The organism is Acaricomes phytoseiuli DSM 14247 (genome assembly GCF_000376245.1).
Lineage (GTDB): Bacteria > Actinomycetota > Actinomycetes > Actinomycetales > Micrococcaceae > Renibacterium > Renibacterium phytoseiuli.
Genome location: NZ_AQXM01000059.1, coordinates 1 through 56,314 on the forward strand (window position 1 = coordinate 1; position 56,314 = coordinate 56,314).

The window sequence follows — 56,314 nt, forward strand, 5'->3', positions numbered from 1 at the left end:
GCCTCGCGGAGCTGCTTACGCTCGTCCTCGGTCAGGCCCGGCACGCGCCCGTCTTCGATGTTTGCTTTTTTCAGCCAGTTGAACAACGAGGCTTCGGAAATCCCGAAGTCTCTCGCAATCTGCGATAACGGGGCCCGGGCTTTACGGGCCACAGCCACGACATCGTCACGGAACTCTTTCGGATAGGGCTTGGGCAAGAGATACATCCTTCCAGCGAGGACGAATCCTCACAGATCAGATGTCAACCAAACCCGGGGCAGACCCCAATAGCCGGGGTCTTACTACTCAGTGGGTGCGCCTCAAACCCTGATCCAAACCGCCCCTTTGACGGTACAAGGGCGGCTGAGGTGATGCGTGAGGATTTCTACGACACGATCGAGGAGACAGTCCAGCAGTCCGGAACCACCTTCCCCACCTGGGACCGAAGCAACCCCAAAGATGTACGCCGTACTAGCTGTTACGTTGGATCAAAACTTGGTAACGAACTCTCCATCACCCTGGACGGCGACTCTGTCGAAGACCCCCGTGCTGCGGTTGAAAGAATCAAAACCTACTGGGAATCCCAAGGCTGGAAACTCGAAACCCTCTTCGACAATACCGACCGCCCCGTGCCGAGCATACAGATCGCGGCTACTTCACCTACCGGAATTGAAGTCGTGGTCAATGCTTCAACTGGAAGCTCAATGATCCGAGTGAAGAGCGATTGCTCTCTCGATCCTGCGCTGAACATCAGACCGACGCCCACCAACTCATCGGACGATCTCTTCTGACCATGCAGCAGCTCCTCGCCTGCACGCCCCCACCACCCCTCAGCCCCATGACATGCATTGACGCTCGCGAAGCAGAAGTTATACGGTCAAAAGAATTCAGCAGCGTATAGGCTGGGCCAGGGGTCTGCCCGAGGCGCACGCATTAACGGCTGGGCGACGAAAGATGAAACGAGAATAGTTACTTTAATCTGGCTCTCCGCATCCTGCTTAAAGTACCCGGAGCACATCCTAGGGAAGATATGAAGACAGCCAGTAAGCTAGCGCTGACGCTGGCCATCAGCATGCTCGCGCTCACAGGATGCACCTACGAATCCGAGAAACTCGATCGCCCGCAGCCAGCCGGCGCCCCCACCTTCGATATCAGCTCTGTGACCGCCGACGCGGCGCTGGCGGATCGGGTTCCAGCCGCCATCAAGAACAGGGGCCGGCTATCGGTAGGGTCCAATACCGAGTACCCACCCGCCGAATTCCTCGACGCCAGCAATAAACCCACCGGTTACGACATCGAGATGATCACCGCCATCGCCAAGAAACTCGGCCTCGAAGCCGATATCCAGAGCGCGGAGTTCACCTCGATCCTCCCGGCGCTCGGCACCAAATACGACGCCGGCATATCGTCCTTCACGGTGACCCCGGAACGGCTGCAGAACGTCAACATGGTCTCTTTCCTCAACGTCGGCACCTCCTGGGCGGTGCAGGCGGGCAACCCGGAGAACATCTCGCTGGACGATATCTGCGGCCTGGCCATCGGTGTGCAGACCGGCACCACCCAGGAAGATCCGGATCTCAAAGAACGCAATGCGGCATGCCTGGCAGAGGGGAAGCAACCCATCGATATCGTGACGCTCAAGAACCAGACCGATATCACCACCCGGCTGGTCAACGGCTCCCTCGACGCCATCGCCTCTGACTCCCCCGTGATCGGCTACGCCATCACCCAGACCAACGGCAAGATCGAAAAGCTCGGCGAGACCTACGATCAAGCACCCCAGGCCATCGCGATAGCCAAGGTTGATCCGGAACTCGCCGGCTTGATCAAGGACGCCCTCGACACCCTCAAGGCCGACGGCACGTACCAGAGCCTGCTCGACTCCTGGGGGTCGGCAGACGCTGCCGTCGATACCTTCGCCGTGAATCCGCAGGTGGGCTGATGTCATCACCCGTACCCGCATCCGAAACCCGGCCCGCCGAGGCACCGGTAGAGCGCATCAAAGCCGTGCCCGTGCGGCATCCGGGGCGCTGGATCACCGCGATCATCATCCTGATCGTCCTAGCCCTCCTCGCGCAATCCATGGCCACTAATGACAGGTTCCGCTGGGATCTCTTCTGGCTCTACCTGCGCGATGTCAAGGTCATCCAAGGCGTCGGCTGGACCCTGCTGCTGACCTTCGCCTCGATGCTGCTGGCCATCATCCTGGCGGTCACCCTGGCCCTCATGCGGCAATCCGATAACTGGATCTTCCGCTGGGTGAGCTGGGGCTGGATCTGGTTCTTCCGCGGCACCCCGGTCTACACCCAGCTGCTCTTCTGGGGCCTGTTCGGAACGCTGTACCCCAAACTGGCTCTCGGCATACCGTGGGGCCCTGAGCTTTTCAGCCTCAACACCGGGGACTACATCCGGGGGTTCCTCGCGGCACTGCTCGGCCTGGCCCTCAATGAATCGGCTTATCTCGCCGAGATCTTCCGGGCCGGGCTGAAATCGGTGGACAAGGGCCAGGCCGAGGCCGCCGAGGCACTGGGCATCCGCAAAGGCAAGATCATGCGCCGCATCGTGCTGCCGCAGGCGATGCGGGTCATCGTGCCGCCCACCGGCAACGAGACGATCGGCCTGCTCAAGACGACTTCCCTAGTGCTGGCCGTGCCCTTCACCCTGGACCTCACCTTCGTGACCAACTCGCTCGCGAACAAGGTCTACGAACCCATTCCGTTCCTCATGATCGCCGCCTTCTGGTACTTGCTGATCACCAGCGTGCTGATGGTCGGCCAGTACTTCATCGAACGCCATTACGGCAAAGGCGTCGACAATCTGTCCCCGCAACCGGTAAGGCCGCAAGCATGAGCACGGAGAACGCTATCGACACCCCCGGCGGAGTCTCCGCCGGCACCCCGCTGGTACGGATCCAGGGGGTGCATAAGTTCTACGGCGAGCACCACGTGCTCAAAGGCATCGATCTGACCGTGAACCAGGGCGAGGTCTCGGTGCTGATCGGGCCGTCCGGCTCCGGGAAGTCGACGATCCTGCGCTGCGTGAACCTTCTGGAGACCATCGATGCCGGGCGCGTCTACGTGGGCGACGAACTCATTGGCTACCGGGAGCACGAGGGCAGGCTGTACCAACTGAACAGCAAGGACATCGCCGCGCAGCGGGCGGAGATCGGCATGGTCTTCCAGCGCTTCAACCTCTTCGGGCACAAGACCGCGCTGGAGAACATCATCGAAGCTCCTATCCAGGTCAAGCGCATGCCCAAGGCCAAGGCCCGCCAGCGCGCCGAGGAGCTTTTGGAGCAGGTGGGTCTGGGGCAGCATATGAACCATTACCCGGCGCAGCTCTCCGGCGGCCAGCAGCAGCGCGTGGCGATCGCCCGGGCACTCGCCATGGAGCCGGAGCTGATGCTGTTCGATGAACCCACCTCCGCCCTGGACCCGGAGCTCGTAGGCGATGTGCTCGAGGTGATGAAGGATCTCGCCGCGTCCGGGATGACGATGATCGTGGTCACCCACGAGATCGGCTTCGCCCGGGAGGTGGGCGATAACCTGACCTTCATGGACGGCGGGGTCATCGTGGAATCCGGGGATCCCGCCGAGGTGATCGCTGACCCCCAGCACGCCCGGACCAGGGAGTTCCTCAGCCGCGTGCTCTAGGCTTCAGCGCCTGGAACTCCCCAACCCTGCCGATTGCTCAGCACGGCTGCGCGCACTCGCTCGTGCAGCGGGCGCAGCCCGGCCCGGTCCACCCGCAGCTCCAGCACGGATCGGCCACGGATCTGGGCATCGAGGGCGCTGACCAGCTCGGCCCGGCTCCGAAGCATCCGGTGCTCCCAGCCGTAGGCCGCAGCGAGCGCCGCGAAGTCCACACTATGCGAGGTGCCGAAGAACTTCTCCACTGCGGCCCGGTATTCCGGCTGTTCCCCGAGTGCCCCGTGCTCCAGCAGGCTGAAGATCCCGCCGCCGGCGTCATTGAGCACCACGAGCTGCAGGTCGGCGGGCTGCTCCCCCCGTGGTAGCAGCATTCCGCCGGCATCGTGCAGCAGGGTTAGGTCGCCGAGCAGCACGCGCACCGGGGCTTGGCCGGCAATAGCGATTCCCGTTGCCGTGGAGACTGTTCCGTCGATCCCGGAGAGCCCCCGATTCGCGAAGACCAGCGGGGCGCGTTCCCCCGGGGTTCCGGCGAGATCCGTATCCCGGATCGGATTGGAGGAGCCCAGTAGCAGCCTTCCGGCAGTCCGATGCCAGACTTCGCGCGCCAGCAGCAGGCCGCTGAGGCTGCCCGAATCGGCTTCTTCCCGGAGCAGCCCGTCCAGGGCCTGCTCCGCGGAGCGGGCGGCATCCTGCCAGGCTGCTGACCATCCCGGCGCGCCGTGACCGGCGAAATCAGCCAGTTCCGGAAGCGAGGCGATGAACTGCTCACTGCGGCGTTCCGGTTCGAGCCAGGGCACCGGCCGGGGCAGGTACCTGGCCCGGGGCAGATTTTGATTCTCCACAAGGGCAGATACCGGCCGGGAGAGCGCGGGCCTGCCGAAGATCACGAGCCGTTCGATCTCCGGGGCGAAATGTTCCAGGAGCAGCCGGTAGGGCCCGATGGCTTGGGGGCCGAAGCGGGCCCGGGAGGAAGGCTCGGCGAGCAGCGGCAGGCCGAGTTCCCTGGCGAAAGCCTCTGCTTCCGGCCCCGCATCGTGCCCTGCCAGCACTACGGTGCGGCGAGCAGCCGTGGTCTGCATGGCGACCGGGCTGACGGGATCCGCCGGCGAACGCCGTGCCGGCTGGGGCAGCGCCTCGGGAACCGGCGCTGGCGCGCTTGTCTGCACTGGTTGTTTTGCTACTGGTTCTGCTAATGGTTCCGTTGCCGGGGTCAGCGGATCCCGGAAGGAGAGATTGATCTGCACCGGCCCGCTCACCACGCCTTCGAGCAGCCCGATGGCGGCGTCGACAGCGGTCTGCACCGCCGCACCCGGGTCAGTTCCAGCATCGATATCAGCGGCGAACCGCACATGGGAGCCGAAGAGATCCAGTTGGTCCGTGGTCTGGTTGGCTCCGGTGCCGCGGAGTTCGGCGGGCCGATCCGCGGAAAGCACCAGGAGGGGGACTCCGGCGTGGTCGGCTTCCATCACGGCCGGCATCAGATTGCCCACTGCAGTGCCGGAGGTGGTCACCAAGGCCACCGGCGCACCGGTTTCCAGGGCCAGGCCCACTGCGGTGAAACCGGCGCTGCGCTCATCGATGCGCACCAGGGCCCGCAGCCTGTCCGGCATCCGATGCTCGGCTTCTGCGATGGCATAGCTCAACGGCGCGTTGCGGGAACCGGGTGAGATCACGATGAAACGGACCCCCGCGGCAAGGAGCACCTGAACCACGGACCGGGCCGCGGCCATGGAACTGACTGGTTGACCAACCGAGTTCAACGGTGCGGGCTCCTCATTCACCACTCCATTCTGCTACAGATGCAGACCCGGCCCTGCGGCCTGCGGCAAGTGTTCTTCACCCAGGCTGTTCGTCACCGGGCTGTGTCACTCCGCTGCCGAGCTCAGCAGTGCATGGCATCGGGCCAGCCGTTGCCGCCACCAGGCCTCACGCTCCGGTGCGGCCCGGTAGCGTGCCAGCAGCTCCGGGTCCGGCAGTACCTCGCGGACCGGCAGATAGCCGGATTCGGGCTGGAGCGGCGCTACCGTGATATCCGCTGCGAACAAGGCCACGGTGCCCAGCCCGCAAGCATAAGGCAGCTCCGGCAGGGCGGCGGCGAGCGCGACCCCGGAACGGATCCCCACCGAGGTATCGAGCGCGGAGCTCACCACGGCGGGCAGCCCGGCATCGGCGGCGAGCTGCAGGGCCCGGCGGGCTCCGGCCAGCGGCGCCGCTTTGATCACGATCAGGTCCGCCGCTCCGGCAGCGGCCACCGCGAGCGGGTCCGCTTCTTTGCGAACGCTTTCATCCGCCGCTATCAGCACCGGGATGCCCTGAGCTGCAAGGCCTTCGCGCAAACGAGCCAGCCCGGTGATGCCGGCCACCGGTTGCTCGGCGTATTCGAGTTCGTATTCGGCCATACGGGACAACGCGGACATCGCACTGCGGTGATCCCAGCCCGCGTTGGCGTCGATGCGTACCGCGGCGGCGGGGAGCTCCTGGCGCACCGCGGCCACTCGTGCCAGGTCTTCATCGAGGCTCTGCCCGGCTTCGGCCACTTTGACCTTCACCGCCGGTACCGGGCCGAACCGCGCCAGCAGCTCCGGCACCCTTGCGGCGGGAATCGCCGGAACCGTGGCATTGACCGGTACCCGGTGGCGTTTCGGTTCCGGATACCCGAGGCACCCCGCCTCGAAGGCGCTCAGCAGCCAGCGAGCCGCCTCCGCGTCGCCGTATTCGGGGAACGGGCTGAACTCCGCCCAGCCCGCGGGGCCGCGCAGCAGCATCGCCTCACGGTGATCGATGCCGCGGAAGCGCACCCGCATGGGCAGGCAGACCACATGGGCGTTCTGGATCATCTCGGCGACCCCCGGCAGCACGTCGGCAGGCAGGGGGAGGGATCGCGCGTTATGGGCTCCGGAGGGCATCTTTCGAGCCTAGCCGCTCTACGCGGTTACTCTGGAGTAGTGTCATCGGCGAGAACCGCGCAGCAGCCCGGACCCGGCTCCGGCCAGGGCCGGTCTTCGGCGCACCCCGGTCTCTTCTTGCTGGCCGCCGCGGTGGCACTCCTCGGGCTCATCGGCACCTATCTCTACTTCGTGCGCACCACCACGGGCCAGTTCATCGACGAGTCCGCATGGCTCGAAGCACCCGTCGTGCAACGCCGCATCGGTGACCCGATCTCGCACTTCCTCGACGCCTTGCCGATGATCTCCGTGCTGACCGGCTCGGTACTGGTGCTGCTGATCACCATCTGCCGCCGCCGATGGCTGGCCGGGGTGGTAGCAGTGGCCATGGCCCTCGGCGCCAATCTGAGCACGCAGCTGCTCAAGGCTTCGCTCCCCGAGAGGCCGGATCGCGGAATTCAGACCCTGGATCTCAATTCGCTGCCCTCAGGTCACAGTGCGCTGGCCGCTAGTGCGGTGATCGCGGTATTCCTGGTCTCCAGTGCCCGCTGGAGACCGCTGGTGGCTTTTATCGGCGGCAGTTACGCTATCGCCTCCGGAGTATCGACGCTGATCAATCAGTGGCACCGGCCCGCCGATGTGGTGGCGGCCTATCTGCTGGTGGCGGCCTGGACTGCTCTGGGCGGCTGGTTGCTCCTGCGCTTCGATACCGCGCACCGGCCTGAGCCGAGGCTCGCCAGGCATTGGGCGTCCTCCGGGTTTTGGCCGTCACTGGCCGCAGTGCTGGGGATCGGCGCAGCTTTGGTCGCGGCTGCTGCGCTGTGGCCTTTGCGGAGCGGTGAAGCTCAAGAAAGTACTGTCAACTACTTTCTAGCCGGAGTGTCTCTGATCGTGATCACCGGCTACCTGCTCTGCGTTGCGGGCATCCTGCTCTTCAGCTCCCAGAGCCGGCGCAGCTGATTAGCCCGGCTCAGTCTGCCTCCAGCGGTTTGCGGCGAGGTATCCAGTACCACAGGGCAGCAGCGGCCAGCAGTCCCACGAAGCCGGTAGCACTGATACCAGCGGCCAAGGAGAGCAAGCCGGTGAGGGCCGAGATCAGCGCCGGGCCGGATACCGAGCCCAGATCGGCCAGAAGCCTCCAGATGCCGAGGAACTGCGCTCGGCCGCGCGGAGGCGAATAATCCGCACCGAGAGTCATGACCAGCCCGGAGCCGATGCCGTTCCCGAAGCCGATCACCAGCGCGACCACAAGCAGGCCGACCGCCTGGGTGGTCAAGGGCAGCACGAGCAGGGACAAGCCCATGATCAGCATCGACGGCACCGCGACCCAGGCCCGGCCGCGGCGGTCCATGAGCTTGCCCGCCGGGTAGAAAACCAGCATGTCCACGGCACCGGAGAGGCCGTAGATCAGTGACGTCGTCGCCGCATCGAGGCCCAGGTTCTCGGCCCAGAGCGGGAGCACCGCCTGCCGGGAGGCGCGCACCGCGCTGATGAGCAGCACCGCGACGCCCAAAGTCAGGAAAACACCGCGATGAGCCTTCACGATGCCGCGCAGAGTGATCTTGATGGGCCCCTGCGCACCGCTGCGCTGACGCGACGGCAGGTCCGGGAGCACCAAGGCGATCAGGCCTGCGGCTACCGCCCCTGCAGCCCCGACCCAGTACGCGCCGGCCAAGCCGATCAGCTGAATCGCCACGGCACCGATGAAGGGGCCGAAGAAGATCCCGATGCGCATCACCCCGCCCAAGGCGGAGAGCGCACGGGCCCGGTAGAGTACCGGCACCGCTTCGGTCAGATACTTCTGCCGGGCCAGCTTGAAAACCGCCGAAGCCGAGCCGATCATCAGGATCCCCAGGGCATAGAACCACAGATTCGGCGCACTGAGACAGAGCAGCATCGCCAGCGTGGAGAGCACCGCGGCGCCGACGATGGCCCAGCGCTCACCGTACTTGTCGATCAGCAGGGACGCCGGGATATTGCTGATCAGGGAGCCGACCCCGATCAGCGTGACGATCAATGCGGCCATGGCGACTGAGGCGCCGAGATCCCTGGCGCTCAGTGCGATGACCGGGAGGATGGCGCCCTCGCTGAGGCCGAAGAGCAGCGACGGGCCGAAGGCGGGTAGTGCGATCGGGCGGAAGCTGAAGCCCTCACCGTCCCGAGTCACACTGTCAGCATACTCCTGATCAGCCATCACCTGAAACGGCCCCGGCCTGGGGATACTCTTCACGAGCAGGCTCGAACATCACAATTTAGCAACATAAAGGAATAATTGCTCAGCCTGCTGCTTATTTTATATTTTCTCTTGATATATTTTTTTCGATACCTCAGGAGGAAACATGAAAACCCGCGAAACTCTCAAACACGCCGATGATTCGCCGAACTGGTCGGCCAACCTGGCCAATCGGGATCTCGTGATCGATCTCATCCGGACCACGTGCATGTTCGCCGTCGTCGTGATGCATGTGCTCATGGTCGGCATCAGCGTGCGCGATGGCATCGCCATCAGCAATCCGTTGACCGCGCTCTCCTGGTTCGCCCAGGGCACCTGGTGGGGTCAGATCATGCCGCTGTTCTTCATCGTCGGCGGCTTCGCCTCACTCACCTCATGGCGCTCGCACCAGCGCAAGGGGCTCACCGCCGCCACATATCTGCGAAGTCGGCTCCTGCGGCTGGCCCGGCCGGCACTCCCACTCTACGCCTTCCTGGCCATAGCACTCTGGTCCGCGAAGCTCCTGGGTGCCCCGGAATCCCTACTCTCCGCGGTGGCCGCCGGAAGCGGCGTGCAGCTGTGGTTCCTGGCCGCATATCTGATCTGCCAGTCGCTGGTGCCGCTGCTTGCCCGCTGGCATGAGGCCGCGCCGCTGGCAACCGTAGCCTTTCTGACCGCCTGCGCTTTAGCCGTCGATGCGCTGCGCTTCATCACCGGCTTGGAAGCTATCGGGCTCCTCAACATGGTCTTCGTCTGGGCACTCGCCCAGCAGATCGGATTCTTCCTCGCCGATGGCGGTTTCGACGGACTGTCCCGGAGCGCTCTGATCGGCATCGCGATCACCTGTTATCTGCTGATGATCCCGCTGACCCAAATAGATATCATCTCCGGAGGCCTGTATCCCGTCGATATGCTGGCCGCTCAGAATCCACCGCTGGCACCGTTGGTCCTCATCGGGCTGGCGCAGATCTGCCTCGTCAAAGCCGCGTATCCAGCACTCCGCAGGTTCACCGAGTTCACCGCTACTCAGCGTGTGATGTTCTTGATGGGCAGCCGCGCCATGACGGTGTATCTCTGGCATCTTCCACTGATCATCGCGCTCTTCGGCATTTTCCTGGCTCTAGGACTGCCCTTCCCGGAGCCCGGCGGGGCATCCTGGTGGCTCAGCCGACCCATGATCATCGTGCTGGTCCTAGTCTTGACCTTTGCCGTCACCTGGCCGCTGGCCCCACTGGAATCAGCCACCGCCGCTTTACCCGCGGGCGCTGCGCCGCCGAATCTGGGCCGTGTACTACTCGCCAATGCGCTAGCCGCCGCGGGCCCTTTCACCGCTATGCGAATGGGCCTGGACGTGAACAATGTGCTGTGGGGAACCGCTACCCTGGCTCTGGCCCTGCTCCTCGTCCAGGCGTGGCCGGTCAGGTCTAGAGCTGTTTGAGCCTGCTGATGAACCAGCGGGATTGTTCCGGGCCATAAGGCAGGATGGGAATCGCCTTCGTGGCATCGTGCGGCGTCTCCTGCGTCGCCTGACGGGCCAGGCGCACCGCGGTCGACATCGTCGTAGCCATCGCTTTGACCTCCGCATCGCTCATCGGTTCCCCGTGGCCCGGTACCAGGAATTCGTAGCGGTGCCGCAAAGCTGACAGCTGCCTCAGAGTATCCGCCCAATCCGCGGGGAAGGAATCCTCGAAGCTCGGGTATCCGCCCTCCTCCACGAGGTCTCCCGCGAATAGTGTGCTCGGGGTCCCCACCAGCAGATCCCCGTCGGTATGGCCCCGGCCCAGGCTGAAGAGCATCACGGAGACCTCGCCGAGATCCACGAGAACCGGCTGCTCCCCCACCGCTGCTTGCGGAATGACGATCCTGATGGCCGCAGCGCCCTGGGCATCCGCAGCCGCCATCTCCGGCTCCTCCTCAGCGACCAGAGAGCGCTGCTGCTCGCCGTTCTCGGACATCTGCCGGATCGCGTTCTCCTGAGCCCAGAATTCAGCTACCCCGGCCTGCTCGAATGCCGCGTTGCCGAAGAAATGATCGTAATGGGCGTGGGTGTTCACCACGGTCAGGGGCAGTTCGGTGATCTGCCGGATTGAGTCGAGGATGACGGCTGCCTGGCGCGGGCCGCAGCCGGTGTCTACCACCAGAGCTCGTTCCGAGCCGACTACGAGGCCGATATTGAGCGTGGCTCCGGGATAACCCACCAGGGGCAGCTGCAGGAGGTAGCTTTCGTCACCGAGCTTCCGCCACGACGGTGCCGCGAGACCCTGCTCGCCCGGCTCCTGCTGTTCGGCTGTCGGCGATCCTGGCATATGCCTCACCACTGTCCTCCCCATCGCCCCGATGCTGACGATGTGCTCGGTCTTGCGTTCTATTCTGCCGCATCGTCAGATCTGAGATCTAGAGATCCGCGAGCACCCGGGCAGGGTTTTCGACGGCATCGGCGATATATCGCAGGAAGCCTCCTGCGGTGCCGCCGTCGCAGACCCGATGGTCGAAGGCCAGGGTCAGCTCCACGACCTTCCGCACCGCGAGTTCCCCTGAGACCACCCACGGCCTCTCCAGAATCCGACCGATGCCCAGGATGGCGGATTCCGGATAGTTGATGATCGCCGCTGAACCATCGACTCCGAAGACTCCATAGTTGTTGATGGTGAAAGTTCCGCGGTTGAGGTCCGCGGGTGCCGCTTTGCCTTCCCTGGCGGCGGCTGTCAGCCTGCGGATCTGCGCGTCCAAGCCGCGAGCGCTCAGTCGATGAGCGGAGCGGACGGTGGGCACCACGAGGCCGCGTTCGGTCTGCGCGGCGAAACCGAGGTTCACTCCATCCAGGCTGAGGATCTGCTCTGCTTCGATCCGCGAATTGAGCTCCGGAAATTCCACGAGGCCGGCCAGGGCGAACCGGGCGATGAACGCGAGCAGGCTGGGGGCTTGCTCACCGCTGGCCTTGAGGCTTTCGCGGAGCCGGCACAAGGCCGTGGCATCGGCATCCACCCAGACTGTGGCTTCCGGGATCTCCCTGCGGCTGCGGCTGAGCTGCTGCGCAATGGTGCGCCGGATGCCGCTCAACGGGGTACGGGCAAGCACGGGCAGGCCCGAGCGGCCGTCCTGTGTTGAATCTTCGGCCGTTGAATCTCCGGACTGTTTCGGTAATGCCGCATCAGCCGCGGCAGCCTGCACATCGCCGCGCAGGATCAGCCCTTCCGGGCCGGAACCGGGAAGAGTGCGCAGATCGACCCCGGCCTCCCGGGCCAGCCGGCGGACGATCGGGGAGATCACCCGGGGCGCGCAGACGCTTTCCTCGGATTCAGCGGGAGCAGCAGAAGCAGCACGAGTAGCACGATCAGTAGCAGCAGCTTCCCCGGCGTGCAGGCCGGCAGCGTCCGCTGGAGCCGGCTTCCCCCGAGGTCCCGTAGCCGATGAGCACCTGGCCGCTGCCCGCCCGCTCCTCGGTGCGGTAGGCTTCCGCAGCAACGCGCGCAACATCTTTTTCAGCACTGCCCTCGCTGCCACCCTGGTCTTCGCTCTTTTCAGAGTGATCCTCGGAGTCGCTGACCGTCAGCAGCGGAGCGCCGACATCGAGTACTTGGCCGGCCTCCCCGTGTCTGCGAGCCACCACTCCCGCGAAGGGCGAGGGCACCTCGACGAGGGCCTTAGCGGTTTCCACCTCGGCCACCGGCTGGTCGATCACCACCGTGTCACCCTCGGACACGAGCCAGCGCACTACCTCGGCCTCGGTGAGGCCTTCGCCCAGATCCGGCAGCAGGAAAGTCTTCTCGCTCATCGCCCGTTCTCCACCAGCTCGTCATCCCACTGCAGGGCATCGACCGCATCGAGAATGCGATCCGCGTCCGGCAGATAGAACTTCTCCAGTTTCGGGGCCGGGTACGGGATATCGAATCCGGTGACCCGCAGCACCGGCGCGGCAAGTGAATGGAAGCAGCGCTCCTGGACCCGGGCTGCGACCTCCGCGGCCACCGAGGCGAACCCGGGAGCCTCCGCGACTACCACCGCTCTGCCGGTTTTGCGTACCGAAGCGCAAACCGTCTCGTCGTCGAAAGGCGTCAATGAGCGCAGATCGACCACTTCCAGCGAACGCCCCTCGCTCGCAGCGATCTCCGCCGCGGCCAAGGCCGGGGCCACCGACGGCCCATAGGCCAGCAGCGTTGCGTCGGTACCCGGCCGGGCGACGACAGCACGGCCCAGACTCGCGCCCCGGCGCTCCGGCCACTGCTCCGCGAGCTCGTCGAGATCCGCCTGCTCCTTCGCGAAGTACAGTTTCTTGGGCTCCAGGAAGACCACCGGATCATCGGAGTCGATGGCATCGCGGAGCATCAGGTAAGCATCTGCGGCAGTCGCCGGGGTCAGTACCACCAGGCCCGGAGTATGGGCGTAGTAGGCCTCGGAGGAATCGCAGTGATGCTCCACTCCGCCGATGCCACCCGCATAGGGCACCCGGATGACCATGGGCAGCCGCACCTTTCCGCGAGTTCGGTTGGCCATCTTCGCCACGTGGCTGATGATCTGTTGGAAAGCGGGGTAGGCGAAGGCGTCGAACTGCATTTCGACGACGGGGCGCATCCCGTTCATCGCCATGCCGATCGCGGTGCCGACGATGCCTGATTCGGCGAGCGGGGTGTCGAAGCAGCGCTGCTGGCCGAACCGCGCGCTGAGGCCGTCGGTGATCCGGAAGACGCCGCCGAGCGTGCCGACGTCCTCGCCGAACATCAGCACGCTCTGATCAGCGGCCATGGCGTCGGCGAGCGCCCGATTGAGCGCCGCAGCCATCGTGACCGACGGTTTCGACGGGGAGTTACTGCCGGTTGCTTGCCGGGTTTCCACGGTGCTGGTCATCAGAGGCCGCCTGTCTCATCGGAATTCTGCTGGTCGGCCCGGCCCAGTTCTTCGGCAAGCAGCTCAGCCTGCTCCGCCAGTTGCGGGTTGCGCCCCGCGTAGACGAACCGGAAGAGATCCTGCGGGTCCAGTTCCGGCTCCGCGTTCATACCGTCCCGCAGCTGCACGGCGATGCGTTCTGCATGGTCGGCGATCTCCTGCTCCTGCTGATCGTCGAGATCCCCGGTGCCGCGCAGATAAGCGCGCATCCGGGCGATCGGGTCTTTGCCGAGCCATTCGGCGACTTCTTCATCCTCGCGGTATCGGCTGGCGTCATCGGCATTGGTATGAGCCTGGATGCGGTACGTGTTCGCTTCGACGAGGAGCGGGCCCGATCCGCTCCGGACCAGGCCGACCGCCCGGCCCAGGACCGCGAGCAGCGCGGCGACGTCGTTGCCGTCCACGCGCTCACCGGCCATTCCGTAGCCGACCGCTTTATGCGCCAGGGATGGTGCGGCGGACTGCTGGGCGAGCGGCACGGAGATGGCGTACTTGTTGTTCTGCACGAAGAAGATCACGGGAGCTCCGGAGACCGCCGCGAAGTTGAGCGCCTCGTGGAAATCACCTTCGCTCGTGGCACCGTCCCCGCACATCGCGAGCACCACGGTGTCTTCACCGCGAAGCTGCGCCGCCTGGGCCACTCCGACGGCGTGCAGCAGCTGTGTGGTCAGCGGCGTGCACTGGATACCGATGCGGTGCTCTAGCGGGTCATAACCGCCGTGCCAGTCCCCGCGGAACAGCATCATGGCCTCCACCGGATCGACGCCCCGGGTGATCACGGAAACCGCGTCCCGGTAGGTGGGGAACAGCCAGTCCCCCGGCTCCAGACACAGCGAAGCTGCTATCTGACAGGCTTCCTGGCCGTGGCTGGAGGGGTAGACCGCCATCCGACCCTGCCGTACCAGAGCCGAATTCTGATCATTGATCCGACGCCCGGTTACGAGGGCGGCATAGGCCGTCAGCAGCTGTTCCCTCGGGGGCAGCGGGTACTCATGCCCGGCCTGGCGGTCGCCCGGGGAGGCGAGAGAGCCATCCGGGGCGACGATTTGAATCTGCTCCTGCGCCGGGAGCATATAATCCTCGGCGCTGATCCCGAAGCTTCTGGAGATCTCCTGGGGGTCGCGCCGCATGCGCTCTTGGCTGGGAGCCGGGGAGATGGTCATCGCGGGGTCCTCATCGACGTTGTGCTCAGCTCGTTTGTCTTCCAGTATCCTCGCCAAAACCGTAAATATGATATGAATCACATATACTGGAGATGAATCGAGTGAATTTCTCTTCTGATGAAGACAAAAGTCAATGTGGCCTGGATTACTCCGCAGTTCCGTAGACAAAAGGCTCAGCGGACAGAAGAAGGGCGAATATGGATGCATCACCGGACGATATCGACCGGCAGATCCTGGTCGAGCTGAGCCAGGACGGCAGGCTTTCCATGAGCGCTCTGGCTGAACGAGTGCATATCAGCCGGGCACACGCATATACCCGGTTCAACCGGCTGATCGAATCCGGGGTGCTCCGAAAGGTCGGCGCGGTGGTCGATCCGGTCAAAGCCGGGCTGGAATCCTCGGCCTATGTGACCCTGAAGGTCAAGCAGCATTCCTGGCGGTCCCTGCGCGACGCCCTCACCGCGATCAACGAGGTGCACCACATCGCCCTGGTCGGCGGTGATTTCGATGTAATCATCCTCGTCCGCGCCGAGGACACCGAGCACCTGCGCAGCGTGGTCTTCGACCAGCTGCAGAAGATCCCCGGGGTCCTGGATACCCGGACCGCCCTGATCTTCGATGACCTGGACACCCGATAGCGCTGGATGCAGCGTGGGGTCCAGAAGCTCAGCCCGTGATATCTTCCCTAGGAACACACAGCTATGAGCTAGCCGGATGAAGAACAAGCGGGCTGGGGATCGGACAACGAGCAATGAGCACATCGGATACGCCACCGCCCAATACTCCGCAGCCACTGGCTGAGCCTATTTCGGCTCTGGTCCCGCCTCCGGTGCGAGGAACCCGTCTCTTGCCGGTCTGGGGCTGGCTACTGCTCGTCGGGGCTGTGGTCCTGGGCAGCGCGATCATCGTCACCGGGTTATTTTTCGCCGCTGGAACCATGGTACGGCTGACACCTTCGGGCCCCCAGGCCGCCGATAGCAGTCAGGTCGACGGCGCCCTGCCGTTGGACTCCCCCACCGCGTATACCCAACCGCCATACTGGAATTCCGAACCCCCTACAGGGTGGGTAACCAGCCCGCAGAGCAATCCGGCTCAGGGGATCTACATTTACGCGAATCAGAACGGCTGCAGTTTATTCCTCAATCAGGCCATTCTGCCTGCGAACAGCCAGGGCTCCGAGATCACCACGGATGACACCCCGGCCACCGAAGCCCAGCTGCGGGATCAGATCAGTCAGGTCAAGGAACAGGCTGATTCGAGCGTGGTTCTCGACGAGCTTTCCCCGGTGGCTATCAGCAGCGAGCGGACGGACGGCCCTAAACTCGCCTACTTATCGCAGAGCGTCGGCTTCTCCATCGAAGGGCAGCCCTTCACGATGCGCTTCGCGATGCGGGCGATGCCACAGGCTGAGGGTTTGATGGTTATCGCCCAGCGCTGCCCCGAGTCGGTCAACCCGGTCCCTAGCTGGAACGCGGCGCTCTCCGAAGTCTTCACGACCGCAGAGCTTCCCTCGCCGTAGTCCGCAACAGTCGCCGTCAGCGGAACTTCGGCGGACGCTTCTCCTGGAAAGCCGCGATGCCCTCCTGGTAATCCTCGGTCTCCGCGATCGCCCCTTGGAGCTTGTTCTCCAGTTCGAAAGCCTCCCAGTAGTTCATCCGCTGATCCCGGATCGCGGTGACCACGCGCTTGTTATCGGCGAGCGCGCCCCGCGGCCCCTCAGCCACCCGGGCGACGATGCCACGGGTCCGTTCGAGCAGTTCATCCGCCGGGAACGCCCGGCTGAACAAGCCCGCCCGGACGGCCTCCGCGCCGCTGATCAGATCCGCGGTGTACATCAGATCCAGGGTCCGGTGCACTCCGAGCCGTTCAACGAAATGCCAGGTCATTCCGGAATCCAGAACCATGGCGAGTTTGGCGAAGGGCGAGCCGATCTTCGCATCCTCGGCCACGTACACCACATCGGCGGCGCTGAGAATACCCAGCCCGGCGCCCAGCGCGGCCCCCTGGCCGGCGGCGAAGCTCGGGGCCGGGAACTCCATGATAGCCCGGATCGCCGGCACGATCTTCTGATCCAGGAAGGCCTCGGCGTCATCGGCGTCCGTGACCACCTCGCCGAGGTCCCGACCCGCGCAGAACGCCCTGCCCTCGGCCCGCAGCAGCAGCGCCCGGATCTCGCCTGCTTCCGCGAGCGTCGAGGCGTGCTCGATGGCAGCTCGGAGTTCTTCCAGCGCTATGGAATCCAGCGCATTCAGTTTCTCCGGGGCGTTGAGCACCACCTCGGCCACTCGGCCGTCGATATGCAGCTCGATCATGGCAACCTCTCAGACGTCGTAGTCGACAGTGACCGACTCACTCGTAGGGCGAGCCTGGCAGGTGAGCACATAGCCGCGCTCCAGTTCATCGGGTTCCAGAGCGTAGTTCTCCTCCATCTCCACGCTACCGCTGATCACCTTGGCCCGGCAGGTTCCGCAGACACCCCCGGCACAGGCGAAAGGCACATCCGGGCGCACTCGCAGGGCGGCGTTGAGAACGGATTCGCGTGCCTGGGCCGGGCTTTTCACCGAGCCCTTCAACCCGTCCAGGGTGAACGCGATATCCACGGTTTCACCGGTATCCTCGGGCACCGGCCGGCCGATCTGGCCCTGCGGCTCACGGGGCGCGCCCGTGCTGAAGAGCTCGAAACGCACCCGGTCGGCGGGCACACCGCGCTCGGCGAGCGCGTCCCGGCACAGCTGAACCAGCTCGAAGGGCCCGCAGAGGAACCACTCGTCCACGGCGTCAACGGGGATCGCTGAGTCTAGGAGCAGTTCCAGCTTCCGGGCATCGATACGGCCGGAGAGCAGCGGCGCTATCCGCTGCTCTCGGGAGAGCACGTGGTGGATTGCGAAACGGGCCGGATAGCGATCTTTGAGGTCTGCCAGCTCCTCCAGGAACATGACGTCCAATGCCGCCTTATTCGCGTACACCAGATCCACCCGGGTCTCCGGGTGCACAGCGAGCAGGGTGCTGGCGATCGCGATGACGGGAGTGATCCCGGAGCCGGCAGCTACCGCGACGAAGCTGCCGCCCCGGCCGGCTGCTTCGAGGTTCTCCGGATGGTTCAAATCGGTGAGTACATTATGCCGCCGGGAGGTGAAAGCACCCGCAGGGCTCATGACTTCCAGGACATCGCCTACGGCGAGCTCGGTATTGGCCCAGGTGGAGAACAGACCGCCGAGATCCTTCTTGATCGCCACCCGGATCTCGCTGCTGCCGTCGGCGAAACTAGCTGGCAACGCGCAGATGGAATAGCTGCGGCGCAGTTCCCGCGGTACGCCCTCAGCATCCGATACCGAGGCGCGCAAAGCCACGTACTGCCCGGGCAGGTAGTCGAAGCTCCCCGCGAGCTCGGCCGGTACGTGGAAAGCTGCTTCGATGGCGTCTGCGGTGAGCCGCCGGATCTGCTTGACCACAAGCGGGTGAAAAGCTGTGCGGCGGCGGGCTGCGCTGGTGGCAGTACCTGCAGACTCTCGAGTAGCGGACATCAGAGCACCTTGAAGTAGTCGAAGGGCTCCAGGCAGTCGAGGCACTGATACAGCGCCCTGCAGGAGGTCGAGCCGAAACGGGTGAGCTCCCGGGTCTTGAGGGAATCGCATTGCGGGCACTTGACGCTCAGGTTCAGCCGCACCGGGTCGCCGGAGGCGTGCTGCGGCGGGGCGATGCCGTAGTCCTTCAGCTTGGCTTTGCCCACCGCGGTCATCCAGTCCGTCGTCCAGGCCGGTGAGAGCACCAGGCGCACCTGAGCCTCCAGACCTTCCCGGGCGAACTCGGCCCGCAAGTCCTCGGTGATCGCATCCATGGCCGGGCAGCCGGAGTAGGTCGGGGTGATGGTCACCAGGACGATGCCATCGGCTCCGATGTCCACGCCGCGCAGGATGCCCAGCTCCGCGATGCTCAGCACCGGGATCTCCGGATCTTTGACCCGCGCCGCGATATGCCACAGCTCCGCAGCGGTCAGCGCCTGGGACGCGGTCACCACGAGGCCCCCGGATGGGCCCTGGCCAGCACCTGCATCTCGGCCAGCAGATACCCCAGGTGCTCGGTGTGCTGACCGGAACGGCCGCCGCCACTGGCCCTGGGCAACTGCGGTGACTGCAGTTCCGCCCGTTCCAGGGCACCGGTCAGAGAAGCGTCAAACTCGGATCGGAAGGAGGCCGGGGCCACCGCCACATCCGCCAGTTCAGCGTAAAGCGGTTGATCATCGAAGAGCTCTTCCAGGTGCGGCCAGACCAGTGCAAGGGCCGCGACCATGCGGCGGTGCGACTCCTCGGTCCCGCGGGCCAGCCGGAGCAGCCACTGGACGGCGTGATCGCGGTGATAGTCGACCTCTTTGACCGCTTTCGCGGCGATCGCCGCGAGTGTGGGGTCCGCGCTGCGCTGGAGCCGGGAGTACAGCTCGTACTGATACCCGGAGATGATGAACTGGCGCGCGATGGTCACCGCAAAGTCGCCATTGGGCTGCTCGATCAGATGCACGGAGCGGAACTGCGTTTCATCGCGCCAATAGGCCAGATCATCCTCGGTCAGGGGCCGCCCCTCGGCAGAGCTGCGCGCTTTCGCCGCATAGCTCAGGAAGGAACGGGCATGGCCGAGCTGATCGAGGGCGATATTGCCCAGAGCCACATCCTCTTCGAGCTCCGGGGCGCGGGAGATCCAGTGCGCCAGTCGCTGTGCCAGGATGAGCGCATCGTCGCCCAGCCAGAGCGCGTACTCCGCTACGGCCTCGGAAGGCGCCCGGTCCTGGGCGGTGATGTCCTCGGGTCGGAGCGCATTGCCGGGCGTGATCCGGGTTGCTGAGTCATGGGCCATATTAGAGGTGCTTCACCCCTTCGCTCTGCGTGTAGTAGGTAGCGTGACGGTAGTCCTTGCCCTGCGGGGACTCGAAGAAAGCGCCTTTGGCATCCGGGTCCGAGGCGACGATGGCCTCGGCCGGGACCACCCAGACGGAGACGCCCTCGTTGCGTCGGGTGTACAGATCCCGGGCATTGCGCAGGGCCATCGAAGCATCGGGGGCGTGCAGCGACCCAGCGTGGACGTGGGAGAGCCCACGGGAAGAGCGCACGAAGACTTCCCAGAGCGGCCAGGACTGCTGAGATTTTAGTTCCGCGTTCATGCCGCCCCCATTTCAGCGAGCTCGCCAGCACGATCTTGATCGACGCTCTCGCGCGCAGCATAGGCGGCAGCCGCTTCACGCACCCAGGCGCCGTTCTCATGCGCCTGCCTGCGGCGCTCCAGGCGCTGTGCGTTGCAGGGGCCGTTCCCGGCGAGCACTGCTTTGAACTCCGTCCAGTCGAGGGGGCCGTGCTGCCAGGTATCGGCCTCCGCGTCGAAGCGAATCTCATCATCCGGCAGAGTCAGCCCGAGCACCTGGACCTGCTCCGCGATCATGCCTACGAAGCGCTGGCGCAGTTCGTCATTGGAGAAGCGCTTGATGTTCCAGGCCATGGACTGTTTGGAATTCGGCGAATCATCGTCCGGCGGGCCGAACATCATGAGACTCGGCGCGTACCAGCGATTCACCGCATCCTGAGCCATCTGGCGCTGCGCCGCAGTGCCACGGGCGAGTTCGAGCAGGATCTCGAAACCCTGGCGCTGGTGGAAGGACTCCTCTTTGCAGATCCTTACCATGGCCCGCCCGTAGGGCCCGTAGGAGGCGCGGCACAAGGGGACCTGATTGCAGATCGCGGCACCGTCGACCAACCAGCCGATAGCACCGACATCGGCCCAAGAAAGGGTCGGGTAGTTGAAGATGCTGCTGTACCTGGCTTTTCCGGCGGTCAGCTCCTCTGTCATCTGCTCTCGCGGCGTTCCGAGGGTCTCTGCTGCAGAGTAGAGGTACAGGCCATGACCGGCTTCGTCCTGCACTTTGGCCATCAGGATCGCTTTGCGCTTGAGGCTCGGAGCACGGGAGATCCAATTGGCCTCGGGCTGCATGCCGATGATCTCGGAGTGCGCGTGCTGGGAGATCTGCCGGGTCAGGGTCTTGCGGTAGGCCTCCGGCATCCAGTCCCGGGGCTCGATCCTGGAATCCGCAGCGATCAGCCGATCGAAGACTTCCTGAGCTACCTGATCAGTACCAGTATCGGGTTCTTGCGCCATTGCCACTCCCTGGATTCGCACGTCAGCGCCTCAGCCACGATCACCGACTTACTGAACGTTCATTCAGTATATCGTACTCGATGCCCGCTTCTTCGCTACCGTGGAGACCATGCATTCCGAAATCACAGAGGTCACCGAGATCGCCCCTCAGCCGCCTATCGCTGCGCGGATCCCCACACCCCGCAGCCATCACGGCGACACCTTCATCGATGACTTCCAGTGGCTGAGCGATCCGGAGAACCCTGAGGTCCTGGCGCATCTGCAGGCCGAACAGGCCTATGCCGAAGCGCTCACCGCAGACCAGGAGCCGCTGCGGCAAGCCATCTTCACGGAGATCAAGAACCGCACCCTGGAAACCGACCTCTCCGTCCCCCACCGCCGTGGCGACTGGTGGTACTACCGGCGCACCGCCGCCGGCCAGCAGTATCCGATCCACTGCCGGATCCCGGCAGAATCCTCAACCGAACCTTCCAGCCTGGTCAGCTGGACGCCTCCCGTCATCGATGCCGAGCAACCGGACCCGGCGGAGCAGATCCTCATCGATGGCAATGCCGAAGCCGAAGGGAACCCCTTCTTCTCGCTAGGCGATCTGACGGTCAGCCGAGACCAGAACCTGCTCGCATATTCTGCGGACCACCGCGGTGACGAGCGGTTCTCCTTGCGCATCAAAGACCTCCGCAGCGGTGTACTGCTCCCCGACCGGATCGACAACGTCTTCTACGGGGCCGCTTTCTCCCCGGACGGCACCGAGCTCTTCTACACCGTGGCGGACGACTCCTGGCGCCCGCACCAAGTCTGGGCGCACCGCCTGGGCTCCAGCACTGAGCAGGACGAGCTGATCTTCCAGGAGGATTCCCCGGGGATGTGGCTCAGCCTGGATCTGGCCGCGGACCGCCGCTCCTTGCTGCTGACCATCAGCTGCTCCGAATACTCAGAAGTCCGGATCCTGGATTTCCAGGACCGCGAAGCCGGCCTGCGCACCGTCATCAGCCGGGAAGAACGGATTCTCTACGAGGCCGAACCGGTGCTCACCTCCGCCGGACGCGCCCTGCTCCTGACACATAACCGGCACGCCCGGAATTCAATGGTCTCTCTGCTGCCCTGGACGGATCTCGGCCGGCCACTGGCCGATCAGCACTGGGATACGGTGCTGCCGCACGATGAGGCCGTGCGCGTCTATGGGGTCCAGGTCACCGCGAGCCACGCCATCGTCTCGCTCCGGCGGAACACCACGGAAACCGTGTTGCTCTTCGACCTGAGCGATCTCTGCGCACCACCGACCACCCCTGAATTCGATGAGGCCCTGAGCACCGTGAACCTGGCCGGAGCCGAATACCAGGCACCGGTGATCCGACTCCAGTACACCTCATTCCTGATACCGCCCAGAGTCTACGATTACGTCCTGGAAACCGGTGAACTGCTGCTGCGCAAAGAAACCCCGGTGCTGGGCGGATACCAACCTGCCGACTACATCGCCGAGCGCGAGTGGGCCGCCGCAAACGACGGCACGCTGGTGCCGCTCTCTGTGATCCGGCGGGCCGACCTCGAACCCAACGGACAGAACCCGGCCGTGATCTACGGGTACGGCAGTTACGAAGCCAGTATGGATCCGGGCTTCTCCATACCGCGCCTGTCCCTACTGGACCGCGGCATTGTCTTCGTGATCGCACATGTGCGCGGTGGCGGCGAGCTCGGCAGGGCTTGGTACGAAGACGGAAAGAAACTGGCGAAGAAGAACAGTTTCACCGACTTCCTGGCCACCGCGGACTGGCTGGCGGAATCCAGCTGGGCTGATCCAGCCAGGATCGCCGCAATGGGAGGCTCCGCGGGAGGTCTGCTCATGGGCGCGGTGCTGAATCTGGCACCGGCTAGATTCACCGCGGTGCTGGCGCAGGTGCCCTTCGTCGACGCTCTCACCACGATCCTCAACCCGGAGCTACCGCTTTCCGCCCTGGAGTGGGAAGAATGGGGCAACCCCCTCGAAGACCCCGAGGTCTACCGCTACATGAAAAGCTACTCCCCCTATGAGAACGTCCGGGCCACGGATTATCCGAAGATCGCAGCGGTGACCAGCCTCAACGACGCCCGGGTGCTCCCGGCGGAACCGGCGAAATGGGTTCAGGAGCTGCGGCGCACGGGAACCGGCGAGCAGCCGATCATTCTCAAAGTGGAAATGGAAGCCGGCCACGGCGGCGCCTCCGGCAGATACGCCGGCTGGCAGGCCCGCGCCTGGGACTACGCATTCCTGATCGACGCGCTCGAGGCCCCTCGAACCATCAGCTAACTCGAGCTCCCCCACTCCTGCTTTCCAGGGTCTTCCGAGGGAAAAGCCAGGGTGCATCAAGCCTGAACTGAGAATCTCTGAACATTTCCTGTCCATGCGCTGTGGTTAGGGAGGGATTTCCTGAGCAGTCACATGGAGAGGAACTTTACCGATGCTTTTCCGTCATCTATCCGCACAAGCGGCAAGCATTCTGGCGATCGCCGCTCTCGCGATCGGCGGCCTCGGCCCGGCGAGTGCCGCCACCGCTGCCGGCACTGCACAGACAAATAAGCAAGCAGCTTATGACGGGACGACGATCACCCCGGTGGGCTATTCCGTCGTCAATGGCCAGCCCGATCTGAGCACGCCGCTGGACGCCTCCGGGCTCACCGCCCCTGTTGGGTACACCTCCGTGGCGGCGAACTTCATGACCGCCGAGTCCATCATCGGCCCGGATAACCGGCGGCAGATCAAGAACACCCGCGGAGTGCCGTACCGCGCGGTGGCAGAGCTTTCCGGTAACTCTCTTTCCGGCTGCACCGGCTGGCTGATCTCCGCCGACACCATGGTCACTGCCGGGCACTGCGTGTTCAGCGCCGCCAGCGTCAGGTGGACCACCAACTTCGAGGTTCGACCCGGGCGGAACGGTGACCAGACACCTTACGGCTCATGCCGCCCCAACCAGGTGTGGACGGACCAGCGCTGGGTCTCGGAGCGGAACTGGGTCTACGACTGGGCAGTGCTAAAACTCGATTGCAGCGTGGGCCAGCAGACCGGGTGGTTCGGATTCCGCACCGCAAGCGACGCGAAGCTCAAAGGGCTGCCCGTCACAGTGACCGGCTACCCAGGAGACAAACCGCTCGGCACGATGTGGAGCGATAGCAATAAAGTTGCCTCAGTCACCCCGGCGAAGGTCTTCTACCCGGTGGATACCATGGGCGGCCAGAGCGGCTCCCCGGTCTACGACTCAAACCGACAGGCCGTCGCCATTCACAACTACGGCACCAGCGCCAGCTACCCGCAGAACAGCGGCACCCGGCTCAGCCCACAGCTGTTCAGTACCCTGGCGAGACTCAAAGACCGCTGAGCAGTTCCGTCCGCAGCATCCCGTAGATCGCCTCCGAGGTCCACTCGCCCTTGAGATACATGTTCTCCCTCAGCGTCCCCTCATGCTGCATGCCCAACCGCTCACAGAGTCGCGCCGAAGCTGTATTGGCGGCATCGAGCCGGGCCTGAAGCCGGTAGAAGCCGAGCCGCTCGAACGCCAGGTCGCAGAGTGCCCGCGCCGCTTCGGTCGCATAGCCCTTACCTCGGGCTTCCGGGGCGAAGATCCAGCCGATCTCGCCCACCAGACCGTGCTGTTCATCGCCACCTTCGTCCCATTTGAGGTCCACGCTGCCCAGAAGCCCCGGAGCGTGTCGAAGTTCTACCGCAAAAACCGCCCACTGGCCGGGCCTGAGCGGTTCCTCCTGACTCATCCGGCCCACCCGCTCCATGCTCTGCGCCAGACTCCGTGCTTCATTGAGCAAGTAACGCGCGGTCTGCGGCAAAGATTCGTAGGCGTGATAGGCAGCCAGGTCTTGCGGAACGAAACGGCGCAGCAATAACCGCTCAGTACGCAGCGGGTAAGGGATCTCGATCATGCCCGCAGGCTATCAAGCAGTTCAGGAAGTAGCGATCAGGCCCGCAGTGGCTTCGGCGATGGCGCGTTCCTCGTCAGTCGGGATCACCAGTAGCGGAATCGACGAATCCGGAGTGCTGATGACCCGCGGCTGCTTCGACCGTTCCAGATTGAGCTGCTCATCCAATCGAATGCCGAGGGCCTGCAGGCGGTCGGCGACCAGCTTCCGGTACACCGGGGAATTCTCACCGAGCCCAGCGGTGAAGACCAGCGCCTCAGCGCCACCCACGGCGATGTGATACGCGCCGATGTACTTCGCAAGCCGGTAACTGGAGAGTGTCAGGGCCGCGATCGCCCGCTCGTCACCGGCCTCGGTGGCAGCCTCCACCTCACGCATATCATTACTGCCGGCAAGCGCCAGCAATCCGGATCTGCGGTTGAGCAGAGCATCAATCTCTTCCGCCGAATACCCTTGCTGGCCCAGGAACACCAGGATCGACGGGTCCACATCCCCACTGCGAGTGCCCATGACCAGGCCTTCGAGCGGGGTGAACCCCATGGACGTATCAACGCTCTGGCCATCCCTGATCGCAGTCACCGACGCGCCGTTGCCCAGATGCGCGATGATCCCGCGGAACCGGTCCAGCGGAATATCCAGGAACTCGGCCGCGCGCCGAGAGACGTATTCATGGCTGGTGCCATGGAAGCCGTAGCGGCGGATTCCGTGCTGCTGATAGAGCTCATCCGGAATCGGGTACCGCCAGGCGTGCTCGGGCAACGTCCGGTGGAACGCCGTATCGAAGACCGCAACCTGGGGCAGATCAGGCCACCTTTGCGCAATCGCACGGATGCCCAGAACATTCGCCGGGTTGTGCAGCGGAGCCAGCGGGCTGAGCTGCTCGATGGCCGGCAGGTTCTCCTCATCGATCAGCACGGGCTCACCAAAGCGCTCCCCGCCGTGCACCACCCGGTGCCCAACCGCCTCAAAGGGCAGCTCCGCGGACTCTTCAGACTCTTCTGACTCACTCCCGACAGCCGCTTTAAGCCGTCGGGCCGCCAGGTCCAGAGCCTGCGTATGGTCCGCGGCTTCTCCTCCCGGCTGGCCGATCTTCTCGATGACGCCCTCGTAGAGAGCACTGCCCGCGGTGACATCGCGCAGCTGATACTTGAGCGAAGAAGACCCTGCGTTGATCACTAAGACTTTCATCGTTCCCCTACCTCACTGCCCTGCGCCTGGATCGCCGTGATCGCCACCGTGTTGACGATATCCTCCACGGTGCAGCCCCGGGAGAGATCGTTGATGGGCTTGCGCAGCCCCTGGAGTACCGGCCCCACGGCCACTGCCCGGGATGACTGCTGCACGGCTTTGTAGGTGTTGTTTCCGGTGTTCAGGTCCGGGAAAATGAAGACCGTGGCCTGGCCTGCTACCTGGGAACTGGGCAGCTTCGATGCCGCGATCGAAGCATCGGCGGCGGCGTCGTACTGGATAGGCCCTTCGACGGCCAGATCCGGACGGCGCTGGCGGACCAGTTCCGTAGCACGCCGGACTTCCTCCACTGCAGCCCCGGAACCGGATTCCCCCGTGGAATAGGAGAGCATGGCCACCCGAGGGTCCACGCCGAACTGCTCAGCGGTCTGCGCCGAGGCGATCGCGATGTCGGCGAGCTGCTCTTCATTCGGTTCCGGGTTGACCGCGCAGTCGCCGTAGACCAGCACCCGATCCGGCAGAAGCATCAAGAACACCGAAGAGACGATGCTGACCCCCGGTGCGGTCTTCACAAATTCCAGCGCCGGACGGATGGTGTTCGCGGTGGTGTGCGCAGCACCTGAGACCATGCCGTCCACCTCGCCGAGCTGAACCATCATGGTCCCGAAGTACGAAGGCTCCAGCATGACTTCCCTGGCCCGGACGATATCAACTCCCTTGTGGGCGCGGAGCTTCGCGTACTCTTCCGCGAAGCCCGGGTACAGCGGGCTTTCCGCAGGGTCCATGATCTGAATACCGCTCAGGTCCACACCGTGGTTCGCCGCGAGCTCGCGGACCTCGGTCTCCTTGCCCAGGATGGTCAAATCGCAGACGTCGCGCCGGTGCAAGATCTCAGCCGCGCGGAGAATCCGCGCATCCTCGCCCTCGGGGAGCACAATGTGCTTCCGGTCGGCCCGCGCCTTCTCGATGAGCTCATGCAGGAAGCGCAGCGGCGTCATCCGCACCGGCCGTGGGATATCGATGCGTTCCAGCAGCTCCGCCTCATCGACCTGGCGGGACCACGCGCCGAGGGCAGCTGCTACCTTCCGGCGCTGCGGGGACCAGATCTCGCTGCGCACCTCGCTGACCCGCTGGGCCGTCGTGTAAGTGTCCTCGGCGGTATCGAACACCGGGAAGGGCGCTTGCGCGAGCAAAGGGTAGATATGCGCGTCCGGAACCAGGCCGCCGGTCAGGATCAGACCCGAGGGCACCGGGAACTCGGGCGAGAACGTCGAGGCGAGCGTGGCCACCATGACATCGGCCCGATCCCCCGGCACGATGACCAAGGCACCGTTCTCCAGGACGTTGAGGAAATTACCGACGCTCATCGCTGCGACTTTGATCGACTCCGCATCGCGTTCGTGCTCCGGGCTTCCCGCGATCTGACGCAAGCCCAGGTTCGCCGCTACTTCACCCACGGTGGGCCTAGCGATCTCGGGAATCTCGGGGAGGATGTAGACGGGTTTTCCGGAGGCTCCAGGCCGCAGCGAGGAGGCGATATCCGGGATCTGCTCGGGGGCCGCCCGATTGACCATCATCGCCAGCAGCGTGCAGCGAGCGTCGGTCAGTTCTTTGCGCGTGACGTCCACGGCATCGGCGACTTCCGTCGTCGTGCGCCCCTTGGCGCTCACCACGGCGAGCATCACCGCTCCGAGATTATTCGCCAAGCGGGCGTTGAGGCCGAACTCGACGGCAGCGTCCTGGCCCATCAGATCGGTGCCTTCGACGATCACCACATCGACTTCACGGGCGATCTCGGCGTACATCGCGACGCAACGGGAGTCGATCTCCTCGCGCTGGCCGGCTGCCAGCAGGGACCTCGCCTCCCGGGCTGACATTCCAGCCCGGCAGACCTCTGGAGACAGATCGAAAGTACGGGCCATCATCTCCACCATGGGATCCGCCGAGACCTCGTCGGATTCCACGATAGGTCGGAAGAAGCCGATCCGGTCTGCGCGCCGGTGCAGCGCATCGGCCAGGCCGAGCGTGATAAGGGACTTCCCAGAACCTGGCATGGCTGCGCTGACATAAATTCCCTGAGCGGCCTTCTGCGCTACGGTTTCGTCTCGAGTCACTATCCCACACCCCGTTTGCTTGGCTTTGCCTGGCGCTACGGCACTTGCATAACAGAACCGAGTGCCGTGCGGAACTCCTCTCACTATCCTGTCAAAATCGGAGGGCGCAGCAGGAATTTTGTGAGCAAGGACTCGCTCAGCCCACTGCTATCCGGGACTGCAGTCGCCGTTGTTAGCCAGCAGACCCACCAGGGTGTCCGTATCCCCCAGTTCCGCCAGACGCTGCAGACGCTCCTGGGTGATCGGCGGCCCACTCGGGCTCGGGCTGGCCCCTGAGGTAGGCGATGGAGAGGCGCTACTCGCTCCGTTAGTGCTCTCCGCTGATGCGCTCGCCGAGGGGCTGGCCGTCGCCGTGGGGTAATTCGGATCCAGCAGCTCTTTGACCTTGCTGCGGATCTCCGAAAAATCCGGGTACGTAGAGAAATTGACGCCAAAATCGGGTGGCCCCAAGGTGAGCCGTTTCACCGGCTCGTTCTGGGATTTGATGGCCAGGTCGAGGAAGGTGCTCAGCTGTTCCGTGGTGATATCCGATTCCATGATCTGCTGACCGGCTTTAGCCAGTTCACCGAATCTGGTGAGCACTTTGAGCGGGTCCATCTGCTTCACCATCGCCTGGACCACGCACTGCTGGCGCTGGCTGCGGGCGTAATCAGTGGTGTACTCCCGGGACCGGGCGTACCACAGCGCCTGATACCCATCCAGAGTCTGCACCCCCGGAGCGATCCACCCCTCAGGAGGCAAATGCGTACCGTAATTATCCAGCGCCGCCCCACTGATCGGCACCCAACCCCCAGCATTGATCTTGACTCCACCCATCAGATCAATCAACTGGGAGAAGTTCGCCATATCAACGATGACATAAGCCTGGATCGGCAGGCCGAGGATGCCGCTAGTGGCGTCCATCATGGCCTGGGCACCCGGGTCTTTTTCACCCGGGTAGAGATTCTGATAGTTCTGAGTGACTTCGGTGTACAACGAGTTGATGATGCAGTTATCCCCGCAGTTATAGCCCTCCGGGTAGATCTGATTCATCGGCGAAGACGCCGGGAACGGAGCGTTCTGGAAATTCCTGGGAATCGAAACCGTGGTCGCCTGACCACTCTGAGCATCCACACTGACCACGATGATGCTGTCCGGCCGGCGCCCCTCCCGGTCCTCCCCAGCATCCCCGCCCATCACCAAAAAGTTATACCGGCCATCCACCGGCTGGAGATAAGGAGTCATGGGGTCCACATCCGCCCCGGATGGGCCCAGGAAGATGTTCCCCAACGCGTCCCGGCTGATGTTGACCAGATTCGCCGCATAGGCGCTGACTCCGCTGGTCAGCAGCATCAGGGGCACTAGGAGCAGGGCCATCAGCGTCTTTAAGCGAGGCTTCTGCTTGCGGAAGGCGAAGACCCAGAAAAGGCCCAGGTAGGTGATGAGGTACCACAGCGCCAGTGCGATGAGCCCCAGCATCAGAAAAAGCGAGCGCATGGGATGCGTCAGCAGGGCGATCGCCCACGCCCGACTGATCAGGGTGGAGATCAGGATGTATCCACCCAACGCCCAGAAAATGGCGGGAATCACGAGGAAGATCCAGCGCAGCGAACTGGTGCTCCGCAGGAAAATTGGTATCCCGGGGAGGGCCACGTTGAGCAGGGCCGGCCCAATCATGCGGCGGAACCGCGAGGGGTGATCGGATGAAACCAGGTGCCGCGGGCTACTGTGACGGGCCGAACGTCGGCTCAAAATAGTTTCGGTCAAGGCATTGATCTCCCAGAGTAAAAGATGCCGAAGCAGTGTTAGGAGTACATCATGCCAAACACTTGCTGAGAAGCAACTCAGCAAGTGTTCCAGATCACGCAGTAAGCGGCAATGCCTCCACAGGTTAGAACCGGGGTCACTACCCTTCACCTTGACAGGTAGCGCTTCTACCGATTACCTGAATGAACATTCGGTCATGTGATCAGGAAGAACCAGCCAGAAGGAGAACGAGGATGTCCCTTCTACCGTCTGCTGCCGAGGGCGCTGAGCACTGGCCTGTCGAGCGGATCAGGCAATGGCAGCTAGAATCGCTGCGCGCCACCTTGGCTTACGCCTACCAGCGCGTCCCGCTGTATCAGCGGAAATTCGATGCCATCGGCATCCGTCCGGAAGACCTGCGAACCCTGGCCGATCTCGAGCACTTCCCGTACACCAGCAAAAAGGATCTGCGCCAGGAATACCCCTTCGGTATGTTCGCAGTGCCGCAGGACCAGATCTGCCGGGTGCACGCATCCTCCGGCACCACCGGCAAGCCGACAGTGGTCGGGTACACCCGGGGCGATCTGCAGAACTGGGCTGAACTCGTCGCCCGCTCTCTGCGTGCCTCCGGCGCACGCCCCGGCGATAAGATCCATATCGCTTACGGCTACGGCCTTTTCACCGGCGGCCTCGGCGCCCACTACGGGGCCGAGGCGCTGGGCGCGACCGTCATACCGATGTCCGGAGGCCAGACCGAACGGCAGATTCAGCTGATTCAGGATTTCCAGCCGGAAGTCATCATGTGCACTCCCACCTACCTGCTGACCCTCATGGATGCCATGCAGCATCAGGGCCTGGATCCGCGCCGGACCTCACTGCGCTATGCGATATGCGGAGCAGAGCCCTGGACCGAGGAGATGCGGGCTGAGCTCGAAGCCGGCCTGGATCTGAAGGCCTGCGATATCTACGGGCTGTCGGAGGTAATGGGGCCGGGCGTCGGCGGCGAGTTCGCGCAGACCCAGGACAGGTTCCATCTCTGGGAAGATCACTTCCTGCCGGAGATCGTGGACCCTTATGCGCCAGAGGCCCCGGGTGCGGTGTTGCCCGATGGTCAGAACGGCGAGCTCGTGTTGACCACGCTGAGCAAAGAAGCGCTGCCGCTCATCCGCTACCGGACGAAGGACCTCACCCGGTTACTTCCGGGTACAGCACGCCCGGGGATGCGCCGGATGGCGAGGATCAATGGGCGCACGGACGATATGATCATCGTCCGCGGGGTCAATCTCTTCCCTTCGCAGGTCGAGGAGCTGGTACTGCGGAACCAGGTGCTGAGCCCCCATTTCCAGCTGGAGCTGAACCGCCCGGCGGACAGCCGGATGGATCAGCTCACGGTGCGCGTGGAGTCGCGCGGGAGCACGACTCCGGAGCAGGATGAATCCGCGGCCGCCCTGCTGGCCGAGCAGATCAAAACGCATATCGGCTCTACCGCGGTGGTCGCCGTCGTCCCTCCGGAGAGTCTGGCGAGGTCCAATGGCAAGCTTCGTCGCGTCTATAACCTGCGCACCGAGGAAGGAAGCACATGACCATGGTGAGCCCCGGTGAACGATTGGTCCGACGCGGCAGGCCCGGCTATGACCAAGACACAGTCCTTCAAGTCGCCGTGACGGTTTTCAACGAGCACGGCTATGAGGCGACATCCATGGGTCTTCTCGCAGACCGGTTGGGAATCTCCAAATCGGCGATCTACCACCATGTGGATTCGAAGGAGTCACTGCTTCAGCTGGCTCTGGAAAAAGCCCTCGGCAGCCTGGAATCGCTGCTGGCGGCGGAGACCGGCGCGGATCTTCCCGCCACGCAGCGGCTGGAACGGCTCCTGCGTGGAACCGTTCTGGCCCTGATCGAGCAGCTGCCGTATGTCACGCTTCTGCTCAGGCTGCGTGGCAATACCGAGATGGAGCGCAAGGCGCTCAGGCGGCGGCGCGACTTCGACCGGACGGTGGCCGCCCTGATTCGCGAGGCCCAGCAGGAGGGCGAGCTGCGCGGTGATCTAGACCCCCGGGTAGCAGAGCGGTTGATCTTCGGCACGGTCAACTCCGTGGTCGAGTGGTACCGGCCCGATGGCGAGCTCGACGCGGAAGAGCTGGCGGATCAGGTGCTCGCGATGATCTTCAACGGGCTCCGGAGTGCAGACGCCCCGGCGACACTCCGGCAAAGCCATTAGACGGCTAGGCTCGCTTCCGTCTCCGCGCTCACTCTCGCTTGGGTCTTGGCGACCAGTGTGAGCACATCGTAGGTCGCCACGATCTCATCGTGCTGGTTGTGCAGAACAGCGTCCCAGCGCACTTCGCCGTAGTCCTGGTCCTCGCGCGGGGTGATCTGCTTGGCCGTGAGCGTCACCCGGAAGGCATCGCCGGCTGCCAGCGGGGTGATGAACCTGAGATTCTCCAAGCCGTAATTCGCCAGCACCGGCCCCGGTTCGGGGTCGACGAAAAGCCCCGCGGCCCAGGAGATGAGCAGATAGCCGTGTGCCACGATGCCGGGGAAGAAAGGGTTCGCCGCCGCAGCCTCGGCATTGGTGTGCGCGTAGAAAGTGTCCCCCGTGCTGGCCGCGAAGTCGCTGACATCCTGCAGGCTCACCTCGCGCAGCGGCGAGGCGTAGGCATCGCCGAGGCGCAGCTCGGCGAGCGATTTGCGGAAAGGGTGCGTTTCCCCGAAGCGGCGCTGCGCCCCTGGATGCCACACCCCAGTCACCGCGGTCAGCACATCCGGGGAGCCCTGAACTGCGGTGCGCTGCATATGGTGCCGTACCGAGAGCATGCCGCCGAGCTCTTCGCCACCGCCTGCCCGGCCGGGGCCACCGTGCAGTAGATGCGGCACGGGTGAACCGTGCCCGGTGGAGCTGTGCGCATCATCGCGGTCCAGTACGAGTACCCGTCCGTGATGCGCAGCGATGCCGCTGACCAGGTACTGGACGATCAGCGGGTCATGGGAGCAGACCGTGGCGACGAGAGATCCCGCCCCCCTGGCGGCTAGGTCGAGGGCTTCATCGAGACTGCGGTAGCCAAGCACCGAGGCCACCGGCCCGAAAACCTCGATCTCATGCACCGCCGCAGTCGTTGGCTCCGGCCAGGTCAAGAGCACCGGCGACATGAAAGCGCCTCCGGGCGCATCGCCTTCGCTGCCGTCCTGCCGGATCACGGCGGGGGCCTCTAGGGAGCCGTAGACGATTTCTCCGCCCGCGGCCACCATGGTGCGCACTGCGGCTCGCACATCGGCGAGTTGGTCCAGGGAAGCCAGCGCGCCCATGGTCACCCCGGGGGCTCGGGGGTCACCGAGCCTCACGCGCTCCTGAAAGCTGCTGGAGATCGCCGTGATCACCGACTCCCTGAGCTGTTCCGGGACGATAAGCCGCCGGATGCTGGTGCACTTCTGCCCGGCTTTAGCGGTCATCTCGCTGACCGCGGAACGGACGAAGGCGTCGAATTCGGGCGTTCCTGGCACGGCATCCGGGCCGAGGATGGCAGCATTGAGGGAATCGGTCTCCGAGGTGAAGCGGAGCCCGCCGCTCACCACCCGCGGGTGCTCTTTGAGCCTTCTCGCGGTGCTCGCCGAACCGGTGAAGGCCACTAGGTCCCGGTAATCGAGGTGGTCCAGCAAGTCACGGGCAGCTCCAGAGATCAGCTGCAAGGAGCCATCAGGCAGGAGGCCCGATTCAAGCATCAGCCGCACCGCTGCTTCGGTGAGGTATCCCGTAGGTGTCGCCGGTTTGACGATGCTGGGCACCCCGGCGAGGAAAGCCGGGGCGAATTTCTCCAGCATCCCCCAGACCGGGAAATTGAAGGCATTGATCTGCACCGCGACGCCGGGGATCCGGGTGTAAATATGCTCGCCGAGGAATGAGCCGTCGCGGGAGAGCACTTCGAGCGGGCCGTCGATCATGACCTTCGCGTTGGGCAGCTCCCGGCGCCCCTTGGAGCCGAAGGTGAAGAGCACCCCGACACCGCCGTCGATATCGATCAGGTGATCCTTCTCGGTGGCACCGGTGCGTGCGGAGATCTCGTTGAGCTCGGCTCGGCGCTCGTTGAGGAAGATGGCGAGCTGCTTGAGCAGCAGCGCGCGCTGGTGGAACGTCAGTTCGCCCAGATTCCGCTGCCCCAGACCCCGGGCGTAGGCGATGGCCCCGGGCAGGTCCGCGCCTTCGGCGCTGACCCTGGCGATGGGCTCTCCCGTAGTCGCGTCCCGGGCCAGCGGAGCATCCGGGGCTGCGGATTCCGGGGCCCACCACTGGCCTTGGAAATATGAGGGCAGGATCGCCAACTCGGAGCTGGCGGCGGAGAGCGAGGTCATCAGCGACGTCCTTCCGTAGGCGGTGCCGGAACAGGGCCGGAACGAGACTCCAGCAAGTCTACCGAACGAACGTTCAGTAAGTAAGTTGTTATGGTGTCTTTCTTCTTCCAGCGCCAGGCGGCAGTAGCGTAGTGCCCATGGAAACTACCGGACCATGGCGGATCACCCTGGGTGAGCTGGACGAGAAAATGGGCGTGCGGATCATCGAAGAATCGGCGGAGCGGATCGTGGCGACCATGCCGGTAGCCGGGAACCGCCAGTCCTTCGGGCTGCTGCACGGCGGCGCATCCCTCGCCGTCGGTGAAGCCGTCGGCTCCTGGGCTGCGGTGATCCATGCCTCGACCCTCGGAAAAACCGCGGTTGGGGTTGATGTCTCCGCCACTCATCACCGCAGCGCCAGAGAAGGCCTGGTCACGATCACGGCGACGCCCCTGCACTTGGGAAGCTCCTTGACCAGCCATCAGGTACTGATCACCGCTGAGACCGGTGAACGGTTATGTACCCTGCGGATCAGCAACCTGCTCCTGGATCCACCGGGCAAATCAGACAAGCCGCCGGTCCGCGCAGACTCTGAGGGCTCTTCAGCGAGATGCTAAGCGGTGCTGCAGGCCGGCGCGGACCGAGGGCCACTCATGCGGCAGGATGGAGAAGACCACGACATCCCGCACGGCCTGCTCCCCCCGATCCGGCATATTCCGCAGTGCGCCATCCTGTCGGGAACCCAGCCGGGCGATCGCGGCCCGGGATTGATGGTTGTGCCATGAAGTTCGGAATTCCACAGCGACGCAGCGCAGCGTCTCGAAGGCGTGCTCCAGGAGCAGCAGCTTCGATTCCGCGTTGATCCCGCTGCCCTGGGCACTGGCTGCGGTCCAGGTGGCACCGATCTCCAGCCGAGGCAGCGCAGCGTCGATATTCATATAGGTGGTCATCCCGACCATCTTGCCGTCACTGACCCGGCGGGCCGCGAACGGCAGCATCGTCCCTTGTGCCTGGAGGGCCAGGCGGCGATCGATCTCCGCGCGCATCTCCTCCGGGCTGAGAACCGAGGTGTACCAGAGCTTCCAGAGCTCACCATCGCGCACCGCCGCCGTCAGATCATCGTGATGATCCCGGGAAAGCGGCTCGAGGCGGACCAACCGGCCATTCAGAGTTATCGGTGTTATCGCTGTTAGCGCACCGGAACCCGAGGACGCAGCCTCAGGCGTGCTCGCCTCTGCCGTCACCAACTGAAGAATCCTTGACCACTTTTACGGCCCAGTTCCCCACGCACCACCTTGTCCCGGAGCAGCTGCGGCGGGTCGAACCGAGGGCCCAGGGTCGCGGCAAGATACTCCGCGATGCCCAGCCTGACGTCCAGGCCGACCACATCGGAAGTCCGCAGCGGCCCCATCGGATGCTTGTAGCCCAGCTCCATGGCGGCATCGATATCCTCCGCTGAGGCCACGCCGGCTTCCAGCATCCGCATCGCTTCCAGGGCGATAACCAAACCAAGCCGTGATGACGCGAATCCCGGTGAGTCCTGCACGGTGACAACGCGCTTCCCGAGAGCCTCGCACCAGTGCTGCGCCGTCCTGACGAGTTCCGGGCCACTGCTCTCGCCCACCACGACTTCGATGAGTTTCGACGCCGGCACCGGGTTGAAGAAATGCAGACCCAGGAATCGTTCCGGAGTGCGGAGCACCGCCGCCAGGGCGTCGATAGATAAAGACGACGTATTGCTGGCCAGCACCGCAGCCCTGGCGGTGGCTTCTTCGGCGCAGCGCAGTGCGTCCGCCTTGAGGCCGAAATCCTCGGGAACGGCTTCGACCACCAGAGCAGAGCCTTCCAGGAGGTCCGGCTCGGAGCCGATGCGCAAGCCCGTCATGACGGTCTCCGCCGGCAGCTCCAGCAGGCCCCGTTCCGCGCTCTTGGCGACCGCCTGCGCCACCCGTTCATACGCCGCGGGCACAGCGGCTGCATCCGCTTCAACCACAGAGACCGTGCAGCCGTGCGTCAGGAAAGCATGCGCGATTCCCGCTCCCATGCGGCCACCCCCGATCACACCGATGCGCTCGGGAAGCCGCTTAGGAACTGCTGCTGCCATCTCTTCCACCGTCCTCGTCAGCCGTGCCTTGAGTCTTCTGCCGCCGCTTAGCGAGGAAAGCATCCATCCGGGCGAACTTGGCCTCGGATTCGAAGAGCACGGCCTGCGCTTCCAGATCAGCCCGCGGGTGCTCTGTCCGAGGGGCCTGCATAACTGATTTGGTGAACTGCACGGCGAGCGGATCCTGCGCCAGAATCCGATCCGCGAGCTCCTCGGCGGCGGGCAGCAGCTGCTCCGGGGTGTGCAGACTGGAAAGCAGCCTCGCCGCGAGCGCTTCCCTCCCGTCCAGAATCCGCCCGGCCAGCAGGATCTCTTTCGCCAGGGGCTCACCGACCAGCTCCGGCAGCCGCCAGCAGGCACCTGCGGCAGCGATGATGCCCAGCGAAGCCTCCGGATTGCCGATGCGCACCGCTTCGGTGCCTATCCGAAAATCAGCGGCGTAGGCCAGTTCTGCACCGCCGCCGAGCACATAGCCGTCAAGCGCGGCGATCACCGGCATGGGCAGTTCCGCGATGCGCAGGAAGAGCCTGGTGTTGATGCCTTTGAGCGCGTCCTCAAGGCGCCGCTCGCGCAGTTCGGCGATATCCGCACCAGAGGCGAAGACCCCTGAGCGCCCCTTGGCCTCGGCATCCGCTGCCGTCCCGGTGAGGATCAGAACCCGGGGCTCGTGCTCCAGGAGTCCGCAGACCCGGTGGAGTTCGTCCACCATGGTCTGATCGATGGCATTGCGGACCTCTGGCCGGTTGAGCCGAACCAGGAGCCGCCCGGGGCGCTCGTCAACGAGCAGCGTCCGAAACGGGGCGGCGGGTGACCCAGCGGTTCGACTCATGCCCGCTCCAGCAGCAGCGCGGTGCCCTGGCCCACGCCGACGCACATAGTGGCCAGGCCCAGTGCAGCGCCCTCGCGCTCCATCCGGCCGAGCAGGGTGACCGTGATCCGCGCTCCGGAGGAGCCCAGCGGATGCCCCAGGGCGATGGCGCCGCCATCCGCGTTGACGCGTCGCGGGTCCAGGCCGAGCCTTCGGATGCAGGCTAGTGCCTGGCTCGCGAAAGCCTCGTTGAGTTCGACGGCACCGATCTGATCGATGGTCGTGCCGGTGCGAGTCAGCACTTTCTCCGTGGCCGGCACGGGGCCCAGGCCCATGAGCTTGGGCTCCACTCCGGCAGCAGCCGAGCCGAGAACCCTGGCCCGCGGTGTCAGCCCGAATCGCCGCACCGCCTGGTCAGAGGCGATCAGGACCGCGGCGGCACCGTCATTGAGCGATGAGGCATTGCCCGCGGTCACCACGCCCTCTGGACGGACCACGGGCCGCAAGCCGGCGAGCGCAGCCAAAGAGCTGTCCCGTCGGGGGCCCTCATCGGCGCTCATGGTCACGGTCGTTTTTCCGGACCGGACGTCCACGGGCAGGATCTCCGCGCTGAACCGCCCGGCATCCATGGCGGCCACTGCTCGCTGATGCGACTCCAGCGCGAATTCATCGGCCTGCTCCCGGGTGATACCGTCCAACGCAGCGACTTCCTCAGCGGTTTCCGGCATCGATAACGTCTCTTCGGCGCTGAACCGCGGGTTGGTGAACCGCCAGCAGATAGAGGTATCGAAGATCTCCCCCGGTTTGGCGAAGGCCTTCTCCGGTTTGGCCATGACCCAGGGGGCTCGGCTCATGGACTCCACTCCGCCGGCGAGCACGAGATCCGCCGCTCCGGCCTGGATCATCTGCGCGGCCAGGCTGATCGCGCTCATCCCCGAAGCGCAGAGCCGGTTCACGGTGAGGCCCGGCACGGACTGCGGGAGCCCGGCGAGCAGCAAAGCCATCCGGGCGATATTGCGGTTGTCCTCGCCGGCCTGGTTGGCGTTGCCGAGGATGACTTCGTCGATGGCTTCCGGGTCCGCTCCAGCGCGTTCGACAACAGCGCGGAGCACCGTGGCGGCCAGGTCGTCCGGCCGGGTACCGGCTAGAGCGCCGGCGTATCTGCCGATAGGTGTGCGTAGACCATCAACCAGAAACGCCTCGCTCATTGTGCCCTCCGCTCTGCGGAACCAAAGGATTTACTGACCGCTCGTTCACTAAAACTCTATCAATATGGCACACCGCCCCGGGGCGGTCAACGATCAGCGCAGTCGATGCCCGGGGCTCTGCACAGCCGGGCAGCCGCGATCAGCTCCACAGTTTGCCCAGGCTACCGAGCGCCATCCACCCCAGGAAGAGCGAGATTGCCCAGCCCGCGACACCGGCGATCAGCAGCCACCGCGGATACCGGTACCCGCCCAGCAGATCCCTACGGAACCAGGCAGCCCAGAGGATCACGGTGAATCCGATCGGTAGCACTAAACCGTTGAGCGCACCGGCCAAGATCAGCAGCGTGGGCGGCGCCTGGTTGATCAACAGGAAGATTCCCGTAGAGACCACGATGAATCCGCAGGTAATCAAGCCGCGCCGCCGGCCTTCTCCTCGCAAGCGCGCGCTCAGGAAGGACACCGAGGTGTAGGACGCACCGATCACACTGGTGATCGCCGCCGCCCAGAGCACGGCGTCGAAAAGACGCAACCCGAGCTCCCCGGCCGCGGCCTGGAAAGCCGTGGCCGCCGGGTTCTCGGCCGCCAGCGTCACTCCCCCGACTACAACGCCCAGAACCGCCAAGAACAGCAGCACCCGCATGATGCCGGTGACGATGATGCCGGTGACCGACGCCCCGCTGATCTGCCGGATATTCTGCACTCCAGTGGTCCCGGAGTCGATCAGCCGATGCGCTCCGGCATAAGTGATGTAGCCGCCGACGGTCCCGCCGATGAGCGTGGTGATGGCCAGGAAGTCGATCTCTGCGGGAAATACGGTCTGCCGCAAGGCCTCTGCAAGCGGAGGCTTGGAAACGATCGCGGTGTAGCAGGTGAGCAGGATCATCACCAGACCCAACACCACGACGATCCGGTCCAGGGCAACGCCTGCCCGGCGCACCAGGAAAATGGCGATCGCCACGGCTGCCGTGATGGCCCCGCCGACTTTAGCGTCGACACCCAACAAGGCGTTCAGGCCGAGCCCGCCCCCGGCGACATTGCCCACATTGAAGATCAGACCGCCGAAGGCGATCAGCGCGGCGAGCACCCAACCGACACCCGGCAGGATCTTGTTTCCGAGCTCCTGAGCGCGCAGACCGGAGACACCGAGCACACGCCAGACGTTCATCTGCACCGCGATATCCACCACGATGGAGATCAGGATGGCGAAGGCGAAAGCCGCGCCGAGAGAAGCCGTGAAAACAGTGGTCTGGGTGATGAAGCCGGGGCCGATGGCCGCGGTCGCCATCAGAAACATCGCCCCCAACAGCGCCGAGCGCGCCGGCTTGCCTGCTGGATTCGCCCGGGGCGGTTCCCCCGGTTCTACCGTGTCCCACCGTTGCGGACATCGCTCATCGCACCGCCGCTGGGGCGAGCAGGATCAGCTCCCGCGTCTGCTCCGCGACATTCTGGCGACTAGCCCGGAACTGCTCACTGCTTCCGGTGCTCTGTGTACCGGTGTAGCTCAGGACTGGCACATGGAGGTGCCCGCCCGCGATGTCATCACGGCCCAAGCCTTCACGCAGGCGGTTGACCCGGTACATGCTCTCGTTGGAGAGGTAATCGCCGCCGCTGCCGGCCCGGGCGAAAGCGTCCTCCGCGGGAACGCCCTCCGCGCAATTCACATCGAGGCGCTCCGGAGTAGAAGATGAGCAATAGGACTGCCGGAAGTTCACCGGATACGGGCCAGTGGGCACGGCCTGCATCTGGGCCGCGGGCAGGGTGGTGTTGATGAACTGCGGACTCTGCCGGGTCTGCGGCCAGCCGGCTGCCGGCGGCACTTCCTGCCGATACCCCTGAGCAACGCCTTCGTTGAGATTATCGACTGATCCACCACGCCATACTCCGGCCCAGCGCTCGATATCGAATCGGTTCCCGCCCTGGCTGATCGTCATCGCGATCTGCGCGTTCGCCGGACCCTGCTGCAGTTGAGGGCCGTAAGCGTCTTCGACAATGCCCGCATCGAACCCTGACCAGGTTACGGGGAGCATCACCGCTTGCACCTGAATAGGACCTTGCGGGGTATCCAGCACCCGGCCTGAAAGCTGCAGGATCGCCGCTCCTGAAGGGTTGGCCATGCTGAGTCTCGAGTCCAGGAGGAAGGGATCGAAACCGCTGATCATGACCTTGGCCACTCCCGGATCAGCCGTGAAACCAAGCTCAGAAAGCCCCCTGGAGGATCGCTCGAATTGATCGAGTAGCTCATTGAGTCGAGGCAGGGCCAGCGGATTCTGCGCGACCCAGCTCTTGATCGTCATGCGCATCGACAGTCGAGCCCAGTACAACCCGTGATCCTCGTAGCGGTCGCCATCGTACTGGGGATTGCGGCCCTGGGCGTTATCGAGCGCTGACTGCCACAGCCCCCGGCCCGCTGCTTCGAGCCTCTGCTCGATAGTCTGTGGAGCCGCCGTGGGGAGCTGCGCGGCGAACGCATCGACAACGGGCTGCAGACCACTCTGGCGGATGATCTGCTGCGAGTAGGGTTCCGCGGCTCCCGGAAGAGGTGTGCTGAGCCGAGCTTCTTCCACATTGGGCAGCAGAGTGTCCTGCAAACGGGCTCCCTGAGCGGCCGGAACGGCAGTGACGAGCGCGCCTAGAAACATCGTCATCGCCAGACCGCTCACCATCAGGCTTCTGGCGCGTCTGGGCCGAGACCCGCTAGCATTTCGGTTCCTTCGGATCATCTCGGTTTCCGCCCCCTCGTCGTGACTTCATCTTTGCAGCACGGTGCGCACCTCATCATCGAGTGACTGCTGAGCAGGCGCTTGGCAGAAAATGTAACTGATTCTCGGGCTCTTGAACAGTCCGCGGCCGGAGCGCCGGGCAACTCGCATAAACTGGGCTGATGAGCCAGAGCAGCAGTGAAAGCAGTCCCGGTACGCCAGGTGGCTCCGCCGTCTCAGATATTTTCGACGCCTCCCGCTGGCGGCCCGTTGAAGGCTTTGGATTCCAGGACCTCACGTATCATCGGCAGCACGAGCACGGCAGGGATCTGCCCGCCGTGCGGATCGCTTTCAACCGGCCTGAAGTCCGCAATGCCTTCCGCCCCGGCACCGTGGATGAGCTCTACCGGGCTCTCGATCATGCCCGGATGACTCCCGATGTCGCCACCGTACTGCTGACCGGCAATGGCCCGAGCCCCAAAGACGGCGGGCATTCCTTCTGCTCGGGCGGGGATCAGCGGATCCGAGGGCGGGACGGCTACCGTTACGCCACTGGTGAGAGCCGGGAGAGCATAGACCCGGCACGAGCCGGCCGTTTGCACATTCTCGAAGTCCAACGGCTCATCCGCACGATGCCGAAAGTGGTGATCGCAGTGGTCAACGGCTGGGCTGCTGGCGGCGGCCATTCGCTGCACGTGGTCGCTGATCTCACCCTGGCCTCGAAGCAGCACGGGAAATTCAAGCAGACCGATGCCACCGTCGGGAGTTTCGACGCCGGCTACGGTTCTGCATTGCTGGCGCGGCAGATAGGGCAGAAGCGGGCTCGAGAGATCTTCTTCCTGGCCCGGGAGTACTCTGCCGAGGAGATGGTGGCCATAGGTGCGGTCAACGCCGCCGTCGATCATGCCCGGCTGGAAGAAGTCGCGCTCGAATACGCTGCGGATATCGCCCGGCAGTCCCCACAGGCCATCCGGATGCTCAAATTCGCCTTCAACCTCGCCGACGATGGCCTCGCCGGGCAGCAGGTCTTCGCCGGAGAAGCGACGCGTCTGGCCTATATGACCGATGAGGCCGTAGAAGGGCGGGACGCTTTCCTGGAGAAGCGGCCGCCGAACTGGCAGGATTTTCCCTATTACTTCTGATTACCTCTGATTCCTATCCAATGGACTCCACGCGCATCAGCTATGAACACTCTTCCCCAGCCCATCCGAGCTGAACAGCTCTCGGGAGCTCTCGCCGCCGCGCTCAGCGGCACGGGCCCCGCCGTCCGGATCAGCCCGGCTGGTGCCGAGCTCCGGCAGGCGCCGGCCGGAATCGCCTTAATCGTCAGTACCTCCGGCTCCACGGGAGCTCCTAAACAAGTGATGCTCAGCGCCGCTGCACTCCGCGCATCCGCCGAAGGTACCGCACACGTTCTGGGGGGCGAGGGGCAGTGGCTGCTCGCACTGCCCACGAGTTATATCGCAGGTGCTCAGGTGCTCATCCGGTCGATTTTCGCAGGTACCACTCCGGTGGTGCTTCCCGGAGAATCCTTCAGCCCTGCCTCTTTCACCCGAACGGCGAAAAAACTGACTGGCCGGCTGCGGTTCACTTCGCTCGTCCCCACTCAGCTGCTGCGGCTCCTCAATGATTCTGCCGCTTGCGCAGTGCTCAGGCGGTTCGATGCGATCCTCCTGGGGGGTGCCCCCACGGACCCCGAGCTGCTCTCCCGCACCGAGGGCGAGGATCTGCGCGTCATTCGCACCTATGGCAGCGCAGAGACCTGCGGGGGCTGCGTCTATAACGGCAGGCCCCTACCGGGCGCTCTCTGGCAGATACGGGCCGACGATACCGGTGATCCCCGAGTCTGGCTCGGCGGAGCCATGATCGCAGAAGGCTACCTGGACGACCCTGCCCGGACCGCCGAAGATTTCCAGGACGAAGGCGGAACTCGCTGGTACCGCACCTCTGATCTGGGCGAGGAGAGTCGAGAAGGGCAGTTGCAGATACTGGGACGGGCCGACGATACGATCATCTCTGGCGGCCTCAAGGTCTCCGCGGCGGCTGTCGGCCGAATGCTGCGCAAGCTCCCCGAGGTCGGTGATGCGTTCATCGGTTCAGTGCCGGACCCGGAGTGGGGCCAGCGTGTGGTCGCTGCCGTCCAGTTGGCAGAGGGCTTACCCGACACGCGTGACCGCGCTGAAGCAGCCCGGCGGCTGCGGCAGCAGGCTGGTATGCTCCTGGCGGCTCATGAAGTTCCCCAAGCCTTTCTCTTCGTGGCCGAGATGCCGCTGCTAGCCAACGGGAAACCCGACCGCCGGGCAGTGCTCGATGCGCTCCACGGAGAATTCGCCCAGGAGCTGCCGCCGCATTCGTCGAGACCGGACGCCCAGCCGTGAACAACACCAGGTTCTGCTGAGGGTTCGCCTAAGATGGCAGAAAGAACAAGGCAGGAGACAGAATCAGTGAGCGGAAACGGTCCCACAGCACGCCTATGGCTCCAGGGAGCGAGGTTGCGCACTCTGCCCATGGCAGTCTCCCCGGTGCTCATCGGAACCGCAGCCGCTTACGGCCTCGGCAGCTTCAAGCCCCTGAATGCCTTACTGGCGCTTCTCGTGGCGCTCTTCCTGCAGATCGGGGTGAACTACGCGAATGACTATTCGGATGGCATCCGCGGAACTGATGATCAGCGAGTCGGACCGGTCCGCCTGACCGCCGCGGGCATAGCCCAACCGCATCAGGTGCGGGCCGCGGCTTTCCTCTGCTTCACCGTGGCCATGCTCGCCGGCCTGATCCTCATCATCGCCTCCCAGGCCTGGTGGCTGCTGCTCGTAGGACTGGCCTGCGTGCTCGCCGCCTGGGGCTATACCGGGGGCAAAAATCCTTACGGCTATCTAGGCCTGGGGGACGTTTTCGTCTTCGTCTTCTTCGGCCTGATCGCCACCTTGGGCACTACTTTCACCCAGGCCGGGCGGCTCAGCTGGGAAGCCGGTATCGGAGCCGTGAGCACCGGGCTGATCGCCGTGGCTCTGCTGATGGCCAATAACGTCCGGGATCTGCCCCATGACGCCGAAGTCGGCAAACGCACCCTGGCGGTACGGCTGGGCGATCGCAATGCGCGTTTCGCCTATGTGGTGATGCTGGCAGTGGCGATTCTCTTACCTCTCGTCCTGGCCTTCGCGCATCCCTGGGTGCTGCTGGTGATCCTGGTCGTTCCGGCGACGCTCCAGCCTGCGTGGATCATGCTCTCCGGCCGGTCCCGTAAGGCGCTCATCCCGGTATTGCGGCAGACCGGGGTGATCAACCTCGGCTTCAGCGTGCTCTATTCATTGGCGCTGGTATTGGCTCGGGGCTTCTGACTGGCATCGATCCCGGCCTGCGGGTTATGCTCCACGAATGCGTCCTCGACGGAGGACTGCTCAGCAAGACGCTGAGCGCGGCGCTGGCTGCCTTTAGCGGAGAAAGCGGAGCGCATTGATGCTGTCGCCGCATCACGCTGAGGGCGGAAAAAGAGATAAGCCAGGCAGAAAGCAATCAGGGTCGCCGCGATCACGGAAAACACCACGCCCAGGCCTAGCCAGTAGAACAGCACCACTAGGGGCACAAGAAGAACCACCCGGAGCAGGGTGTACTTTAAGACAGCCACTTCTCCATTTTAGTCACTCAGCCTGTGCTTCGCGTAAGCGGGCATCCGGCCCGTTCGAGGCTTTTGAGCTGAGTCGATAGAATTGTGTTATGCCTCGAGTACTATTGGTTCTCGTTATCCTCGGTGTGACGATCTACGCTCTGATCGATTGTCTGCGCACTGAACGGGGATCCGTCCGGACCTTGCCCAAACCAGCATGGATACTGCTGATCGTGCTGCTGCCTGCCGTGGGCGCAGCGCTGTGGTTCTTCCTCGGCCGGCCGAGGCGTCAAGCCGGCCCCGCTCGGCCCGCGCGCTCCGTGGCACCTGATGACGACCCCGATTTCCTGCGCAACCTCGAGATCCACCGCCGCCAGAAGGCCGAGGAGCAACGGCTCGAAGAAAAGCGCAGAGAGCTCGAAGAGCGCGAGCGCAAACTGGGCGGCGACGAGAAGCCCTGATCAGTGGATTAGCTGCGGCGGTGGGCCCGACGGCTCAGCGCGGCACGAGCTGCTGCAGCTCGGTGGCCTGGTCCTGCTGGCCAGCCGATTCCACAACGACGTAGAACTCCTGGCATCGTTCGGCACAACGGCACCCGTTCTCCAGCGCCCACTTATCCAGCTGCTGCCAGGTTTCGCGGATCCGGGGCATCGGCCCCGGGTAAACCCCACAGACCGCCAGTGCTTCCGGGAGTCCGATCACGTCTAAGGCTCCATCGCCGGTTTCTCGGCACATCTCGATAGAAGTCTCGGAAGACTCCCGCAGGGTTCTGAGATCTGCGCAGAGATCGCATTCAGCCGGGTGCTGACTGTGCGAGGGCCACGCACCGGGGCCGCCGAGCAGATCTGCTCGGCGGCCCCGGTGCTTTTAGCTCTTCTACTCAGGAACTCCTAGTTGAGTCCACTGTAGGAGTGGAATCCTGCGAAGTAGATGTTCACGATGGTGAAGTTGAAGACCACGCAGACATAGCCCACGATGGACAACCAGGCTGCCCTGGTCCCGGTCCAGCCGCGGGTCGCCCGAGAGTGCAGATAACCCGCGTAGACCACCCAGATGATGAAGGTCCAGACCTCTTTGGTGTCCCAGCCCCAGTAACGGCCCCAGGCTTTCTCTGCCCAGATCGCGCCGAAGATCAGGGTCAGCGTCCAGCCCACGAAGCCCACCGCGTTGAGTCGGTAAGAGAGGTTCTCCAGGCTCAGCGCAGAAGGCGCAAGGCGCATGAACGGCAGCTTATCCGGCTCACCCTTGAGGAGTCTGATCTCCCGCCGGGACTGGATCAGCTGCAGGATGGACATCGCGAAGGTCAGCGTGAACAAGGCTGAAGAGATCACCGCGATGGAGACGTGGATGATCAGCCAGTAGCTCTGCAGCGAGGGGACCAGGTGGCCCACGGGGACATAGAAAGCGCTGCCCGCGGCGAAGAGCATCACGAGCACCAGGCCGATCACGAAAGTTCCCAGGAAGCGCAGATCCCGCCGGATCAGGGTCAAAAGGAAGACCACCACCACCAGGAAACCGCCGGTGGTGCAGAATTCGTACATATTGCCCCAGGGCACGCGGCCCGCAGCAAGGCCGCGGGTGAGTACACCAACACCATGCAGCAGCACCGCGAGAATCGTCAGCGCAACGGCTACCCGGGCTACCGGACGGCGTTCGCCGCCATAGCGCATGGAGTCATCGGCGATCATCTCGGAGGTCTTCGGCGCACTGCTGGTTGTGGGCCGTTCAGCCAGGTCGACGGTGGTCCCGTTGGGGGAGCTCGCACCGTTTTCAGCACCTGCAGCGGCGGCTTTCGCCTGCGGTTTCTTGGCCGCTGCGGCTACTGCCTCTTCCTGGCGCTGCTGAGACGAGGCTAGTGCGCGGCTCTCGATGGCCCGGGTGGTGCGGCTGGACTTCACGAGATCCCAAGTGAAGGCACAGAAGGCTACCGCGTAGGTCAGTGCGGCGAGCAGCATAAATAGATCGCTGTACTCGCCTAGTAGGGGGTTGATCTCCGGCATCTTATTCAGCCTTCCGCCGTATCATCGGACCTGCGCTGGCCCGGTTCCTGGTCGTCGCGGTCTTTTCCATTTACATTGTCCTGCTCCCGGTCCGTTTCCGCGACACCGCCCTCCTGGGTGTCCGGAATATCCCAGGCTTTGATCAGGTCGGCGCGCAGTGCCTTGCTCTCCGAGGCCAGGCGGTAATCCTCACCTCGAGCCAACAAGCCGTATTCGACCATCACTCTGCCATCGGGGTGGGTTCCGGTCCGCACCCAGGCCCGGCGCCGGGCCAAGAACAAGGAGCCGAGGAGCCCGACGAAAGCCACCATAACGAAACCGAGGATCCACGCCTGGCCGCCATTGGCGCGGACCTCCACGCCGATATAACGGGTCAGATTGTCGAAGGTGATGGACCCTTTGCCCTCGGGCAGATCGTAGGTCTGGCCGAGGGACAGGCTGATGCCGCCGGTGGGCAACGAGCGGTCATTGAGCGTCCTCATATTGGCGGTGTCCAGGACGAAAACGTTCTGCGGCTGACCATCATTGAGCCCCAAGTCGCCCACGTAGGAGTTGAGCAACACGAGCGGATTAGCCGGATCCGGATCACGGTTGATGTCGACGCCCTGAGGGTCTTTGATCGCAGTGGGCAGCAGCAGCCCGGAGAAGCCCAGCTGCTCAGGGGCAGCATCCGGAACCTTGATGGTCAACGAAGAGGTGTAGTCCGCTGAGGCGAGCTTGCCGACGACCCAATCGGAGAACGCGATATTCCCTTCGGCGTCCCGCACCGTGAAATGCGGTGCGTAGCCGTTGCCCAGCAGGAAGATATCGGTATTGCCCATGGCCAGCGGCTCATTGACTCGCAGGGTCTTTCCTTCGGGGGCTGCATCCGCGGAGTCCCGCACGGTCAGTTCGGCATTGAAGTCCAGGGGCTGCACTCGGCCAGTGGTAAGGCTGCGATCGAACTGGACGGTGAATTTATCGAGCCGCAGCGAATAGGGCTGCAACCAGTCCGCATTGAAATTGGTTCCGGGGTTGAAGGTGTCGTAGCCGACCAAGGTGTTCACGAAGGTGTTCCCAGTGACGATGATCCGCTGCCCGGAATAGCCGAACATACCACTCAGGGCCACCGCGACGAGCACGCCGATCAACGAGATGTGAAACATCAGGTTGCCGATTTCCTTGAGGAAGCCGCGCTCGGCACCGACGCTGGGGCGCTCGCCCTGATGCACCGCTACCCGGTAGCCGCGCTTGCGCAGAACCTGCGCGGCACGCTCCACGGCGCTCTCCGCGTTCCACTGGCCGCCCGCAGGAATCTGCAAAGTACCGTACTCGGGTAGTCGGGACAGTCTGCGCGGAGTCCGCGGCAGCTTGGCCCGCATAGCCTTCCAGTGCTGCCGGGCGCGGGGAATCACGCAGCCTACGAGGGAGACGAACAGCAGTAGGTAGATAGCGGAGAACCAGGGCGAGGTATAGACATCGAAGAGGCCGAACCAGTCCATCACCTCACCGACGCCAGGCCGAGCACTGATGTATTGCGTGACCGCCGCGGCGCCCTGGATGCGCTGCGGGAAGAGCGATCCCGGCACCGCTGCCACCGCGATGAGCAGCAGCAGGAACAACGCAGTGCGCATCGAGGTGAGCTGGGCCCACGCCCAGCGCAGCATGCCGAGGAGCCCGAGCCGCGGCAACACCACCTTCGTACGGTCCTGATCCTTACCCTGCTCAGACTCTTCCTCTTCCGGCAGCTCTTCCTGAGCCGTCGGCGTGGACTGCCCGTGCTTCTTCGGCATCGGCGGTGTCCCTCTCATTTCCGGGTCCATTCCCATTTCAGATCGGCAACCTCACCGTGCTGACCCAGCCCTGAAGCTGAGCGATCCATACGTTCCAGATTCCGGTGACCATCAGCACGCCCAGGCCGATCAGCATCCAGCCGCCAATCCGCTGAATCGTCAGACGGTGCTTACGAATCATCTCCAAAGCGCCCATTCCCCGCCGGAAGCCCAGAGCAATCGCCAGGAAGGGCAGGCCCAGCCCGAGCGAGTAGACGAAAGTCAGCAGCGCCCCCTTGGATGCGCTGGTCCCCCCGGAATAGGAAAGCGCCTGCACCGCGGCGAGGGTGGGGCCGATACACGGCACCCACCCCAGGCCGAAAGTCACCCCTAGCAGCGGGGCGCCCCAGAGCCCAGTGGGTGCCGTCATCCTGACCCTGGCCTCGCGCTGGAAGAAGGAGAATCCGCCCAGGAAGACGATGCCCAAGATGATCACCAAAACACCCAGCACCTGGGTTATCCAGGCGGAGTTGAGCGATAGCCAGGCACCGATAGTGCCAAGGGCGGCACCGAGCAGTACGAAGACGACGGTGAAGCCCAGGACGAAAAGGGAAATGCCCAGCAGCATCCGGCCCCGACGCTGCTTTTCGAGGTCAACACCGGTTAGACCGGTGACGTAGCCGAGGTATCCAGGCACCAGCGGGAGCACACACGGTGAGAGGAAGGAGAACAGCCCAGCCAGCAGCGCTACCGGCAGAGCCAGGAGGATCGATCCGTTCTGGATGATCTCGGCAAAGGGATTGTTCACGATGCGGCAGGCTCCGAAGCCGGCGGCTGCCCGTCGCCCACCGCTGAGGCGATAAGAGCCCGTAGCGTCGATTTTTCAGCGAGCCCGAGGATCCTTGAGGCCACGCGGCCCTCCCGATCCAGCACGAGTGTGGTCGGAACCGCAGCGGGCGGCACAAACGAGGCCACCGAAAGTAACACCGCGCCATCCTTATCCAGGAAGCTGGGGAAGGTCAAATTGAAACTGCGGATGAAAGACTCAGCGGTGGCTTTCTCATCCCGGATGTTCACGCCGAAGAATTCGACGCCCTGCGGCTTGAATTCCTGATAGAGGGCTTCCAAGTCCGGGGCTTCTTCACGGCAGGGGGCGCAGGCTGCATACCAGAAATTCAATACCGCGACCTCGCCCCGTAGACCCTGCGCACTGACCTGTGTGCCGTCCAGCAAGGTGCCCGAGAAGGTCAGAGGTTCGCTGCGCTGCCCCTCGGCATATTCACTTACCGAACCGTCCCCCGCAATGTAGTTCTTGTTATCGCCGGCCCTGGCCTGATCCGCTAGGGGGTCATCAGTGGTGCAACCGCTCAGAGTGGCAACAGCGGCTACTGCCGCCAGCGAGGCTCCAGTCAGAAAAGTCCGGCGGCGGTACATGCCCATCGCATCCTCCGTCAGGTCATACAGTGGCGGCTTTGAAGCCGCCGTACCGGGCGGATCTGCCGTAATTCACTTCTACAGTGTGTCGAAAATCAATTGTCGTCGATGCGCTCCACTAGCTCAAGCCAGCAGCGGGCACTCACAGCAGAGACCAAGGCAAGCTTCCGATGGGCTCCATGAAAGATCTGCTATTGATTCAGGCTCCTGGTGGCCCGGAGCTTCCAGAGAGCATCGATGCCGCCGGCTCCTGATAACTGACGTCTACCAGCCGGCCGTTCTCAAAGCGTAATGAGGTCACCGAAGCCAGGGAGCACTGCCGCCGCCGTGGATCATGTGCGAGGCGTCGGCCCTCAGCGCTCAGCCGGAGAATCCAGATCGGCAGCTGGTGGCTTACAAGAATCGCATGAGCACCATCCCCCACGGCTTCGAAGGCCTGACGCCTCGCCGAATCGACAGCCTGCCGCATCCGCTTCACCTGCTCCGCATACGGTTCGCCCCAGGACGGCCGGAACGGATTGTAGAGGCGCAGCATGTTCTCCGGCCGTAAAAGAGCAGCCGGGGTCACTTTGCTCCCTTCGAAGAAATTCTCCGCTTCGAGAAGGCGATCATCAGTGCGGATCTCAAGATCCAGAGCCGTTGCCGTCGGCTGCGCGGTCTCCTGCGCCCTGGATAACGGCGAGGCCGCCAGGTAGCCGAATTCAGCGCCGTCATCGGCCATGGCCCGGAAATGTTCTGCAGCCAGCACAGCCATTGACACGCCGCGGTCCGAGAGATGGAATTTCGGCAATCTCCCGTAAAGGACCCCCCCCGGATTGAAAACCTCACCGTGACGCAGCAGATGAACGGTTACCTTTGGCATAGCTTCAGTCTCTCAGGCGATGCTGAGAACGGGTAATCCACCCCTTCGCCCGGCAACGGGAATGCGGCCAGATGCGGCTAGGATTGAGCTCTATGAGCCAGGAAACGCCACAGCCCGATCCCTCCGGGGAGCCAGAACAGTCGAGTTCTTCCGGACCGACGCGGTCAAGCTCTTATCCGGAGATCGCACCCGGCGTGCCGCGTTATGGCCAGTATGCGCCGCAGCAATGGCAGCAGCCGCAGAACCAGCAGGGCCATTATCAGCAAGGTCAGTATCAGCAAGGCCCGACTCAGGGCCCGAGCCAGCAGCAGGGGTCAGTGTCCGGCTGGGATTCCCCGACTCAGCGCCCCGACATGCCGCAACAGGTCCGGTTGGCGTCGATTCTCATCATGATCGCGGGCGCTTTCCAGCTGATCCTGGGAGTCATCCCACTCTTCAACCGGGATCAGCTGCGTCAGCAACTCGATGCTGCTTCTGCCATGCTCCCCGAATCGAATGTCATCATCGATGACGGCTTCGTCCAGGCGCTCATCGTGTTCACGCTGATCTTGCTGCTCCTGATGGCCGCCTGCTATTTCTGGATCGCGATCAAGATCCAGGCGGGGCGCAATTGGGCCAGGATCACCGGGACCGTGCTCGCAGCGCTCTCCATCCTTATGCTCGGCGGCCTGGCCAGCGTGATTCCGGTGGGTCTGGGCATTATGGCTATGGTCTACTGCTGGCTGCCCCAGAACCGGGGCTACTTCACCCAGCGCCGGTAAATCCGCAGAGGCTCCTGCTGACTCCTTATTGCCTGGCCCGACTCCGGTATGCCAGGATCTGAAGTTCAGTCGCCATATCCACTTTGCGTACTTCGACGTCAGCGGGCACTTGCAGCGCCACCGGAGCGAAACTCAGAATACTGCGCACTCCAGCGGCCACGACCTGATCGCTGATCTTCTGAGCGGCTTCAGCAGGAATCGCCAGGACCACCATATTAGCCCGAGTCCGCTCCAAAACCCCGGCCAGATCCGCGATATCGCAGACCCGCAACCAGCCGATCTCCCGGCCGATCACCAGCTGATCCGAGTCCAGCACCGCAACGACCTCGAAGCCGCGCGATTCGAATCCGCCGTACCGGGCGAGGGCTTTACCCAGATTGCCCGCACCGATGATCGCCACTCGCCATTCCTCGGTGAGGCCGAGGGCGATCTCAATCTGCCGGGCCAGGTAACGCACATCGTAACCAACGCCCCGCGTGCCATGCGAGCCAATGTATGAGAGATCTTTGCGGACATTGCTGGAGCTCGCGCCCGCGGCTTCGGCGAGGGTCTCGGAGGAAATGCGCTCAGCACCTTGGGCGAGCAGTGAGTTGAGGCTGCGCAGGTAGAGCGCCAGGCGCGCAACCGCGGCAGCGGGGATTCCTCGGGCCGCGCTATCCAGAGGAAGCGCCCCAAGGTTATCTGAGGTCTGCTCCGACCCTGACACCGTAGCCCCTTTCCTTGCTCTGCTTACCCCAGGCTTACTCAATGCCGCCCAGCACCCTTGATGTTACCGCGCCTTCAGGGCCGCGCGTTCGGTGAGCAGCCGCCGCAGGCGCACCGGATCCAACCGCCAGAAATCCCTCGGTGTTCCGTCGATGAGCAACACTGGCACTTCCTCGGCGAACCGGGCTCGCAGCTCCGGCTCGGCATCGAGTGAACGTTCGATGACGTGCTCGCCGAATTCGGCAGCCACAGCGACCGCGGTCTCTCTGGCCGCAACGCACAGCGAGCAATCGGCGGCGACGATGAGAGTGAGCGCGGGTTCGGTCATAGCCACCAGCCTAGGATACTGGCAGCCGATCCTGAACGGTCTGCTGCGGTTCAGCGGCGGGGCACCGCCTCAGAGAGCACAGGTTCTGTCTAGAATCGGAGTATGCCCACCGACAGTCCCACTGATGCTGGCCAGCCTCCGGTCAGCCTAGGACTACCCGGGGAAGCCGCCTTCTTCGACGTCGACAATACTTTGATGCGTGGTGCCAGCCTCTTCCACGTCGCCAGGAAGATGTATCAGAAACAGGCTTTCACGATGCGCCAGGCCCTTGGCTTCGCCTGGAAACAGACCATGTTTATCCTGCGCGGTGAGGATCTCGAAGATATACGCTCGATCCAAAACTCCGCGCTTTCACTGGCGGCGGGAATCCGCACTGAATTCGTTGAAGAAGTGGGCGAAGAAGTCTACGACGAAATGATCGCCTCGAAGATCTGGCCGGGCGCGAAAGCCCTCGCCGACCAACACCTACGGGTTCGGCGCCGGGTATGGTTAGTCACCGCCACACCGGTCGAAGTAGCAAAAGTCATCGCTCAACGGCTCAGCCTGACCGGAGCTTTGGGAACCGTCTGCGAGGTTGAGGACGGCGCGTATACCGGCCGATTGGTGGGCGAGGTGCTCCACGGGCCGGCGAAAGCCCAGGCGGTGCGGGAGCTGGCGGCTCGGGAGCACCTGGACCTGGAACAGTGCTGGGCTTACAGCGATTCGCATAACGATATCCCGCTACTCTCCCTCGTAGGGCACCCGGTGGCGATCAACCCGGATGCCAAACTGCGCAAGCACGCCCGGGACCAGAACTGGCCGGTGTACGATTTCCGCTCGGGCCGTCGCGCCGCCACATTCGGCCTGCGGGTAGCCACATTGGCTGGGGCGGTCTACGGAATGTGGCGAGGCTTCAGCCGGTTCCGAAAAAGTTAGACAGAAAGCCCGCCACCAACCGTGGTGACGGGCTTTCTCAGTCCTATGTCCTATTTCCTGGACAGGATTACTTCTTATTGCGGCGCTGGTGCCGGGTCTTGCGAAGCAGCTTCCGATGCTTCTTCTTCGCCATCCGCTTACGCCGCTTTTTGATTACTGAACCCACAAAGTCCTCACAAACTTACTGGCTCCGCCATTGCACGAGGCCAGGACATCTCTACGAATTGACCGATTTAGATGTAACTAGACTACAGCCTTCACGCACTGTAAGCCGAACCGTCGAGGCCGACACTGCGCAGATGCTCCTTCACGGCGTTCTCCGGCACCCGGTAGGAGCGCCCAAACTGTACGGCGGGGAGCTCCCCGGAGTGCACTAGACGGTACACCGTCATCTTGGACACCCGCATGACCTCCGCGACCTCCGCCACGGTCAGAAAACGCACCTTCGAGAAATCAGTGCCTTCGGTCATCCTTCGTCCTTCATCCTTAAGCTAGATCATCGAGCTAAGAGGCGAATCGGAAAGTGCAGGATTCAGCCGTCGAAACCTTCTCTCTCACTTTACACAACCTGTGCCCTTTATAGGATCCTGCTGGTGATGTTTGCGTACCCCCGTCTCAAAATCCTCAGAGAAAATTTTTGTGGCTATCCGTGGTTAACCACAAAGTATGTGCATATTATTCAAGTCCAGCGACTATAAGTTAAAACTCGGCAGTCTGGGACGCGCAGAATCATCAGATATCGGTGCTCTTGCGTAAAAAGCCTTCCTGGGCATGAGCTTTGGGGGCGAGGAAGTCTTTTAAAACCGGACTACGAGAGCGATGGGGCGGCACGCATCATGCGTGCCGCCCCATCCATGACCGGCGGCAATCACCACAGTCTGGATGACGTTCAGCATCCTACCGACCATTGGCATCAGCCGGCGTTCTTCACCGCTTCGTTGAGCATCGCGACCAGCCGGGTCCGAGACTGCGCCCCGGTCTTCTTGTAGACATTGGTCAGCCGAGTCTCAATAGCCCGCAGTGACAATCCCAACAGTTCGGCGATCTCTTTGTTCCTGCGACCCTGCAAAACCTGAGTCACCACTTGCCGCTCGGCAGCGGTCAGCTCCTCGGTCAGCTGGATCTCCTCTAGGTCGACACTCTCCTGGACCAGTTCACCGGGCACCTCCTCCGCGCCGGAACCCCCTGGCAGATCAACCAGCACAGCACCCCCGGCATTTCCCCGGAAGATCTGGCGAACCTGCCCACTGCGCTGATTCTGCCGGGGATCCATGCGGCGGCGGTCCATAACCGGCACCTGCCGGCCATCAAGAGTCGGCCAGGGGCTCGCCCCGATCTCCTCGAAAAGCGTCAGTGCCTTGAGCTGCTCTTTCTCGCCCTGGGTCACATAGCCGAGCTGCCGCAACCGGTCACCGTAATTCGACAGTGTGCGCCCATACTCGTAATCAGTGCCCACCGCTCGGGCCACGCGCACCGCCTGTCGATACAGCTCAAGCGACAGCTGCCCCTCCGCCAGCATCGCACGGCAGCGGGCCACCACCACCGAACCCCAGTTAGAGGGATAGCGGCGAACTCGATCTTCCAGATCAGCGAGGACTTTGCGGCCTTCGTTGAGCCGGTCGAGCGCCACGAGCGCCTCGATCAGATCCGCCTCGTAGCGGAGGAATAGAGGGTTATACCGGGCCCCCCGGGAACCGTGCACCCGGTTCAGATAGCGCAGGGCCTCTTCGTAATCTCCCCGAGCCAGTGCGGCATGGCCGCGTAGCAAGGCGATCCGGATGGCGTTCCCCGGCGTCCTGCCACCCACGCTGCCGCGCAGAACTCTGTCGATATGCGGTTCTGCCGCAGTTAGATCGTTTTTTGCCAGCCAGTACCAACTACGGAGGTATTCGGTGAAGACCAGATGCAGCTGCTGCACATCCGGTGTCGCATGCAGGCTTTCGATGATCTCCATCGCCCGGCTGAACTGCCCCGCCCGGATCTCGTTCTGGGCCTGCATAGCCCGGGTCGTCTCCAGCCGGAGCGGCGCCGGCTCCGGGGAAAGTCGCAGAATAGTCTCGAAAACCGTCCGGGCCTGATCGTAATACTCCGCATAGGTCAGCATCCTGCCCACCCGAGTCAGGATCGAAACATCGAAAGTGCTCAGGTTCTCCACCATCAGCTTCTCGAAGACTTCGAGCGCAGGCAGTGGATCGCCCTCGATCGCAGACAGCAAGCTGCGTGCATGCGAGTAGATCTCCGCGTGCACCGGGCCGACATCGCCTAGCAGCGAAGCCGCCTTGCCCAGCAGGCGCTTAGCCTGATCAACTTCCCAGGACTCGACATGTAAGAACACGAGCAAACACAGCAACTGCATATTGAGTTCCGGGCTGCCGTCCTTGCTCAAGCGGACCAGGCTGGAGACTTCTCGACTATTCAGTTCGAATCTGGAGAAGAAGCTGATCCGGAGCCGCTCCAGCGCGATACGAACACGGTCGTGCTCAGCAACGGAGAAATCCAGAGCCCAGCGCAGATAGTATTCGGCATGGTTAAGCTCGCCCATTTCTACCATCGCTCGGGCGAGATCGCAGAGCGTCTCGGTGACATTCTCCCGTTCAGAACGGGCGAGTATGATCGCTCTATCCACATAAGCGGTACCCAGCAACCCATCGCCCCGGCTGACTAGCTCGGTGGCAGTTCTGATCATAGCCCCCGAATTTCGGCCCACTCCGAACAGAAAAGAGGCGTGCCACTGTTCCAGCAGAGAACCGTGATTGTGATGAGCTTCTGCAAGCGCTGCGTGCAATTCCTGCCGCTTAGAGGTATCCAAGGATAGGTACAGCATGCAGCGGAAAACCGCCTGCTGGACCCGCAGGGAATCCCCGGTGCGCATTAGAACCCGGTCGTGGATTAGGTTCTCCAGAGCGTGCTGCTTCTCGCCCAGGATGTCCCGGAGCGCCCGCTCCAGATGCACCGGAGCGGTACTGAC

The 56,314-nt window shown here is 63.8% G+C and carries 55 protein-coding genes and 1 pseudogene (1 of these 56 cut by a window edge); 19 read left to right on the forward strand and 37 right to left on the reverse strand.

Going from position 1 to position 56,314, the window contains the following annotated elements; genetic code table 11:
• Window positions 1-197, reverse strand: a 197-nt coding sequence (locus tag C501_RS0107645) for a transposase (RefSeq protein ID WP_026174481.1), incomplete at its 3' end; no start/stop codon positions are given.
• Between the two features lie 150 nt (window positions 198-347).
• Between C501_RS0107645 and C501_RS0107650 the strand changes: the two genes are divergently transcribed.
• From C501_RS0107650 to C501_RS0107665, 4 genes are all read left to right on the forward strand, one after another.
• Entirely contained in the window at window positions 348-770 is a 423-nt protein-coding gene (locus C501_RS0107650; protein ID WP_211206360.1) for a hypothetical protein, read from the forward strand.
• A 239-nt stretch (window positions 771-1,009) separates the two neighbouring features.
• A complete protein-coding gene (locus C501_RS0107655) occupies window positions 1,010-1,921 on the forward strand; it encodes an ABC transporter substrate-binding protein (protein ID WP_018135041.1) in 912 nt (303 codons plus the stop codon).
• Window positions 1,921-2,829, forward strand: coding sequence for an amino acid ABC transporter permease (locus tag C501_RS0107660; RefSeq protein WP_018135042.1), 909 nt, complete (start codon window positions 1,921-1,923; stop codon window positions 2,827-2,829). Before C501_RS0107655 ends, C501_RS0107660 begins: the two co-directional genes overlap by 1 nt.
• A complete protein-coding gene (locus C501_RS0107665; RefSeq protein WP_018135043.1) occupies window positions 2,826-3,632 on the forward strand; it encodes an amino acid ABC transporter ATP-binding protein in 807 nt (268 codons plus the stop codon). Before C501_RS0107660 ends, C501_RS0107665 begins: the two co-directional genes overlap by 4 nt.
• On the opposite strand, the gene menD is transcribed toward C501_RS0107665, so the two are convergent.
• Window positions 3,629-5,359, reverse strand: coding sequence for a 2-succinyl-5-enolpyruvyl-6-hydroxy-3-cyclohexene-1-carboxylic-acid synthase (gene menD, locus C501_RS0107670; protein WP_156807695.1), 1,731 nt, complete (start codon window positions 5,357-5,359; stop codon window positions 3,629-3,631). The two genes, C501_RS0107665 and menD, sit on opposite strands and share 4 nt — an antisense overlap.
• 135 nt (window positions 5,360-5,494) lie before the next feature.
• Window positions 5,495-6,535, reverse strand: coding sequence for an o-succinylbenzoate synthase (locus tag C501_RS0107675; RefSeq protein WP_018135045.1), 1,041 nt, complete (start codon window positions 6,533-6,535; stop codon window positions 5,495-5,497).
• A gap of 39 nt (window positions 6,536-6,574) precedes the next feature.
• On the opposite strand from C501_RS0107675, the gene C501_RS0107680 reads away from it, so the two are divergent.
• Window positions 6,575-7,474: a phosphatase PAP2 family protein gene (locus tag C501_RS0107680; protein ID WP_018135046.1), complete on the forward strand. Its 900-nt coding sequence runs from the start codon at window positions 6,575-6,577 to the stop codon at window positions 7,472-7,474.
• 10 nt (window positions 7,475-7,484) lie between these two features.
• Here C501_RS0107680 and C501_RS0107685 read toward each other — a convergent pair whose 3' ends face one another.
• Window positions 7,485-8,708, reverse strand: coding sequence for an MFS transporter (locus tag C501_RS0107685; protein WP_018135047.1), 1,224 nt, complete (start codon window positions 8,706-8,708; stop codon window positions 7,485-7,487).
• Between the two features lie 145 nt (window positions 8,709-8,853).
• Here C501_RS0107685 and C501_RS0107690 point away from each other — a divergent pair, with 145 nt between their 5' ends.
• On the forward strand, window positions 8,854-10,164 hold the full coding sequence (locus C501_RS0107690) for an acyltransferase family protein (protein WP_018135048.1): 1,311 nt from the start codon (window positions 8,854-8,856) through the stop codon (window positions 10,162-10,164).
• Here the strand turns inward: C501_RS0107690 and C501_RS0107695 are convergent.
• The 4 genes and pseudogenes from C501_RS0107695 to C501_RS0107710 all read right to left on the reverse strand — a co-directional run bounded on the left by C501_RS0107695 (window position 10,151) and on the right by C501_RS0107710 (window position 14,773).
• Complete coding sequence (locus tag C501_RS0107695; protein ID WP_018135049.1) at window positions 10,151-11,032, reverse strand: MBL fold metallo-hydrolase; 882 nt, start codon at window positions 11,030-11,032, stop codon at window positions 10,151-10,153. The two genes, C501_RS0107690 and C501_RS0107695, sit on opposite strands and share 14 nt — an antisense overlap.
• Window positions 11,033-11,120: 88 nt before the next feature.
• Window positions 11,121-12,501: pseudogene (locus C501_RS12840) on the reverse strand (dihydrolipoamide acetyltransferase family protein).
• Complete coding sequence (locus C501_RS0107705; RefSeq protein ID WP_018135050.1) at window positions 12,498-13,571, reverse strand: alpha-ketoacid dehydrogenase subunit beta; 1,074 nt, start codon at window positions 13,569-13,571, stop codon at window positions 12,498-12,500. The pseudogene C501_RS12840 and the gene C501_RS0107705 overlap by 4 nt, the downstream one beginning before the upstream one ends.
• Window positions 13,571-14,773 carry a thiamine pyrophosphate-dependent enzyme gene (locus tag C501_RS0107710; protein ID WP_026174734.1) on the reverse strand — a complete coding sequence of 401 codons (1,203 nt, stop codon included), beginning with the start codon at window positions 14,771-14,773 and terminating at the stop codon, window positions 13,571-13,573. The genes C501_RS0107705 and C501_RS0107710 overlap by 1 nt, the downstream gene beginning before the upstream one ends.
• A gap of 197 nt (window positions 14,774-14,970) precedes the next feature.
• On the opposite strand from C501_RS0107710, the gene C501_RS0107715 reads away from it, so the two are divergent.
• Window positions 14,971-15,411 (forward strand): Lrp/AsnC family transcriptional regulator, encoded by a 441-nt coding sequence (locus C501_RS0107715; RefSeq protein ID WP_018135052.1) that lies wholly within the window; start codon window positions 14,971-14,973, stop codon window positions 15,409-15,411.
• A gap of 113 nt (window positions 15,412-15,524) precedes the next feature.
• Complete coding sequence (locus C501_RS0107720) at window positions 15,525-16,292, forward strand: hypothetical protein (protein WP_018135053.1); 768 nt, start codon at window positions 15,525-15,527, stop codon at window positions 16,290-16,292.
• 16 nt (window positions 16,293-16,308) lie between these two features.
• On the opposite strand, the gene C501_RS0107725 is transcribed toward C501_RS0107720, so the two are convergent.
• From C501_RS0107725 to paaA, 6 genes are read right to left on the reverse strand one after another with little or no spacing between them, the layout of a single operon-like run.
• Window positions 16,309-17,085: an enoyl-CoA hydratase/isomerase family protein gene (locus tag C501_RS0107725; protein ID WP_018135054.1), complete on the reverse strand. Its 777-nt coding sequence runs from the start codon at window positions 17,083-17,085 to the stop codon at window positions 16,309-16,311.
• Between the two features lie 9 nt (window positions 17,086-17,094).
• A complete protein-coding gene (paaE, locus tag C501_RS0107730; protein ID WP_026174735.1) occupies window positions 17,095-18,297 on the reverse strand; it encodes a 1,2-phenylacetyl-CoA epoxidase subunit PaaE in 1,203 nt (400 codons plus the stop codon).
• Window positions 18,297-18,791 (reverse strand): 1,2-phenylacetyl-CoA epoxidase subunit PaaD, encoded by a 495-nt coding sequence (gene paaD, locus C501_RS0107735; RefSeq protein ID WP_018135056.1) that lies wholly within the window; start codon window positions 18,789-18,791, stop codon window positions 18,297-18,299. Before paaD ends, paaE begins: the two co-directional genes overlap by 1 nt.
• Window positions 18,785-19,621: a 1,2-phenylacetyl-CoA epoxidase subunit PaaC gene (gene paaC / locus C501_RS0107740; RefSeq protein ID WP_018135057.1), complete on the reverse strand. Its 837-nt coding sequence runs from the start codon at window positions 19,619-19,621 to the stop codon at window positions 18,785-18,787. Before paaC ends, paaD begins: the two co-directional genes overlap by 7 nt.
• A 1-nt stretch (window position 19,622) precedes the next feature.
• Entirely contained in the window at window positions 19,623-19,925 is a 303-nt protein-coding gene (paaB, locus tag C501_RS0107745; RefSeq protein ID WP_018135058.1) for a 1,2-phenylacetyl-CoA epoxidase subunit PaaB, read from the reverse strand.
• Window positions 19,922-20,911 (reverse strand): 1,2-phenylacetyl-CoA epoxidase subunit PaaA, encoded by a 990-nt coding sequence (paaA, locus tag C501_RS0107750; protein WP_018135059.1) that lies wholly within the window; start codon window positions 20,909-20,911, stop codon window positions 19,922-19,924. The genes paaB and paaA overlap by 4 nt, the downstream gene beginning before the upstream one ends.
• Before the next feature lie 109 nt (window positions 20,912-21,020).
• On the opposite strand from paaA, the gene C501_RS0107755 reads away from it, so the two are divergent.
• Both C501_RS0107755 and C501_RS12845 read left to right on the forward strand, forming a co-directional pair.
• Window positions 21,021-23,195: a S9 family peptidase gene (locus tag C501_RS0107755; protein ID WP_018135060.1), complete on the forward strand. Its 2,175-nt coding sequence runs from the start codon at window positions 21,021-21,023 to the stop codon at window positions 23,193-23,195.
• A 151-nt stretch (window positions 23,196-23,346) separates the two neighbouring features.
• Entirely contained in the window at window positions 23,347-24,261 is a 915-nt protein-coding gene (locus tag C501_RS12845; RefSeq protein ID WP_018135061.1) for a trypsin-like serine peptidase, read from the forward strand.
• On the opposite strand, the gene C501_RS0107765 is transcribed toward C501_RS12845, so the two are convergent.
• From C501_RS0107765 to C501_RS0107780, 4 genes are all read right to left on the reverse strand, one after another.
• Window positions 24,248-24,817 carry a GNAT family N-acetyltransferase gene (locus C501_RS0107765; RefSeq protein ID WP_018135062.1) on the reverse strand — a complete coding sequence of 190 codons (570 nt, stop codon included), beginning with the start codon at window positions 24,815-24,817 and terminating at the stop codon, window positions 24,248-24,250. The genes C501_RS12845 and C501_RS0107765 overlap by 14 nt on opposite strands.
• A 21-nt stretch (window positions 24,818-24,838) precedes the next feature.
• The gene (locus tag C501_RS0107770; RefSeq protein ID WP_018135063.1) at window positions 24,839-26,002 is read right to left on the reverse strand and encodes an acetate/propionate family kinase; all 1,164 of its coding nucleotides are present in this window, start codon (window positions 26,000-26,002) and stop codon (window positions 24,839-24,841) included.
• Window positions 25,999-28,116 carry a phosphate acetyltransferase gene (gene pta, locus C501_RS0107775; RefSeq protein ID WP_281098869.1) on the reverse strand — a complete coding sequence of 706 codons (2,118 nt, stop codon included), beginning with the start codon at window positions 28,114-28,116 and terminating at the stop codon, window positions 25,999-26,001. Before pta ends, C501_RS0107770 begins: the two co-directional genes overlap by 4 nt.
• 147 nt (window positions 28,117-28,263) lie before the next feature.
• Window positions 28,264-29,772 carry an LCP family protein gene (locus C501_RS0107780; RefSeq protein WP_018135065.1) on the reverse strand — a complete coding sequence of 503 codons (1,509 nt, stop codon included), beginning with the start codon at window positions 29,770-29,772 and terminating at the stop codon, window positions 28,264-28,266.
• 323 nt (window positions 29,773-30,095) lie between these two features.
• On the opposite strand from C501_RS0107780, the gene C501_RS0107785 reads away from it, so the two are divergent.
• The gene (locus C501_RS0107785) at window positions 30,096-31,424 is read left to right on the forward strand and encodes an AMP-binding protein (protein WP_018135066.1); all 1,329 of its coding nucleotides are present in this window, start codon (window positions 30,096-30,098) and stop codon (window positions 31,422-31,424) included.
• Complete coding sequence (locus C501_RS0107790) at window positions 31,421-32,062, forward strand: TetR/AcrR family transcriptional regulator (RefSeq protein WP_018135067.1); 642 nt, start codon at window positions 31,421-31,423, stop codon at window positions 32,060-32,062. Before C501_RS0107785 ends, C501_RS0107790 begins: the two co-directional genes overlap by 4 nt.
• Here C501_RS0107790 and paaZ read toward each other — a convergent pair.
• A complete protein-coding gene (paaZ, locus tag C501_RS0107795; RefSeq protein ID WP_018135068.1) occupies window positions 32,059-34,188 on the reverse strand; it encodes a phenylacetic acid degradation bifunctional protein PaaZ in 2,130 nt (709 codons plus the stop codon). The two genes, C501_RS0107790 and paaZ, sit on opposite strands and share 4 nt — an antisense overlap.
• Window positions 34,189-34,325: 137 nt before the next feature.
• Between paaZ and C501_RS0107800 the strand changes: the two genes are divergently transcribed.
• Window positions 34,326-34,784, forward strand: a complete 459-nt coding sequence (locus C501_RS0107800) for a hotdog fold thioesterase (protein ID WP_018135069.1) — start codon at window positions 34,326-34,328, stop codon at window positions 34,782-34,784.
• Here C501_RS0107800 and C501_RS0107805 read toward each other — a convergent pair.
• From C501_RS0107805 to C501_RS12855, 6 genes are all read right to left on the reverse strand, one after another.
• Complete coding sequence (locus tag C501_RS0107805) at window positions 34,770-35,324, reverse strand: GNAT family N-acetyltransferase (RefSeq protein ID WP_018135070.1); 555 nt, start codon at window positions 35,322-35,324, stop codon at window positions 34,770-34,772. The two genes, C501_RS0107800 and C501_RS0107805, sit on opposite strands and share 15 nt — an antisense overlap.
• 83 nt (window positions 35,325-35,407) lie before the next feature.
• A complete protein-coding gene (locus tag C501_RS0107810; protein WP_043568598.1) occupies window positions 35,408-36,271 on the reverse strand; it encodes a 3-hydroxyacyl-CoA dehydrogenase family protein in 864 nt (287 codons plus the stop codon).
• Window positions 36,252-37,100 (reverse strand): enoyl-CoA hydratase/isomerase family protein, encoded by an 849-nt coding sequence (locus C501_RS0107815; RefSeq protein WP_018135072.1) that lies wholly within the window; start codon window positions 37,098-37,100, stop codon window positions 36,252-36,254. Before C501_RS0107815 ends, C501_RS0107810 begins: the two co-directional genes overlap by 20 nt.
• Complete coding sequence (locus tag C501_RS0107820; RefSeq protein WP_018135073.1) at window positions 37,097-38,287, reverse strand: thiolase family protein; 1,191 nt, start codon at window positions 38,285-38,287, stop codon at window positions 37,097-37,099. The genes C501_RS0107815 and C501_RS0107820 overlap by 4 nt, the downstream gene beginning before the upstream one ends.
• A 139-nt stretch (window positions 38,288-38,426) precedes the next feature.
• The gene (locus C501_RS12850; protein ID WP_018135074.1) at window positions 38,427-39,581 is read right to left on the reverse strand and encodes an NRAMP family divalent metal transporter; all 1,155 of its coding nucleotides are present in this window, start codon (window positions 39,579-39,581) and stop codon (window positions 38,427-38,429) included.
• A gap of 94 nt (window positions 39,582-39,675) precedes the next feature.
• Window positions 39,676-40,950 (reverse strand): C15 family peptidase, encoded by a 1,275-nt coding sequence (locus C501_RS12855; RefSeq protein WP_018135075.1) that lies wholly within the window; start codon window positions 40,948-40,950, stop codon window positions 39,676-39,678.
• A 218-nt stretch (window positions 40,951-41,168) separates the two neighbouring features.
• Between C501_RS12855 and C501_RS0107835 the strand changes: the two genes are divergently transcribed.
• The 3 genes from C501_RS0107835 (at window position 41,169) to C501_RS0107845 (ending at window position 44,324) form a co-directional block, all read left to right on the forward strand.
• Window positions 41,169-42,128, forward strand: a complete 960-nt coding sequence (locus C501_RS0107835; protein ID WP_018135076.1) for a 1,4-dihydroxy-2-naphthoyl-CoA synthase — start codon at window positions 41,169-41,171, stop codon at window positions 42,126-42,128.
• Window positions 42,129-42,170: 42 nt separating this feature from the next.
• Window positions 42,171-43,364 carry an AMP-binding protein gene (locus C501_RS0107840; RefSeq protein ID WP_018135077.1) on the forward strand — a complete coding sequence of 398 codons (1,194 nt, stop codon included), beginning with the start codon at window positions 42,171-42,173 and terminating at the stop codon, window positions 43,362-43,364.
• A gap of 129 nt (window positions 43,365-43,493) precedes the next feature.
• On the forward strand, window positions 43,494-44,324 hold the full coding sequence (locus C501_RS0107845) for a 1,4-dihydroxy-2-naphthoate polyprenyltransferase (protein ID WP_018135078.1): 831 nt from the start codon (window positions 43,494-43,496) through the stop codon (window positions 44,322-44,324).
• On the opposite strand, the gene C501_RS0107850 is transcribed toward C501_RS0107845, so the two are convergent.
• Window positions 44,288-44,611: a DUF4229 domain-containing protein gene (locus C501_RS0107850; RefSeq protein ID WP_018135079.1), complete on the reverse strand. Its 324-nt coding sequence runs from the start codon at window positions 44,609-44,611 to the stop codon at window positions 44,288-44,290. The genes C501_RS0107845 and C501_RS0107850 overlap by 37 nt on opposite strands.
• Window positions 44,612-44,700: 89 nt before the next feature.
• Here C501_RS0107850 and C501_RS12860 point away from each other — a divergent pair, with 89 nt between their 5' ends.
• Window positions 44,701-45,051 (forward strand): PLD nuclease N-terminal domain-containing protein, encoded by a 351-nt coding sequence (locus C501_RS12860; RefSeq protein ID WP_043568583.1) that lies wholly within the window; start codon window positions 44,701-44,703, stop codon window positions 45,049-45,051.
• 34 nt (window positions 45,052-45,085) lie between these two features.
• Here the strand turns inward: C501_RS12860 and C501_RS0107860 are convergent, their stop codons facing one another.
• The 6 genes from C501_RS0107860 to C501_RS0107885 form a co-directional block, all read right to left on the reverse strand.
• Window positions 45,086-45,292, reverse strand: coding sequence for a GyrI-like domain-containing protein (locus tag C501_RS0107860; protein WP_156807689.1), 207 nt, complete (start codon window positions 45,290-45,292; stop codon window positions 45,086-45,088).
• Window positions 45,293-45,480: 188 nt separating this feature from the next.
• A complete protein-coding gene (gene ccsB, locus C501_RS0107865; protein WP_018135082.1) occupies window positions 45,481-46,590 on the reverse strand; it encodes a c-type cytochrome biogenesis protein CcsB in 1,110 nt (369 codons plus the stop codon).
• A 5-nt stretch (window positions 46,591-46,595) separates the two neighbouring features.
• Window positions 46,596-48,362, reverse strand: coding sequence for a cytochrome c biogenesis protein ResB (gene resB / locus C501_RS0107870; protein ID WP_018135083.1), 1,767 nt, complete (start codon window positions 48,360-48,362; stop codon window positions 46,596-46,598).
• Window positions 48,363-48,399: 37 nt separating this feature from the next.
• Entirely contained in the window at window positions 48,400-49,149 is a 750-nt protein-coding gene (locus tag C501_RS0107875; RefSeq protein ID WP_018135084.1) for a cytochrome c biogenesis CcdA family protein, read from the reverse strand.
• The gene (locus tag C501_RS0107880) at window positions 49,146-49,781 is read right to left on the reverse strand and encodes a TlpA family protein disulfide reductase (RefSeq protein WP_018135085.1); all 636 of its coding nucleotides are present in this window, start codon (window positions 49,779-49,781) and stop codon (window positions 49,146-49,148) included. Before C501_RS0107880 ends, C501_RS0107875 begins: the two co-directional genes overlap by 4 nt.
• A 193-nt stretch (window positions 49,782-49,974) precedes the next feature.
• Entirely contained in the window at window positions 49,975-50,637 is a 663-nt protein-coding gene (locus C501_RS0107885) for a histidine phosphatase family protein (RefSeq protein WP_026174741.1), read from the reverse strand.
• Window positions 50,638-50,729: 92 nt separating this feature from the next.
• Between C501_RS0107885 and C501_RS0107890 the strand changes: the two genes are divergently transcribed.
• Window positions 50,730-51,398 carry a hypothetical protein gene (locus C501_RS0107890; RefSeq protein ID WP_156807690.1) on the forward strand — a complete coding sequence of 223 codons (669 nt, stop codon included), beginning with the start codon at window positions 50,730-50,732 and terminating at the stop codon, window positions 51,396-51,398.
• Between the two features lie 25 nt (window positions 51,399-51,423).
• Here C501_RS0107890 and C501_RS0107895 read toward each other — a convergent pair whose 3' ends face one another.
• The gene (locus C501_RS0107895) at window positions 51,424-52,104 is read right to left on the reverse strand and encodes a redox-sensing transcriptional repressor Rex (protein ID WP_018135088.1); all 681 of its coding nucleotides are present in this window, start codon (window positions 52,102-52,104) and stop codon (window positions 51,424-51,426) included.
• A gap of 63 nt (window positions 52,105-52,167) precedes the next feature.
• A complete protein-coding gene (locus C501_RS0107900; RefSeq protein ID WP_018135089.1) occupies window positions 52,168-52,431 on the reverse strand; it encodes a glutaredoxin family protein in 264 nt (87 codons plus the stop codon).
• Window positions 52,432-52,533: 102 nt separating this feature from the next.
• Between C501_RS0107900 and C501_RS0107905 the strand changes: the two genes are divergently transcribed.
• Window positions 52,534-53,346: an HAD family hydrolase gene (locus C501_RS0107905; protein ID WP_018135090.1), complete on the forward strand. Its 813-nt coding sequence runs from the start codon at window positions 52,534-52,536 to the stop codon at window positions 53,344-53,346.
• 67 nt (window positions 53,347-53,413) lie between these two features.
• Here C501_RS0107905 and C501_RS14005 read toward each other — a convergent pair whose 3' ends face one another.
• From C501_RS14005 to C501_RS0107920, 3 genes are all read right to left on the reverse strand, one after another.
• Window positions 53,414-53,512 carry a 30S ribosomal protein bS22 gene (locus C501_RS14005; RefSeq protein WP_003792170.1) on the reverse strand — a complete coding sequence of 33 codons (99 nt, stop codon included), beginning with the start codon at window positions 53,510-53,512 and terminating at the stop codon, window positions 53,414-53,416.
• Between the two features lie 91 nt (window positions 53,513-53,603).
• Complete coding sequence (locus C501_RS0107910) at window positions 53,604-53,816, reverse strand: helix-turn-helix domain-containing protein (protein ID WP_018135091.1); 213 nt, start codon at window positions 53,814-53,816, stop codon at window positions 53,604-53,606.
• Window positions 53,817-54,259: 443 nt separating this feature from the next.
• Window positions 54,260-56,314, reverse strand: partial view of a LuxR family transcriptional regulator gene (locus C501_RS0107920; protein ID WP_083906579.1) — the 3' portion only. Its footprint extends 753 nt past the window's final position; only the last 2,055 of its 2,808 coding nucleotides appear in the window; its start codon lies off the right edge, out of view — the gene reads right to left on this strand; it ends in the stop codon at window positions 54,260-54,262.

Coding starts and splice junctions, on each gene's coding strand:
- C501_RS0107655 (WP_018135041.1), top strand. CDS start 1,010: ATGAAGACAGCCAGTAAGCTAGCGCTGACGCTGGCCATCAGCATGCTC.
- C501_RS0107660 (WP_018135042.1), top strand. CDS start 1,921: ATGTCATCACCCGTACCCGCATCCGAAACCCGGCCCGCCGAGGCACCG.
- C501_RS0107665 (WP_018135043.1), top strand. CDS start 2,826: ATGAGCACGGAGAACGCTATCGACACCCCCGGCGGAGTCTCCGCCGGC.
- menD (WP_156807695.1), bottom strand. CDS start 5,359: ATGGCCGCGGCCCGGTCCGTGGTTCAGGTGCTCCTTGCCGCGGGGGTC.
- C501_RS0107675 (WP_018135045.1), bottom strand. CDS start 6,535: ATGCCCTCCGGAGCCCATAACGCGCGATCCCTCCCCCTGCCTGCCGAC.
- C501_RS0107685 (WP_018135047.1), bottom strand. CDS start 8,708: ATGGCTGATCAGGAGTATGCTGACAGTGTGACTCGGGACGGTGAGGGC.
- C501_RS0107690 (WP_018135048.1), top strand. CDS start 8,854: ATGAAAACCCGCGAAACTCTCAAACACGCCGATGATTCGCCGAACTGG.
- C501_RS0107695 (WP_018135049.1), bottom strand. CDS start 11,032: ATGCCAGGATCGCCGACAGCCGAACAGCAGGAGCCGGGCGAGCAGGGT.
- C501_RS0107705 (WP_018135050.1), bottom strand. CDS start 13,571: ATGACCAGCACCGTGGAAACCCGGCAAGCAACCGGCAGTAACTCCCCG.
- C501_RS0107710 (WP_026174734.1), bottom strand. CDS start 14,773: ATGACCATCTCCCCGGCTCCCAGCCAAGAGCGCATGCGGCGCGACCCC.
- C501_RS0107715 (WP_018135052.1), top strand. CDS start 14,971: ATGGATGCATCACCGGACGATATCGACCGGCAGATCCTGGTCGAGCTG.
- C501_RS0107720 (WP_018135053.1), top strand. CDS start 15,525: ATGAGCACATCGGATACGCCACCGCCCAATACTCCGCAGCCACTGGCT.
- C501_RS0107725 (WP_018135054.1), bottom strand. CDS start 17,085: ATGATCGAGCTGCATATCGACGGCCGAGTGGCCGAGGTGGTGCTCAAC.
- paaE (WP_026174735.1), bottom strand. CDS start 18,297: ATGTCCGCTACTCGAGAGTCTGCAGGTACTGCCACCAGCGCAGCCCGC.
- paaC (WP_018135057.1), bottom strand. CDS start 19,621: ATGGCCCATGACTCAGCAACCCGGATCACGCCCGGCAATGCGCTCCGA.
- paaB (WP_018135058.1), bottom strand. CDS start 19,925: ATGAACGCGGAACTAAAATCTCAGCAGTCCTGGCCGCTCTGGGAAGTC.
- paaA (WP_018135059.1), bottom strand. CDS start 20,911: ATGGCGCAAGAACCCGATACTGGTACTGATCAGGTAGCTCAGGAAGTC.
- C501_RS0107755 (WP_018135060.1), top strand. CDS start 21,021: ATGCATTCCGAAATCACAGAGGTCACCGAGATCGCCCCTCAGCCGCCT.
- C501_RS12845 (WP_018135061.1), top strand. CDS start 23,347: ATGCTTTTCCGTCATCTATCCGCACAAGCGGCAAGCATTCTGGCGATC.
- C501_RS0107765 (WP_018135062.1), bottom strand. CDS start 24,817: ATGATCGAGATCCCTTACCCGCTGCGTACTGAGCGGTTATTGCTGCGC.
- C501_RS0107770 (WP_018135063.1), bottom strand. CDS start 26,002: ATGAAAGTCTTAGTGATCAACGCAGGGTCTTCTTCGCTCAAGTATCAG.
- C501_RS0107780 (WP_018135065.1), bottom strand. CDS start 29,772: ATGATTGGGCCGGCCCTGCTCAACGTGGCCCTCCCCGGGATACCAATT.
- C501_RS0107785 (WP_018135066.1), top strand. CDS start 30,096: ATGTCCCTTCTACCGTCTGCTGCCGAGGGCGCTGAGCACTGGCCTGTC.
- C501_RS0107790 (WP_018135067.1), top strand. CDS start 31,421: ATGACCATGGTGAGCCCCGGTGAACGATTGGTCCGACGCGGCAGGCCC.
- paaZ (WP_018135068.1), bottom strand. CDS start 34,188: ATGACCTCGCTCTCCGCCGCCAGCTCCGAGTTGGCGATCCTGCCCTCA.
- C501_RS0107800 (WP_018135069.1), top strand. CDS start 34,326: ATGGAAACTACCGGACCATGGCGGATCACCCTGGGTGAGCTGGACGAG.
- C501_RS0107810 (WP_043568598.1), bottom strand. CDS start 36,271: ATGGCAGCAGCAGTTCCTAAGCGGCTTCCCGAGCGCATCGGTGTGATC.
- C501_RS0107815 (WP_018135072.1), bottom strand. CDS start 37,100: ATGAGTCGAACCGCTGGGTCACCCGCCGCCCCGTTTCGGACGCTGCTC.
- C501_RS0107820 (WP_018135073.1), bottom strand. CDS start 38,287: ATGAGCGAGGCGTTTCTGGTTGATGGTCTACGCACACCTATCGGCAGA.
- C501_RS12850 (WP_018135074.1), bottom strand. CDS start 39,581: ATGTTTCTGATGGCGACCGCGGCCATCGGCCCCGGCTTCATCACCCAG.
- C501_RS12855 (WP_018135075.1), bottom strand. CDS start 40,950: ATGGTGAGCGGTCTGGCGATGACGATGTTTCTAGGCGCGCTCGTCACT.
- C501_RS0107835 (WP_018135076.1), top strand. CDS start 41,169: ATGAGCCAGAGCAGCAGTGAAAGCAGTCCCGGTACGCCAGGTGGCTCC.
- C501_RS0107840 (WP_018135077.1), top strand. CDS start 42,171: ATGAACACTCTTCCCCAGCCCATCCGAGCTGAACAGCTCTCGGGAGCT.
- C501_RS0107845 (WP_018135078.1), top strand. CDS start 43,494: ATGGCAGTCTCCCCGGTGCTCATCGGAACCGCAGCCGCTTACGGCCTC.
- C501_RS12860 (WP_043568583.1), top strand. CDS start 44,701: ATGCCTCGAGTACTATTGGTTCTCGTTATCCTCGGTGTGACGATCTAC.
- ccsB (WP_018135082.1), bottom strand. CDS start 46,590: ATGCCGGAGATCAACCCCCTACTAGGCGAGTACAGCGATCTATTTATG.
- resB (WP_018135083.1), bottom strand. CDS start 48,362: ATGCCGAAGAAGCACGGGCAGTCCACGCCGACGGCTCAGGAAGAGCTG.
- C501_RS0107880 (WP_018135085.1), bottom strand. CDS start 49,781: ATGGGCATGTACCGCCGCCGGACTTTTCTGACTGGAGCCTCGCTGGCG.
- C501_RS0107885 (WP_026174741.1), bottom strand. CDS start 50,637: ATGCCAAAGGTAACCGTTCATCTGCTGCGTCACGGTGAGGTTTTCAAT.
- C501_RS0107890 (WP_156807690.1), top strand. CDS start 50,730: ATGAGCCAGGAAACGCCACAGCCCGATCCCTCCGGGGAGCCAGAACAG.
- C501_RS0107900 (WP_018135089.1), bottom strand. CDS start 52,431: ATGACCGAACCCGCGCTCACTCTCATCGTCGCCGCCGATTGCTCGCTG.
- C501_RS0107905 (WP_018135090.1), top strand. CDS start 52,534: ATGCCCACCGACAGTCCCACTGATGCTGGCCAGCCTCCGGTCAGCCTA.
- C501_RS0107910 (WP_018135091.1), bottom strand. CDS start 53,816: ATGACCGAAGGCACTGATTTCTCGAAGGTGCGTTTTCTGACCGTGGCG.